The following is a 57,671-nucleotide window of genomic DNA, read 5'->3' as shown; positions in this document are numbered from 1 at the left end:
TCAACATCTTCACGCTGGACGGCGACGAAGCGGCAATTTCCGAGGCGAAGGATGTGCTTGCCAAGAAGGGCGCCACCTATCAGAATGTGTATTTTGACTCCGACGGTGAGGCGGGAAAGTTTACCACCAATATCTTTGCCTATCCCACCACCTATGTGGTCGACCGCAGCGGCAATATCGTGGGTGAACCCATCGTAGGCGCCATCACGGAAAAGAAGCAGGCGGAGACGCTGCAAAAGCTCATCGATCAGGTGCTCGCCGCCGATATGGGCTGACCCGAGATTTAAAAAGTGCCTGCTGTGCGCCATTGCATTGCCAATGGCGCACGAAGGGGCAGAGTGAGCCCAGCTTCCCCTGAAAGGAGGAAACGCGATGCATCGAAGCGTATTGGCCCTGCTTTTCACCTCGGTACTGATGCTCAGCGGCTGCGCCGCCGGGCATCAGACTGTGCCGAAGGAGAAAAGTGGACAGGAAGCAAACATGGACGGATCGGCTTTTGACCGATCCGACGAGGAGATCACCTATATGGATACCACAGACAATGTCATCTATCTGGCGGGCGGCTGCTTCTGGGGCATGGAACAGCTGATGCAGTCCATCCCCGGCGTTATCGACGCCGAGAGCGGCTACGCCAACGGCACCTGCGAGGCAGATGCCGATTACAAGACCATCTGCAAGGGAGAGACCGGCTTTCGGGAGACTGTGCGGGTGGAATACGACCCCGAGCAGGTGAGCCTTGACGCGCTGCTGCTGGCCTACTTCTATGTGATCGACCCCACGGTGCAAAACCGGCAGGGCAACGACCGGGGCAGCCAGTATCAGACCGGCGTTTACTTCACCAATGAAAACGCGAGAGAAACGGTGAAGCGCATCGCGGAGATCGAGCGCGGCCGCAGCGAGAAGTTCTTCGTGGAGATCGGCCCCCTCAAGAACTACTACCCCGCCGAGGAGTATCACCAGAACTACCTCGAAAAGAACCCAGGCGGCTACTGCCACATCCCGCGCGCGGAGATGGAGCTTTTTTCCCGGCTGCGCATCGACCCGGGTGACTATCAGAAGCCCGCGGCGGAGTCCATCCGGGACAAGCTGACGGCGGAGCAGTACCGCGTCACGCAGGAGAGCGGCACGGAGCGCGCCTTCACAGGCGAGTTCTGGGACAAGTTTGAAAAGGGCATCTATGTGGATGTTGTCACCGGCGAGCCGCTCTTTTCCTCCACGGATAAGTACGAGAGCGGCTGCGGCTGGCCTGCCTTTACAAAGCCAATCGAGGGTCCCGCCGTGGTGGAGAAGGAGGACCTGAGCCACGGGATGCGCCGCACGGAGGTCAGAAGCCGCGCCGGAGACTCCCATCTCGGCCATGTGTTCACCGGCGACCCGGAGTCGCCAAACGGCGTGCGCTACTGCATCAACAGCGCGGCTCTGCGCTTCGTCCCCTATGAAAAAATGGAAGCCGAGGGATACGGATATCTGCTGCATCTGTTTGAAAAATAGGACGCAAGCGGTCGGCAATTCTTATGCAAAGCACCATGTATCTTTTTCAAATAAGCAACTACGATGACCCTGCTGTGGACAGAGAAACCGTAGAGCTGCTGCACCAGTGTTTGGAAGCTGAGAGCCGGCGGCGCACCGTTGATTGGGAAAAGCTCAAAACTACCATTCACTTCGAGGATGCCGGTGTAACGATCTGCGCAGAGGAGAACGAAGAACATCTCCCGTACACACGGATAACTATTGCGAATTGATGACAACACATGTAATAAATAAAATGAAAAACAGCATCAAAACAAAATAGGTGAACTTTACAATTGCCATTTATATTTGCAGAGAATATCTCCGACAAAAGCACAATCTCAGCCCACCTGATGTGATTAAGTTGATAGAAAAACATATATTACCAGTAATACCTGTATTATTTCCAATGGATTTGCTACTATGGGAATCGTACTTCCGGGTGCGATCGCAGCGAAGCTGATCTATCCTGAAAAAAGAGTCCTGGCAGTGACAGGAGATGGGGGATTCATGATGAACTCTAAGGAGCTGGAAACAGCAAAAAGGCTAGGAATCCCCATTGTAGTACTGATCTTTAATGACTGCAGCTATGGGTTAAATATGCAGAGAGCTTCGGGATCAAAGGGTACCGCATTGAAAAAACAGAGGAGCTTCTGCCGACACTGAACCATGCCTTTGAGCAGAATGTGTAAACAGGATGATACGGATCAAAAAGCAGTCTGATCGCAATGATTCGATTTCAAAAAGCAATAATTTTTATCGATAAATGTAAAAAATAAGTAAAATATGATATAATACTTTATAATCTGAAGAACCATTAAAGGGAGGCTATTTTACTTATGAAGAACTTAAAAATGTCAGTCAAGCTGTCAATGATCCTGGTTCTCGTATTTATTATGGTGATGGGATCCGGATTCTCAGCGATCAAGGGCATGAAAACGATCAGCAGTCAAGCAGATGATGCATTGGAAGAAGAGGTGCGTAATCAGTATGATGAAAGTATCAGACAGCAGGTAGACAATGCAATATCCATGCTGGATCAGTATTATGCAGCGTATGAAGCAGGAGAGTGTACACTGGAAGAGGCCAAGAAGCAGGGCGCTGATATGCTTCGTGAACTCCGGTATGGAGATTCCGGATATTTCTGGGCAGATGATACGGAAGGGAATAACATTGTACTGCTCGGCAGTGATACGGAAGGTACGAACCGTATGGGAACCAAGGATGGCAATGGCTATGAGATGGTGAAAGATATCATTGCGGTAGGCCAGCAGCCAGATGGCGGTTACTGTGATTATGTATTTCCGAAGGAGGACGGCACGGAAAATCTTCCGAAGAGAAGCTATTCCAGACTGTATGAGCCCTTCGGATGGGTCATTGGTACAGGAAACTATACAGATTATATTGATGAAATCGTAGATGGAGAAAAGCAGATCGTTGATGATACCAGGAATACCTGGATCACTAGGATGGTCTTCATTACTGTGATCCTTTTCCTGATCACGATCGTACTGATCATTTATATTATCATAGATACCACTGGCTGGATGAAGAAGGCAGTCGGGTATGCACAGAAGCTGGAAAGCGGTGACATGACAGGAAGGTCAGCTACCGGCAGGCTTAAGAGAAAAGACGAGTTCGGTATCCTGGAAAGAGCGTTGAACAGCATGGCAGGTACCTTTGACCAGGTACTGGGCGGTGTGAAAGGACATGGGGTTGAACTTGCGGAAGATGTGGATGCCGTTATGGGACACCTGAATGAACTGAACGATGAGATCAGCAGTGTTTCAGCAGCAACGCAGGAACTGTCAGCAAGTATGGAAGAGACAGCCGCTTCCGCACAGCAGATCGAAACGATTTCCCATCAAATTGAAACCGTATCAAAGAATATCGCTGTCCGTGCACAGGATGGAGCTGAGAAGGTTGTCAATATCCATCAGCGGGCAGAAAAGGCAAAGAGGGATACCGAGAGCAATTATCAGAATGCTAAGAATATGAAAGCAGAGATCAGCGGAAGCCTTGAGCAGGCACTGGAAGAAGCCAAGGTAGTAGAGCAGATCGAGGTACTGGCACAGTCCATTATGGGAATTACGGCACAGACAAATCTCCTGGCGCTGAATGCTTCGATTGAGGCAGCAAGAGCCGGGGAGGCCGGTAAGGGGTTTGCCGTTGTAGCAGATGAGATCCGTTCACTTGCAGAACAGTCAAGGGGAACAGTAGAAAATATCCAGCAGGTGACACAGAAAGTAACAGGGGCAGTGCAGAATCTTGCGGATGATTCCTCCAGACTGCTGGCCTTTGTGGCAGAGGATGTTTCGGACAGCTTCCATCAGTTTTCAGATATCGCCGATGCTTATAATCAGGATGCGGCAGATGTGAATGAAATGGTAACTGATTTCAGTGCTATATCCGAAGAACTGCTTGCCTCTATCGATGGTGTGATCCAGTCTATCAATGATGTGAGCAAGGCTTCCAATGAAGGGGCAAACGGAACCAATGAGATCGCACAGAGAGCTTCAATGATTGTACAGAAGTCAGAAGATGTCCTTTCTGTTATGAATGAGGTAGGAAAGGCTTCCGGTGAAATGAGAGAAATGGTTCAGAAGTTTACCATTACAGAAAAGAAGAGCCAGGAAAAGACAGAAGAGAAATAAAACTGCAGTAGGAAAAAGGAGGCTTCAGCCGGTGGCTGAAGCCTCCTTTGCTTCCTTCAGGATCAGCTTCTGATTATCCAGATAGGATTCACAGGATGGATCACCGCGACGATCCGTCAGGTCGTAATTTTCTTTCAGATAATTTCCCAGATAATCCGTAAATACACAGCTTCCCTGATAGTTCAGATGGGATTCGTCATTAAAATCTGTGGTGAAATCAAGTCCCATATCCTCATAATATTCATTGAAATCAATAAAGGCGACATCCTCCTGTGCGGCAATTTCAGCGATCTGGTTATAGGTCATCTTATCTTCCTTTGTTATGACATAAGGAGCAGAGATAAGAAGGAGGGGTGTCTGCTTCTTTTTGGCATAAGCAATAATCTTACGGAGATACTTTTCTGACTTTTTGGTCAGACCTCCCTTTTCCTCTGTGAAAAAGTCATCCGGCTCAGTCTGTAGCTCCGTGCCGAAGTAAGGGGTATAGCCCTTGAAGGCCTGTTTATCCTCGCTGTTCCAGAAGAAGCTTTGAAAATCATCTTCACTCAGGGAATCGTAGCGGTTGTGATAAATGGCAAAGGAGGGAAAATAGTCTCTGATCCGGTCGGGCTCCACACTGACAAGGAGCATTTTCACCTTATTGGATGAAAAACGCATGCCGTAAATATTCTCGGAGATCCAGGTGTATTGGTAGTCCTCCTTAAATCTGGCAGGTCCATACAGATCAAGCACGAGCAGCTCCGGGGTCTGATACCGGTACAGCTCCTTCAGATAATAGTAGGTCATCCAGAGCGGCTGTTCGGCGCCGCTGTAATCATAGGCTGTGATCCCGTAGCTGTTATAGAGGAGACCGGTATTGACGTCACAGTGGACATGGCTGGTACCGAGAAACATGACATCAATGCTGTTTTCCTCCTGCCAGTATAAGCCCTCCTGCTGGTCGATACCATGACCGGACTTTACCTTCAGTACGCAGGAAAGCAGGTACAGGGTTATCAGAAGAAGCAGGATAAAGAAAAGACGCAGGGCTGTTTTAGAATGAAAAAATTTCATAAAGATCCTTTCTGAAATCATCAAACAAATCAATCACAATTTAAAACTGCATATAAATAAACTGCTCTGCCTGATAGCCGGGGCCATACACCCCAAAGACAAAAATACCGATCAGGAGAAGATAAAAGATCAGGTACCTGGCAGCATTTGGCTTTTCCTGAATGAGCAGTGGCAGGGACAGCTTTTTCCTGTAGCAGAACTCATCGATCAGCAGGATCAGGAGAATACTGATCGTTACGACGATGATCTCTGCAGGATCCAGCTCCAGCAGCTTGAGGGAACGGGAAAAGCTTCTGGGCTGAAGACCGGCAGTCAACATCCTCCTGATATAAGAAAGTGCCTGCGAAAGGCTTTCTGCCCGGAAAAAGATCCAGGCAAAGGCAGCCTCAAAAAAGGTCAGAACGCGGTATTTTCTGCCAGATGGAAGAAAGGTGCCGATCACAGAATAAATGCCATGGAGCAGTCCCCATACCACGAAGTTCAGACCGGAGCCATGCCACATGCCACAGAGCAGAAAAACGATCATGGTATTCAGACATTTCCGGAAGGTACCGTACCGGCTGCCACCAAGAGGGATATAAATATAGTCCTTCAGGAAGCTGCTAAGGGAAATATGCCACCGTCTCCAGAATTCTGAAATAGAGGCAGCCTGATAAGGCGAAGCAAAGTTCTGCGTCAGCCTTATTCCAAAGATAGCAGCACAGCCAATGGCGATATTGGAATAGCCTGCAAAGTCGCAGTAGATCTGCATGGTATAAAAAAGCATGCCAAGAAAAAGAAAAAAGCTGTCAAATTCCTGCATACTGCCAAAGAGACTGTTCACCAGAAGAGCCAGGCGGTCTGCAACGACCATTTTCATAAAATAGCCCCACAGAATATAGGTAAAGGCAGTGGAAAGCCTTCCGCGGTCGAAAAATTTTATCTTAGAGAGAGCGGAAAGCTGTGGCAGAAAATCCCCTGCCCGCTCAATGGGACCGCTCACAAGCCTCGGAAAAAAGGCAAGGTAACAGCCAAGATGAATAAAATTTTTCTCTGCGGCAAGCTTTCCTTTTGCTACATCCACAAGATAGCTGATCATCTGAAAGAGATAAAAGGAAAAACCAATGGGCATGAGAAAATAAGGCAGCAAGGTCTGGGTAAAGGTAAGCCCCGGGAAAAAGCGCTGGAAAATATATCCGGTATATTTGAACACAAGGAGCAAAAGCAGACACAGGGACAGAAGAACCACCAGTATAAAATGAATTTTCCCGGGTCTGAATGAATTTTTTCCTGCATGCTCTAACAGAATACCGCCGCAGTAGGTAAAGAGAATGCTGATAAAGAGAATTACCAGGCTTCTGATATCCAGGCTGGCACAGAAAACACAGCTTGCAAAAAACAGTATGGCAGGTCTGCATTTTGCCGGAAGGGCAAAATAACAAAGGATCACAATTCCCAGAAATACCGGGAAAAAAAGAGATACAAACATTTATTATACACTCCATCAGGGGAAGTGAATTCCGCTTTACTGTAGTAGTATACCAAACAAAAGAAAAAATAAAATAGACTTATAGAATTCTTACGCTTGAATTAAGAAATTCCTAAGAAACAGAGAAATATTGCGAATAAAGATACTTTATTATATACTGGATGAAAAGGAACATGGGAGGAATTACATGAGAACAGAGGTAAAGAAAGAAGCGAAACGGATCCTGGTGATCTGCCTTGCTGCATTGCTGATGGCGGCTAATATCAAGACCTTTGTCAGAACAGGAGGCCTGTATCCGGGCGGAGCCACAGGACTGACTATTCTGATCCAGAGAGTAGGGGAGATGTTTTTCCATGTAACGATCCCTTATACGGTGGTCAACCTGATATTGAATGCCATACCGGTTTACATCGGATTCCGTTACATCGGGAAGAAATTTACTATGTATTCCTGTCTGATGATCGTGCTGACCAGTGTGCTGACCGATCTGATCCCCGGGACTGCGATCACCTATGATACACTGCTGATCAGCATCTTTGGCGGTATGCTGAACGGACTTGCCATCAGTATGTGCCTTGCCGTGGACGCGACCAGTGGGGGTACGGATTTTATAGCCATTTATTTTTCTGAGAAAAAGGGTGTGGATTCTTTTAATGCTGTTTTATTACTGAATGTAGTGATTCTGACACTGGCAGGTATTTTATTTGGTTTTGACAAGGCACTTTATTCGATCATATTCCAGTATGCTTCGACACAGGTGCTGCATGTGCTTTATAAGAAATATCAGCAGCAGACGCTGTTTATTGTAACAGGCAGACCAAGAGAGGTCTGTGAGGCGATCTATCAGATCAGCCATCATGGGGCCACGATCCTGGAGGGAGAAGGTTCCTTTGAGCATTGTCAGAGAAATGTGGTATATTCAGTAGTAGATGGTTCCAAGAGCAAAAAGGTAATTCAGGCTGTCCGGAAGGTGGATGAAAAGGCCTTTATCAATGAGATGAAGACGCAGCAGCTGACGGGACATTTCTATCAGAAGCCAGCAGACTGATCCCTGCAGTCCTTCTGATGGATGGAGCATGATATGAATGGAGAAAAAGTGTGGATAAACAGATTTTGATGTCATTTGCAGATATTCCGGAAGAAACAGTAGAGCGTTTCAGGAAAACATTCCAGCAGTCAAAGCAGCTTATGACCTATTACAGCTGTGCGCTGCTTGAGGTGGAAACAAAATTCCGTGTGCTGAACCAGCAGTTTTCCCTGGAGCAGGAGCATAATCCAATAGAAACGATCAAGACCAGGCTGAAGTCCATGGAGAGCATCATGGACAAGCTTTATCGAAAAAAGCTGCCCTTTGAGGTGAGTGCAGTAGAAGAGTGTCTGACAGATGTGGCAGGGATCCGTGTGATCTGTCCCTTTATCGAGGATATTTACAGACTGGCAGACTGCCTTCTGCAGCAGGATGATGTGAGGCTGATCAGGATAAAGGATTATATCAAGAATCCCAAGGACAATGGTTACCGAAGTCTTCATCTGATCGTGGAAATTCCCATTTTTCTGCAGAATGAAAAAAAGCAGATGAAGGTGGAAGTACAGCTTCGAACGATCGCCATGGACTTCTGGGCAAGCCTGGAGCACAGACTGCGCTATAAGAAGGATCTGGATGCAGAGCTTTCAACCATGCTGGCAGCAGAACTGAAGGACTGTGCCGAAACCAGTGCAAGCCTTGACAAGAGAATGGAGGCTGTCAAGAATACCATTGAGAGGCATAAGGAATAATGACAGTGGGAAGGCTTATTAAAGCAGGACTGACGGGAGTGACGGTGTTTCTTTGGATCCTCATGGCTGGATTGTTGACAGGCTGTGGAAGCAGGAGCGGTGAAATTGCAGAAGAAACAGTACAGGATGAGAACATAGAAACAGAGGCTACCATTTTTTTACCGGAAACAGCAGCGCCGTTTCCATCTGCAGCGACATCCACTTCAGCAGCGCCGGCGGTTATGCTGGCAGCGCCCTTTCCGACCGTGCCGCCGGATGCCCCGGTAAGAACTGATGGAATTGATGGCAGCTTTGGAATCGGCAGTGCCTCAGTTCTGAGAGGAAAGAATATACTGGTCAGCCTGTTTTTGACTACACCGGACAATGCTTTTGCCGAAGAAGAGAAAGAAATCTGTTTACAGAGACTGAAGGAAGCTGCTATATATATAGAAGAAACTGCTTTCGGTTACGGCGTGGAAACCCAGTTTATTCTGGACTGGAGTGAAGAAAACAGTCAGGATCTCTGTATGGAAAAGAAGGTAGATTTTTCCATCAGTGATGACAGTGATTTTATGGATGCACTGGACGAAGCCTTTGCACAGTGGACAGAGGAAGATCTTTCCTATGAGAGGCTGCTGCAGGAGTATGGAGCTGACGGGATTGCCACCTGTATGTTTGTGAATGCGCCCGGCAGATCCTATGCGATTGTGTATGACGGGGAGGACAATGTCAGGGAAAGTCTTGTCATGTTTGTAAGGAATGACAAGGGGACAGAAGAGGAGCCTGCAGTTTACGCCCACGAGATTCTGCACGTATTTGGAGCCCATGATCTGTACAGGGGAGAGGAATACAGCAGAGCGGTAACGGATTATATTGCAGCAAATTATCCGGATGAGATCATGCGAAGTGTGGCCGGAGAAGGAAGGATCAGCGAACAGATCTCAAGAATCACAGCCTATCATCTGGGATGGATCGATGAAATACCAGAAACAGAAAGTTTTCCGGAGCTGATCCGGTAGGAATAAAAAGAAAACATCAGGAGGAACAATCATGAAGATACCACAGATATTTGAAGCCAAGAAGAAAGAAGGAAAGCCGGTTCTTTCCTTTGAAATATTTCCCCCGAAGAAAGAAGCTGCCCTGCAGAATATAGATGAGACACTTTCTCTTCTGTGTGACCTGCATCCTGACTTTATCAGTGTAACCTTTGGCGCAGGCGGCAGTACGGCAAATAACAAGACAGTAGAAATTGCCAGAAAGATCAAAAATGAATATGGAATTGAGCCGATCGTGCATCTGACCTGTCTCCACTATAATAAGGATGAGATCCGTAGCATTCTGGATCAGTTAAAGGAAGCAGGCATTGAAAATGTACTGGCACTCCGGGGAGATATGAATCCCAATATCCCGGTAAAGCATGATTTCCATTATGCCAATGAGCTGGTAGAGTATATCAAAACGCAGGGAGATTTCAGTATCAGCGGTGGCTGTTATCCGGAGAAGCATCTGGAAGCACCGGATGCCATTACTGACATCCGTAATCTGAAGAGAAAGGTAGATGCCGGTGTGGATCATCTGGTATCGCAGCTTTTCTTTGATAATGAAGTTTTTTATGATTTTTATGAAAAAACAAGAATTGCCGGCATTGATGTTCCGATCGATGCGGGTGTGATGCCGGTGACCAACAGGGCACAGATCGAGCGTATGGTGACTATGTGCGGGGCAACTCTTCCGGTGAAATTCCAGAAGGTACTGCATAAATATGAAAATAACAAAGAGGCGCTGCTGGATGCCGGTCTTGCCTATACGATCAATCAGATCGTTGATCTGATCGCCAGTGATGTAGACGGGGTACATATTTACACCATGAATAATCCGGCAGTTGCAAAGAGGATCTGTGATGGAATCAGAAACCTTGTATAACGAAAAAAGAAAGCAGGCACTGATCACCGGGGCATCCCGGGGGATCGGTGCAGGAATTGCCATAGCCCTTGCCAAAGAGGGCTATGATCTTATTCTGGTATGCAGAAAATCAATGGAAAGACTGAACGTTCTACAGAAGGAAATAGAATTGACTTATGGAGTCAGATGTGAGGCATATCAGTGTGATGTGTCAGATCCGGAGGAAGTAGAGAAGCTGTTTTCTATCTGCAAAGAAGTAGATGTGCTGATCAATAATGCGGCAATCTCTTATGTAGGGTTACTGACAGATATGTCAGTTCTGGAATGGCAGCAGGTAATAAACACGGATCTGAACGCGCTGTTTTATACCAGCCGCCAGGTGCTTCCCGGTATGATCCACAGGAAATCCGGTAAGATTATTAATGTATCTTCTGTGTGGGGAGCAGTGGGAGCTTCCATGGAGGTGGCCTACAGCGCAGCCAAGGGCGGCGTGAATGCTTTTACCAGGGCCCTTGCCAAGGAGGTGGCGCCCAGTCATATCCAGGTAAATGCCATTGCCTTTGGTGTGATCGATACCGAAATGAATGCCTGCTTTACCGAAGAGGAAAAACAGGCACTGGTGGAAGAAATCCCGGCAGACAGAATGGGAACAGCACAGGAAGCCGGAGAGCTTGTGGTAAAGCTCCTGGATAGTCCCGACTACTTGACCGGACAGGTCATTACCATGGATGGCGGATGGATCTGACTGGAACTGGATGCAGATGGGAAAACAAAATAAAGAAGCAGAAGTGTTTTGTGTAACAGGAAGGAGAGACAATATGTATGATGTAGTTATTATTGGTTCAGGTCCAGCAGGCTTAAGTGCATCCATTTATGCAAACAGAGCCGGGCTTAAGGCAGTGACCATAGAGAAAAGCGCCATGAGCGGCGGACAGGTACTGAATACCTATGAAGTGGATAATTATCCGGGACTTCCCGGAATCAACGGATTTGAGCTTGGAATGAAGTTCCGGGAGCATGCGGATAAGCTTTCCTGTGAATTTAAAGTGGCTGAGGTTCTTTCCATTCAGGAAGAAGACGGCCATTTTTTGATTCAGACGGAAAAAGAAAAGCTGCAGGCCAGAACGGTCATCGTGGCAACAGGAGCCTATCATGCAAAGCTGAATGTACCGGGAGAAGAGAAATTTGCCGGCAAGGGAGTATCCTACTGTGCGACCTGTGACGGCGCCTTCTTCAGAGGAAAGGTGACGGCTGTCGTAGGCGGCGGCAATGTGGCTGCAGAGGATGCCGCATTTCTGGCAAGAGGCTGTGAAAAGGTTTATCTGATCCACAGAAGAAATGAGCTGCGGGCAGCCCAGACGCTGCAGCAGGAGGTAAAGGAGCTTCCGAACGTGGAAATCCTCTGGGACACTGTGGTAGAGGCTGTGGAAGGAAATATGGTGACCGAGTCTCTTCTTATTAAGAATGTAAAGACCGGGGAGGAAAAGCATCTGCCGGTAAACGGTGTGTTCGCTGCAGTGGGGATCCACCCGGACAGCGAGCTTTTGCAGGAGCTGGCTGAGAGAGATGAACAGGGCTATGTGATTGCCGGGGAAGATGGCAGAACGAGCAGACCTGGAATCTTCGTGGCAGGAGATATCAGAAAGAAGAAAATGCGCCAGATCATCACAGCTGCTGCAGATGGTGCCAATGCTGTAAATTCTGTGGAGGAATATTTACGGACGCTGAAGGCTTAGAGTGATATGGGAAATGAAGACATAGCAGCTCTGACCCATGAAAAAACTGTTGTGAATTTTTACAAAATTTTTAAGAAAAGAGACTGTGGAAGTGGAGAAAGCCTTTCGACAGTCTCCTTTTTTCTGTCAGAAAATACAAGATCTTGTAGATGGAAAAATTTGCCTTTGAAAATTTGGATATGAAAAAGTGCCGGATTTACAGGGCTTTCAAGGCTGATGCAAAAAATCGCAGAGGTTGACAGTGCTTGACGAAAGTGTTATAGTGTTTTTAACATTTTTGTAACAATTAAGCAGTGAAAGATTTGAAGGAGTTTTGTTATGCAGAAATCTTACGTGAAAATAGCAGCAGGCGTTCTTTCGGCAGCGCTCTTATTTTCCGGTATGAATATGAACAGCTTTGCGAAGGAGAAGACAGATCTTCCTTCCGCAGGCATTGATTTCTTCCTTGCTTCCAATGGTACCAGTGTCAAGAACATCAAGGATGAGACAGATGCCAAAAAGGCAGAGCAGAAAGAAAGCAGTACAGGAACAGCAGCTACAGAAGATTCATCAGCGGCATCTCCGTCGCTCAGTGCATCTCCACTGGCAACAGCAAGCCCCAAGCTTGATGTACAGCCAATCCAGAAAGAGAAAGTCATTGAAGAAACCGTAACGGCTTCCACCACCAAGACCATTCCCCAGAAGGAAAGAGAAATCGCAGCCAGGAAGGAAGAAGAAGGCTTTAAATCCCTGGTTATCGCCAAGGTAAATGATTATGTAAATGTCAGAAGCATTCCCAGTGAGGATGGTGAGATCCTTGGTAAGCTTTATGACAAGTCTGTTGGTGAATTTATTTCAGAGGACAACGGCTGGTACGAGATCACATCCGGCAGTGTGACCGGTTATGTGAAGGCAGAGTATTGTGTCACAGGTGAGGATGCAGTAGAGCTTGCCAAAGAGGTGGGTACAAGAATCGCCACCGTTAATACTACTACTCTCTATGTAAGAGAAGAGCCCTCTACTGATTCCGCAGTGATCGGTATGGTTCCTATTGAAGACGAACTGCTGGTTACCGAAGAGCTGGACGGCTGGGTTAAGGTAAATATCGAGGAAGGTGATGGCTATGTATCCTTAGATTATGTCACCCTTTCTACAGAATTCGTAAAGGCAGAGTCCAAGGCAGAAGAGGAAGCAAGACTTGCCAAGGAAGAAGCAGAGAGAAAGGCAGCACAGGAAGCAGCAGCCAAGGCAGCGAAAGCAAATAAGAAGAACAGCCAGAGCAGCAATCAGAGTTATGCGGCGCCGGTTATTTCAGGAAGCGGCAGTGAGCTTGGCAAAGAGCTCGCAAACTTTGCCTGCCAGTTTGTTGGCAACCCTTACGTCTGGGGTGGAACTTCCCTGACAAATGGTGCGGACTGCTCCGGATTTGTTATGAGTGTATATGCCAATTATGGTGTCAGCCTGCCTCATTCATCTTCAGCAGACAGAAGCGTAGGTGCTGCTGTTGGCAGCCTTGACAGTGCACAGCCGGGTGATATCATCTGCTATTCCGGTCATGTTGCAATCTATATTGGCGGCGGACAGATCGTGCATGCATCAACAGCAAAGACAGGAATTATTACTTCCAACGCAAATTACCGTTCTATCCTTTCTATCAGGAGAATCTTCTAAAAGGAGTCCGGTTCTCTCAGGAAAACAGAAAAATGAAATTACAGAGGTCTGATTCATAAAGAGTCAGACTTCTTTTTTTGTACCAAAACGGGTTGACAAACGATGGCGTGTGCAAGTTATACAAAGCAGAAAAAGAGAGAACTGATATATATGGACGACAGGAAGAAAATGACTAAAGAGTTATCCACATACATAAATACCATAAAACAGGCGCTTTTGATTTATACACGGAGTTATCCACACTATCCACAGGAAAAATGAGGAACGGACGTTTTGTGTGTTTATGATAAAGAGAACAGGATAGTCGAAAAAGGTCACTTCCCGAAGATGACTAAAATTGTTAGAAAACTGGTATCGTTTTTAAACAAATCATTGAAATTATTGCAAAACTAAGGGGACATGTGCTATAATGATTGAAAGAAATAATCCACGGAAAGGATGATGTATATGAAGTTTATTATTGTTGGCAAGAATATTGAAGTGACTCCTGGACTTCGTGCAGCAGTGGAGGATAAGATCGGTAAGCTTGAGAAGTACTTTACACCGGAAACAGAGGTACATGTTACACTCAGTGTCGAGAAAGACAGACAGAAGATCGAAGTTACGATCCCGGTTAAGGGCAGTATCATCCGTTCTGAACAGGTAAGTAATGATATGTATGTATCGATTGATCTTGTAGAAGAGATCATCGAGAGGCAGCTGAAGAAGTATAAGACCAAGCTGATCGCCAAGGAGCAGTCGAGAGGATTCTTCAAGCAGGATTTCATAGAGAAGGATTATCTGGATGATGAGGAGGTACAGATCATCCGTACCAAGAAGTTCGATATCAAGCCTATGTATCCGGAAGATGCCTGTGTTCAGATGGAGCTTCTTGGACATAACTTCTTTGTATTCTGTAATGCAGAGACAGATCAGGTGAATGTTGTTTATAAGAGAAAAGGAAATACTTACGGTCTGATCGAGCCTGAGGTATAAAATAAAGCGGCCGGTCCGGAGCGATGGAAGGACAGGCGTGATGGGCTCCCTGAGTGGGAGGCTAAATTCAAAAAGATGTGGGGCAGGTGCTCCACATCTTTTTGAATTTCTGGGGGCAGCCGGCATTTTTATTTAAAAAGCTTCCACGACGCATGCTTTTTGAGGTATACTTTTACTATGTTTATCATTCATATTTTATCGCTTTTAATTTTTATATTGATCCTTGGATTTTACCTGAAAGAGAAGCTGACAGACTGTATTCCTGCAGCAGTGAGCCTTCTGATTCTTTTCCTGTATGGGCTCAGCTTTGGAAACCTCCTCTGGCTGACGGATATCCTGGCACCCTTATTTCTGCTGGGAAGTGGAATCCTTGTCTTTAAAATGGACAGAAAAAAGAGAAAGGAGCTTGTCTCCTTTGCCGGGAGGGAGCTGAGGGCACCCGCTTTTCTGACAGCCCTGCTGCTGTTTATGGTTGTGACAGTGTGTGTATCCGGTAAGCTGACAAGCTGGTGGGATGACTATAATTTCTGGGCCACAGATGTGAAGTCCATTTTTTACCTGGACGGCTTTGCAGACAGGTATGAAAACGTGGCGGCAGAATTTGGGGATTATCCGCCGGGAACCCAGATGCTGAAATGGTGGTTCCTTCACCTTTCACCCTCAGAGTTCAGAGAAGGGCTGATGTTTGCAGGATATTATGTCTGCAATCTGGCATTCCTTGTTCCCCTGCTGGAGCAGATCAGAAAGAAGAACGTAATCACCATGACGATCGGCGCTGTACTGCTGTGGCTGTTCCCTTCCATGGTGGAGGCCTTCTGGATGGACGGATGCTGCGCAGATTTTACCATGGCTGTGATCTATGGGGCATTCCTGACAGCGGTTCTGGACAGAGAGGGGCATTCTTCCCTGTTTTATTACGGAAGACAGGCCTGTTATCTGATGGTACTGGTGCTCTGCAAGAATACAGGGGTGATCTGGCTGTTCTTTGGACTTTTATTTACGCTGCTATATCATTTCCTGCACAGAAGGGATGAAATATTTGCACAGGACCGAAAGACAGTGAAAAGAGGACTTATAGCTGTGGTATGCCTGCCTGCGCTGACAGAAGGAAGCTGGCTTTTCTTCTGCCTGATGAACAGAAGGGTTGCCAAGCTGACAGGCGTTGCAGTTCATATGGCAACAGGAAGCATGAACATCCCGGATGTACAGGGACAGATGATAGATGCCTTTCTGACTGCCTTCCTGAAATGGCCGCTGCACCGGTATTCCACGGCCATACTGAATTTAAGTCCGCTGATGCTGGTGATCCTGGTGCTGGTTATTTATGCCCTGCTTGGGATCCGGAAAAAGATAACCGGCAAGGACAGCAGATTCCTGCTTTTGTTTGCCCTGCTGAGCGCAGCAAGCTTTTACAGCCTGAACCTGATCAGCCACCTGACGATCTTTGCAGTGGAAACACAATATCTGGAGCCCTTTGGCATGGTGTCCTCGATTGAACGGTATGGAGCACCTTTTACGATAGGAAGCCTGTATCTGATCGCATATCTTGTACTGAAGTCAGAAAATGCTGTTCGGGGGCTGCTGCTCTGTGCTATACCGGTTCTTCTGACGGCAGATTATCAGGGATCTTACCGGGCACTGATCGGCTACAGGAATACGATAGAAGAGATCCGGCAGGAGAGAGAGGATATCGTAGATGAGAAGGCAGAGGCCTTTCTGGCGAAGATCGGTGCAGGGACGAGGAAAAGCATCGGCCGTGTGCTTTATCTCCGGGATCTGTCGGATATCAGCTGGGTAAGGAATGCCTATGTCAGCTTTGAAGCAGCACCGGTATCTGTGATGTACGGAAATATCAGCGGAGAGACGACGGACAGCGCAGCACTTTTAAAGACGATCGAAGAGTCCCATGCAGGCTATCTGTATGTAGAGCCTCTTGATGAAGAAAATCAGGAGCTGTTTGCACCCTTTATGGACGGAACGGAGTTTTCCTATGACACGCTTTATCGGATCACAGGAAACGATGGAAGGATATTGCTAATACCGATAGCATGAAACGTCCTTTCATTTGCTATAATAAATGTGTAAAAGTAATGTAAAAGGAAATTTTATGTAAGCGAAAGGGGAAAAGAATGAAGAAAAAGACAGCAGTACTGACGGCGGGCTTCCTGTCACTTGGTGTATTGGTACTCGCTTCCAATATGACAGTAGATGGCAGGGAAGGAGCAAAGGGGAAGACGATACCGTATACACTGGAAATCACGCTTCCGGAAAATGCGGCAGATAGCAGCATGATCTGCTTCCAGCAGGCATCACAGGAAAGCGGAGAAAGTAAGGACAGTGAAGATAAAGCCCATGAAAATGCCTCCGGCAATCTGGTGATCGGGTACAATCAGGATACCGGCAGACCATCCGTTTTCTTTACCGGGCAGGAAGAGATCATCCTGAATGAAAAGAATGAGCTGGTCTGGAAGGACTGCAGGCAGCCGGTTATCCTGACAGATAAGATCCAGGTCGTATCGACACCGGATTATGATTATCGTTTCCTGATGAAGGATGCAGAGGGCAGGGAACAGATCCTTTCCTTTTCCTATGCAAAAATGCAAAGGATGCCGGATCAGGCAGTGACGGTTTCGGAAGAAGGCACTCCCATCGTGAACGCAGCTTATGTGACAAGGATGAAGGGAACCGCACTTTTGCAGGGAGAGATCAGGAATCTCATCGAAAATGGCTATGAAGAGCTGGCAGGCTTCCTGCAGAAGCTGGCAGATGAAAAGATCGCTGTTTCAGCGGACGGCTCCGTGGTTCCCGAGGGAGAAATGCTTCCGGCAGGCATGGTACTTCTGTCAGCGGCAAGTCCTGTGAGCCTTGTGAATGTCAGTGATGAGACACTGTATTCCTGGAGCGCCTTTTTTGACAAGGTCGAAGAGATCCGTAAGGAAGATGAGTGGCAGGCCTATCTGGAAAGCCTGAGAAGCCAGGAAAAGAAAGGAGAAGCGTCAGCCACAACGCCTGTACCGCCAGCAGTGGCACCGTCAGGAACGGCGCAGCCGACGGCAACGAAAGATCCTGCGACAGTGGAACCAACTAAGGCACCAGATACACTTGACCCATAGAAAATTTTTACAACACATCTGAAATATCCAAAGACGTTTCGCTCTTCATCAGAACGAAGCGTCTTTTTCAGCTTCGCGTCCAGTGGACGAATGCCCTTTTAACAAATGTCTTTTCTGTGAATTGTGATTGCAAAAGTAAAAGCCCTATGTTATAATGATTTCTGTAGCAATGACAAAAAATTAACAATCGTTGCAGACAGCCGGTAAGGCTGAAATTTTATACAAAATGATTCAAACGGAGGAAAGAAATAATGGCAAAGAAAGTTGTTTTAGCCGGTGCATGCCGTACAGCGATCGGTACCATGGGTGGCTCTTTAAGCACAACCCCTGCTGCTGAGCTTGGCGCAATCGTAATCAAGGAGGCACTTCAGAGGGCTGGAGTTGCTCCGGAAGCAGTAGATCAGGTATACATGGGATGTGTTATCCAGGCTGGCCTTGGACAGAACGTAGCCCGTCAGGCATCTATCAAGGCAGGACTTCCGATCGAGGTTCCCGCTGTTACCATGAACGTTGTCTGTGGTTCTGGTCTGAACTGTGTAAACCAGGCAGCACAGATGATCATGGCAGGAGATGCTGACATCGTTGTAGCAGGCGGTATGGAGAACATGTCTCTGGCACCCTATGCTGTTCCTCAGGCACGTTTCGGATATAGAATGAACAATGGTACTTTAGTTGACTGCATGATCAAGGATGCCCTGTGGGATGCATTTAATGATTATCATATGATCACAACTGCAGACAATATCTGCAGAGAGTGGGGACTGACCAGGGAAGAGCTGGATGAGTTCGCATTAAAGAGCCAGTTAAAGGCTGAAGAAGCACAGAAGAACGGTGCTTTCGAGAACGAAATCGTACCTGTAATGGTTAAGAAGAAAAAAGAAATGATCGAGTTCAAGGTAGATGAAGGACCCCGCCATGGTTCTACCATCGAAGGACTTGCAAAGCTCCGTACCATCAATCCTGACGGATTTGTTACCGCTGGTAATGCATCCGGTATCAATGATGGTGCAGCAGCAGTCGTTGTTATGAGCGAAGAGAAGGCTAAGGAGCTTGGCGTTAAGCCCATGGCTACTTTCGTAGCTGGTGCACTTGCAGGTGTAAGACCTGAGGTTATGGGTATCGGACCTGTTGCTGCTACCAGGAAGGTTATGGCTAAGACAGGCATGAAGATCGAGGACTTCGATATCATCGAGGCAAACGAAGCATTCGCAGCACAGTCTGTTGCAGTAGGTAAGGATCTGGGAATCGATGTTGACAAGCAGCTCAACCCCAATGGTGGTGCGATCGCTCTTGGACATCCTGTTGGAGCTTCCGGATGCCGTATCCTTGTTACACTGCTTCATGAGATGCAGGCAAGAGGAGCCAAGACCGGTCTTGCAACTCTTTGCATCGGCGGTGGTATGGGATGCTCTACAGTCGTTAAGATTGAAGACTAAGCATATTTTAAGGAAAATAAGTAAGCAGGCTTAACTTCTTAGGTCTGCTTACTTCTGTGAACAAAATAAAAAGGAGTTAATACCATGGAATTTGTAACATATGAGCAGAAGGGTGCTTATGCCATTATCACCATCAGCCGTGAGAAGGCACTGAACGCACTGAATTCTACAGTACTGGACGAACTGAACGCTGTTCTGGATGCTGTAAACCTTGATGAAGTAAGAGCACTGATCCTGACAGGTGCAGGACAGAAGTCCTTCGTTGCAGGTGCAGATATCGCTGAGATGAGCACACTGACCAAGGCAGAGGGCGAAGCCTTCGGTAAGAAGGGAAATGATGTATTCCGCAAGATCGAAACCTTCCCGATCCCTGTGATCGCTGCAGTAAACGGATTCGCACTTGGCGGCGGATGCGAGATCTCCATGAGCTGTGATATCAGAATCTGTTCTGATAATGCCGTATTTGGACAGCCTGAGGTTGGTCTTGGCATCACACCCGGATTTGGTGGTACACAGAGACTTGCCCGTCTTGTAGGCGCTGGCATGGCTAAGCAGATGATCTACACAGCAAGAAACATCAAGGCTGACGAGGCTTACAGAATCGGTCTTGTAAACGCTGTTTATACACAGGAGGAGTTACTTCCTGCAGCAGAGAAGATGGCAGCAGGCATTGCAAAGAATGCACCGATCGCTGTCCGCAACTGCAAGAAAGCGATCAACGAAGGTCTTGATGCAGACATGGATCAGGCAATCGTGATCGAAGAGAAGCTTTTTGGTGACTGCTTTGAGACAGAAGACCAGAAGTATGGAATGGCATTCTTCCTTGACAAGAACAAGGAAAAGGTAAAAGAGCCCTTCAAGAACTGCTGATTTCTGAAAGCACAGATCTGTAAATGACAGCCGGCGTAGTGCCTGCGGCAGGAAACCAGCTGTTAAGAATAAAAGATAATGAAAATTTCAGGAGGAAAAGAAATGAAAGTAGGTATTATCGGTGCCGGTACTATGGGACAGGGTATTGCAAAGGCATTTGCCCAGGTTGACGGATATGAAGTAGCGCTCTGCGATATCAAGCAGGAGTGGGCTGACGGTGGAAAAGCAAAGATCGCCAAAGGCTATGCTAAATTAGTTGAAAAAGGAAAATTAACACAGGAAGCAGTAGATGCTATCCTTGCAAAGATCACTCCCGGTCTGAAGGAAGACCTCTGCAAAGACTGTGATCTGATCGTTGAAGCAGCATTTGAGAACATGGAAGTAAAGAAGACAACCTTTGCAGAGCTTGACAAGATCGCTAAGCCTGAGTGTGTATTCGCTTCCAACACATCCAGCCTTTCCATCACAGAGATCGGAAACGGACTGAACCGTCCTATGATCGGTATGCACTTCTTTAACCCTGCTGACCGTATGAAGTTAGTTGAGGTTATTGCCGGTGTAAATACTCCTGCAGAGACAGTTGATACCATCAAGAAGATTTCTGAAGAGATCGGAAAGACCCCTGTACAGGTTAACGAGGCAGCTGGTTTCGTAGTAAACCGTATCCTTGTTCCCATGATCAACGAAGCAGCCTTCATCAAGATGGAAGGTGTTTCAGATGTAGCCGGTATCGATGCGGCTATGAAGCTTGGTGCAAACCATCCTATGGGACCCCTTGAGCTTGGTGATTTCATTGGTCTTGATATCTGCCTTGCTATCATGGATGTTCTTTACAATGAAACAGGTGACAGCAAATATCGTGCATGTCCTCTTCTCCGTAAGATGGTCCGTGGCGGTAATCTTGGTGTTAAGAGCGGCAAGGGCTTCTATATTTACAATGCAGACAGAACAAAGACCCCTGTTGATGCACAGTAATTTTAATTGAGGATTCCCTCAATAACATATATTTAATGGAGGATATAAAAATCATGGATTTTACGTTAAGCAAACAACATGAAATGGCGAGAACTCTTTTCAAAGAGTTTGCAGAAAAAGAAGTTAAGCCTCTGGCTCAGGAAGTAGATGAGACAGAAGTGTTCCCCAGAGGAACAGTTGAGAAGATGGCTAAGGCTGGCTTCCTTGGAATTCCGGTTCCGAAGGAATACGGCGGACAGGGATGCGATCCTTTAACCTACGCTATGTGCGTTGAGGAGCTGTCCAAGGTTTGTGGTACTACAGGCGTTATCGTTTCTGCACACACCTCTCTTTGCTGTGATCCTATCCAGACCTATGGTACAGAAGAGCAGAAGCAGAAATATCTGGTTCCCCTTGCAAAGGGTGAGAAGCTTGGTGCTTTCGGTCTGACAGAGCCCGGAGCTGGTACTGATGCACAGGGTCAGCAGACAAAGGCTGTTCTTGATGGTGACGAGTGGGTTCTGAACGGATCCAAGATCTTCATTACCAATGGTAAGGAAGCTGATGTTTATGTAATTTTCGCTGTAACAAGCGTTGTAACCGATGCTAAGGGCAGAAGCAAGAAGATGATCTCTGCTTTCATCGTAGAAAAAGGAACTCCCGGATTTACCTTCGGTACCAAGGAAAATAAGATGGGTATCCGTGGTTCATCCACATACGAACTGATCTTCACAGACTGCCGTATCCCCAAGGAAAACCTGCTTGGTCAGGAAGGCAAGGGCTTTGGTATCGCTATGCATACTCTGGATGGCGGACGTATCGGTATCGCTGCACAGGCTCTTGGTCTTGCAGAGGGTGCTCTTGACAGAACCATCGCTTATGTAAAGGAAAGAAAGCAGTTCGGCAGAGCAATCGGTGCTTTCCAGAATACACAGTTCCAGTTAGCTGATATGGCTACCAAGGTTCAGGCTGCACAGTACATGGTATACAGAGCAGCTATGGCTAAGGCTACCCAGAAGAGCTACACAGTAGAAGCTGCTATGGCTAAGCTGTATGCTGCAGAGGTTGCTATGGAAGTAACAACCAAGGCTGTTCAGCTCCATGGTGGATATGGTTATATCAGAGAGTACGACGTTGAGCGTATGATGAGAGATGCCAAGATCACAGAGATCTATGAAGGTACATCTGAAGTACAGAGAATGGTTATTTCCGGTTCCCTGCTGAAATAAGAATGAAAGAATAAGGAGAGATAATACAATGAAAATCGTTGTTTGTGTTAAACAGGTACCTGATACAAAGGGCGGCGTTAAGTTCAATCCCGACGGTACACTTGACAGAGGTGCGATGCTTACTATCATGAATCCTGACGACAAGGCAGGTCTGGAAGCAGCACTTAGATTAAAAGACCAGTATGGCGCAGAAGTAACTGTTCTGACAATGGGTCTTCCCAAGGCAGAAGAAGTTCTTCGTGAGGCAATTGCAATGGGCGCTGACAAGGGTATCCTTGTAACAGACCGTGTTCTTGGTGGTGCTGATACCTGGGCTACCTCCCAGACACTGGCAGGCGCACTGCGTAACCTTGAGTATGACCTGATCATCACAGGCCGTCAGGCTATCGATGGTGATACCGCACAGGTTGGACCTCAGATTTCCGAGCATCTTGGAATTCCGGTAATCTCCTATGCACAGAAGATCGAAGTAGAAGGCGACAGCGTGATCGTTGAGCGTCAGTTCGATGACAGATATCACGTATTAAAGGCAAAAATGCCCTGCTTAATTACAGCACTTGCTGAATTAAACGAGCCCCGTTATATGACTCCCGGCGGAATCTTTGATGCTTACAAGGCTGACATCACCGTATGGGGAAGAGCAGATCTGAAGGATGTAGATGATTCCAATTTAGGTCTGAAGGGTTCACCTACCCAGATCGCTAAGGCTTCCGATAAGGTAAGAAAGGGAGCAGGCGAGAAGGTTAACCTTGATGCAGCAGCTTCAGTTGATTATATTATTGACAAGTTAAAAGTTAAGCACGTGATCTAATTAAGGATGATAATGGAGGTTCCAAAATGAATATTCAAGAATATAAGGGAGTTTTTGTCTTTGCACAGCAGGTAGACAATGAACTCAGCGGAATTGCTTTAGAATTAGTTGGTAAGGGAAAAGATCTTGCCAAGGATTTAGGCACAGAAGTAACAGCAGTTTTAGTTGGCAGCGGAATCAAGGGTCTTGCTGACGAGCTTGCTGAGTATGGTGCTGATAAGGTCATCGTTGTAGATGATCCTGAATTAAAAGAGTACAGAACAGAGCCTTATGCTCATGCACTGGCATCTGTGATCAATGAATTCAAGCCTGAAATTTTCCTGGTAGGTGCTACTGCAATCGGCCGTGACCTTGGCCCCAGAGTTTCTGCAAGAATCCATACAGGTCTGACAGCAGACTGTACACAGCTTGATATCGGAGATTTTCCGATCAACCCGATCCCCGGCAAGGAGCAGCTTCACAACCAGCTGTTAATGACACGTCCTGCATTCGGTGGTAACACAATCGCTACGATTGCATGCCCGAACTTCCGTCCTCAGATGGCAACAGTTCGTCCTGGTGTTATGCAGAAGGCTGAGAGAGTTCCCGGAGCAAAGGCTGAGGTGATCGAATTCAATCCCGGATTCACACCTGATAACAAGTATGTTGAGATCTTAAAGATCGTTAAGTCCGTATCTGACGTAGCTGATATCATGGATGCCAAGATCCTTGTATCTGGTGGACGTGGTGTTGGAAGCGCAGAGAACTTCAAGCTTCTTGATGATCTTGCAGAGGTACTTGGCGGTACCGTAAGCTGCTCCCGTGCAGTTGTAGATGCAGGCTGGAAGCCGAAGGATCTTCAGGTTGGACAGACTGGTAAGACCGTTCGTCCTAACGTATACTTCGCAATCGGTATTTCCGGAGCGATCCAGCATGTAGCTGGTATGGAAGAGTCTGATATCATCATCGCTATCAACAAGGATGAGTCAGCTCCTATCTTCGATGTAGCTGATTATGGTATCGTAGGAGATCTGAACAAGATCGTTCCTGCCCTGACAGAGAAGCTGAAAGCAGAGCTTGCTAATAAATAAGAATATCTGAAACAGAGATAAAGAATGCCCTGGTGCCATGCACCGGGGTATTCTGGTATAAAGTGTATTTTATATTTGCCCACGGTTATAGGAGTAAATGCTGAAAATTGTTGACAATTTGAGAAATCACATATAATATAGTCTCAGGCGATTCAGAGAGGAAGGCTTCATGGGGTCTTTCTCTCTATTTTTATGACAGAGTGATTCTGCCAGAGCGCCGACAGGAAGGAGATAATTATGAAAAAGAAACTTTTAAGTGTATTGTTAAGTGCAGCTATGGTACTGACACTGGCAGGCTGCGGTTCTGGCACGGAGACAGCAGAAACAGAGGAAGCAGCAGGTGCAGCAGAGGAGACAACAGAGGCTTCTGGTGCAGAAGATGATGCAGCAGAGGGCAGCAAGGTATTAAAGGTAGCCATGGAATGTGGCTATGCTCCTTACAACTGGACGCAGCCTGATGATGCAAACGGAGCCGTTCCGATCAACGACAGCTCTGATTATGCTTATGGATATGATGTTATGATCGCAAAGAAGATCGCAGACACACTGGGCTACGAACTGCAGATCGTGAAGCTTGACTGGGATGCACTGATCCCTGCGGTACAGTCAGGCACTGTTGACTGTGTTATCGCAGGTCAGTCAACAACAGCTGAAAGATTAGAAATGGTTGACTTTTCCAAGCCTTATTATTATGCTACTGTTGTAGGCCTTGTAAAACAGGACAGTGCATATGCAAATGCAGCAGGACTTGCAGATTTAAAGGGAGCCACCTGTACATCACAGCTTGGTACGATCTGGTATGACAACTGCCTTTCCCAGATCGAGGATGCCAACATCCAGCCCGCGCAGGAATCTGCACCGGCTATGTTGGTAGCACTGGAAAGCGGAAGAACAGATCTGGTTGTTACTGATATGCCGACAGCCATGGCAGCATGTGCAGCTTATCCTGATATGAAGCTGCTTGATTTTTCCGGTACAGATGATGATTTTTCCGTATCTGATGAGGAAGTAAACATCGGTATTTCTGTACAGAAGGGAAACACAGAGCTGATTGACGGAATCAACAGCGTACTGGAAACGATGACTGTAGATGACTTCAACAGTCTGATGCAGGAAGCGATCAGTGTACAGCCGCTGGCAGAATAAATGAAACTGACAGATTCTGGGAAGTAAGAAGATGATAGAGGCCGGACACGATACTTTTAAGAGTATGTCCGGCCTTTTTCAGACAGAAAAGGAGAACAGGGAATGATTTCCAATATGAGTTTTATTGAAAGAATTTTTTACATTTTACAGAAATACGGGACATCGTATCTGAAGGGAGCGGGAACGACACTGGTGATCGCACTGGTATCCACGTTTATCGGCTGTATCATCGGATTTTTGTCCGGTATTATCCAGACGATCCCGGTTGACAAAAGGAGAGATCCGCTTGTCAAGCGCGTTCTGCTTGGGATCGTAAATGTGATTCTTCGAATTTATATAGAAGTATTCCGTGGAACTCCCATGATCGTACAGGCTGTTTTCATTTATTACGGACTGGCACAGGTATGCAATGTGCAGCTTGGCATGTGGCAGGCAGCATTCCTTGTTGTATCGATCAACACAGGAGCCTATATGGCAGAGTCAGTCAGAGGCGGTATCATTTCGGTAGATCCCGGTCAGATGGAGGGAGCCAAGGCGATCGGCATGACTCATGTGCAGGCGATGATCAATGTCATCCTGCCGCAGGCATTCCGGAATATCCTGCCCCAGATCGGCAACAACCTGATCATCAATATCAAGGATACCTCCGTTCTTTCTGTGATCAGTGTAGTAGATCTTTTCTTTGTACACAAGAGTGTGTCCGGAGCGCTGTATACCTATTTTGAGTCTGCAACGATCGTTATGGCGATCTATCTGACCATGACCCTGATCACATCAAGGCTGCTCAGACTCTGGGAAAAGAAGATGGACGGCGGCGACAATTATGAACTCGTAGATGTGATGGATATCGGATCACAGCTTGGCAAGAAGGAAAGCAGATAGGAGGGGCATGACATGAATCAGGAGCAGACAGTTTCAGAGAATAAAACACAGGAAAACAGTATTTTGGAGGTATCCCATCTGGAGAAATCCTTTGGCAGCCACTCTGTATTAAAGGATATCAGCTTCAGTGTGCATCCCGGGGATGTGGTTTCGGTTATCGGTGCATCAGGCTCCGGAAAATCCACCATGCTCCGCTGTATCAATCTGCTTGAGACACCAGATGGAGGAAGCATTCTTTATCATGGAGAGGATATCACTGCAAGGAAGATGAATGTGCCGGCATACCGTGCCAGAGTGGGAATGGTATTCCAGAGCTTCAATCTGTTCAGCAACATGACAGTCCTGGAAAACTGTATGGTGGGACAGATCAAGGTGGCAAAGAAAAGCAAGGAAGAGGCCAGGGAAAAGGCTTTAAAGTTTCTTGATAAGGTGGGCATGAGTGCTTATGTGAATGCAAAGCCGAGGCAGCTTTCCGGTGGACAGAAGCAGAGAGTGGCAATCGCAAGGGCACTTGCCATGGAACCGGAGATCCTGCTTTTTGATGAGCCGACGTCAGCACTGGATCCGCAGATGGTCGGAGAGGTGCTTGAGGTTATGACAGCACTTGCAAGGGAGGGACTTACCATGATCGTGGTAACCCATGAGATGGCATTTGCAAGAGACATTTCCAGCCATGTGCTGTTTATGGCAGACGGTGTGATCTGTGAAGAGGGAACACCAAAGCAGATCTTTGGACAGCCGAAGGAGGAAGCAACAAAAGAATTCCTCGCAAGGTTCCGTAATATGTTATAATAGGGAAGGAATAAGCTTTTTTGACAGAAGGCTAACAGGACTGATCTGGGGGACAGGATGGAAGATAACAAATTGATCGCACCAATGAGCAGGATTCATATGGTGCCTATGGATGTAATCAACGGCTTTGAGGTAAGACCCGGAATGTATGAAATAAATGGCGCCACAGCAATTCCCTGTGGCGTTAATTTTACCGTTTATTCCTATGGGGCAACCTCCTGTGAGCTGCTTTTATATAAAAGAATGGAACAGGAGCCCTATGCGGTGATCCCTTTTCCGGAAAGCTATAAGATCGGGAAGGTATATTCCATGATCGTATTTGGGCTGAATATCTGTGATTTTGAATATGCTTACCGCGTGGATGGCCCCTATGACCCGGGCAGGGGACTTCTTTTTAATAAAAAGAACGTGCTGCTCGACATCTATGCAAGGGCTGTGACCGGGCAGAGTGTCTGGGGGATCCCGCAGAACAACTTCTATAAGGCAAGAGTGGTCAGGGATGATTTTGACTGGGGAAACACCACACAGCCGGGAATTCCCATGGAAGATCTTGTAATTTATGAATTACATGTCAGGGGATTTACAAGGCATTTTTCTTCCGGTGTAGTGAATCCCGGAACCTTTGATGGTCTCCGTGAAAGGATTCCCTATCTGAAGGAGCTTGGTGTCAATGCAGTAGAGCTGATGCCGGTATTTGAGTTCGATGAGATGAAGGACTTCCGCATGGTAGACGGAAGACCGGTGTTGAATTACTGGGGGTATAATACGATCAGCTTTTTTGCCCCAAATACCAGCTATACGGCAGAAACGGAATTTAACCGCGAGGGCAATGAATTAAAGCGCCTGATCCGTGAATTAAATGAAAACGGGATTGAATGTATTTTGGACGTAGTATTCAATCATACAGCAGAGGGGAATGAGCTTGGTCCCTGTTTTTCCTTCAAGGGCTTTGACAACAATATTTACTATATGCTGACGCCGGAGGGCTTTTATTATAATTTCAGCGGCTGCGGTAATACCATGAACTGTAACCACCCGATGGTGCAGCAGATGATTCTGGAGTGTCTGCGTTACTGGACAGCAACCTATCATGTAGACGGCTTCCGGTTTGATCTGGCATCCATTCTTGGAAGAAATGAGGATGGATCACCCATGAGCAAGCCGCCGCTTTTACAGAGCCTTGCCTTTGATCCTCTGCTTGGGAATGTTAAGCTGATCGCAGAGGCATGGGATGCAGGCGGTCTGTACCAGGTAGGAAGCTTCCCCTCCTGGAACCGCTGGGCGGAGTGGAATGGAAAATACCGGGATGACATGCGTGATTATCTGAAGGGAAATTATGGTATGTGGGAAACGGCGGCAAGAAGGATCATGGGCTCATCCGACCTGTATGATCCGGAGCACAGAGGCAGGAATGCCTCCGTAAACTTCCTGACCTGTCATGACGGGTTTACCTTAAATGACCTGTATTCCTATAACTGGAAGCATAATGAGGCAAATGGCTGGGGAAATACGGACGGCAGCGATGACAACAGAAGCTGGAACTGTGGCGTAGAGGGTGATACCGATGATGAAAACGTGCTGTTCCTCCGTCACAAGCTTGCAAAGAATGCCTTTGCTGTACTGATGTGCAGCCGTGGAACGCCTATGTTCTTTGCTGGGGATGAATTCCTGAATACCCAGTTTGGCAATAACAATGCCTACTGTCAGGATAACGAGATTTCCTGGCTGAACTGGAGAGACAGGGAGAAGCACAAGGAGCACTATAGGTTCTGTAAATATATGATCGGCTTCCGCAGGGAGCATGCGATCCTTAGGAAAGCACTTTTAAGGAGCAGAACTGGCTACCCGGATATGCAGGTCATGGGCATGGACGACAGCAGTAAGGTGCTCCGGGTCGTGTTTGCAGGCTGTGATGAAGAGGGACAGGAGGACATGGTATGCCTTGCCCTGAATGTTTTCTGGGAAAGACAGGAGCTGTACCTGCCGTCTCTTCCGACAGGTATGGGATGGAAGATCGCAGTGGATACCGGAAAGGAATATTTAAAGGCTGGAATACCGGAGGACGGAGCGCTTCCCCTTGCAGGGAACAGCCTTTCCATGCAGGAAAGAAGCCTGATGGTGCTGGTGGCTGACCAGCTGTAGCCGGTCAGGCAGCAGAAGCAACAGAAAGGGAGGACGTCAGGATGGCAAAGAATAAAGAGATCAAAACGAATGCCATGCGGATTTTGGAAAAGGAGAAGATCCCCTTTACCCATTATACTTATGAATGTGATGAATTTATTGACGGGATCCAGATTGCGGACAAGCTGTCCCTGCCGCATGAGAAAGTATACAAAACACTGGTGACAGAGGGACACAGCAAAAATTACTTTGTATTTGTGATCCCGATCGAGGCAGAGCTTGACCTGAAAAAGGCAGCGAAGTCGGTCGGCGAGAAGGCAGTTGCCATGATCCATGTAAAGGATATCAACGGCATTACCGGTTACATCAGGGGTGGATGTACGGCAATCGGCATGAAAAAGCAGTTTGTGACAAGGCTGGATGAATCAGCAAAGGAGCAGGAGACGATCATTGTCAGCGGCGGCAGGATCGGTTCCCAGATCGAACTGAAGCCGGATGACCTTTTGAAGGCCTGCAGAGGAGAATATGGTGATATCACAGCAGAAAGATAAGGGGAAAACAATGGACAAGCTGGAGAAGCAGAAACTGAAATTACAGGAAAAAAGAAGAAGAGAGCGCAATAAGCAGATTCAGAAAAGTGCAAAGCGGCTGGGTGACAGACTGGAGAGGATGACCGTTTTCTTTGGTGTGTTCCTGTGCCTGCTTGTGACTGTCATGGATGTGCTGGAAGCCAGGGAGAGAAATGCGCAGAAGGATGGCGGAGCATCTGAGGGCTGACGGAAAATGTCTGAGAATAAAACAGAAATGGAGCGGAAGCTGATATGGATCAGAAAGAAAATATCATGAATTATGAAACCGTAGCGTTAGATGATCAGGATCACAGTATTGTGATCATTGACCAGACACTCCTTCCGGGACGGACAGAGCTGATACGCCTGCGGACAGCACAGGAGATCTGGAATGCGATCTACCTTTTACAGGTGCGTGGTGCACCAGCGATCGGGGTGACGGCAGCCTTTGGCATTTATCTGCTGGCAAGACAGATCCAGATGGAAAATATAGACAATGCAGGCAGTGATTTTGGTGCTTTTTACCGTCAGCTTACGCAGCAGAGGGAGTATCTGAATTCTTCAAGACCTACGGCTGTGAATCTGTCCTGGGCGTTAAACCGGATGGATGCGCTCTGTAGAAAAGCAGGAGAAGAAGAGAAAAGATCAGTAGCAGAGATCGTGGAGCTGCTGCATCAGGAAGCAGCCCAAATTAAGGAAGAAGATATCCGGGTATGCCGTGCTATCGGGGAGAACGGGCTGACGCTGGTAAAGCCGGGTGACGGTATCCTGACCCACTGCAATGCCGGACAGCTTGCCACCTGTAAATATGGTACAGCCACAGCACCCATTTATCTTGGAGAAGAGAGAGGCTATCATTTCCATGTATTTGCGGATGAGACAAGACCTCTTTTACAGGGAGCCAGACTGACAGCCTATGAGCTGCATTCTGCAGGCGTGGATGTGACTTTGATCTGCGATAACATGTCAGCCACAGTGATGAAGAAGGGCTGGGTCAATGCGGTGTTTGTCGGCTGTGACAGGGTAGCTGCCAACGGAGATGCGGCCAACAAGATCGGAACCAGCGTGGTAGCCACGGTAGCAAAGCGCTATGGCATTCCTTTTTATGTCTGTGCCCCTACCTCCACCATTGATTTTGATACCCCAACCGGAGAGGGGATCAACATTGAACAGCGTCCTGCAGAGGAGGTAACAGAGATGTGGTATAAGGAGCGTATGGCACCGGAGGGCGTGAAGGTTTTTAATCCCGCCTTTGATGTGACAGATCACGATCTGATCACAGGAATCGTTACAGAGTATGGTATCGCCAGGGCACCCTTTACAGAATCCCTTGCACAGATCCGTAGGAAAAAGGAGGCAGCAAGCGTATGAGCAAATCTGTCTACATGAGTGAAAAGAAAGCGAAGAAAGCCATTCTGGATATCGGACAGAGGATGTATGTGAGAAACTTTGTGGCTGCCAATGACGGCAACATTTCCATTCGTACCGGAGAGAATGAAGTGTGGGCGACCCCTACCGGCGTATCCAAGGGCTTCATGAAAAAGAAAATGCTTGTGAAGGTGGATCTCGAGGGAAATGTACTGGAGGGAACGAAGAAGCCTTCCTCTGAGCTGAAAATGCACCTTCGTGCTTATCAGGAAAATCCGGAGCTTTTAAGTGTCTGCCATGCCCACCCGCCGATCTGTACCTGCTTTGCCATTGCAGGAATTCCTTTGGACGTGCCGGTGCTGGCAGAAGCGGTGATCACGCTTGGTGATGTGCCGGTGGCACCCTATGCGGAGCTTGGTTCCAAAGAAGTACCGGAGGTGATCGCACCTTACTGTCATACCCACAATGGAGTACTTCTTGCCAATCATGGGGCAGTGACCTGGGCAGAGGATCCCTACAGCGCCTATTACCGGCTGGAATCCATGGAATACTATGCCAATATCCTGATGATCACAGGGAAGATCCTGAAGGAGCAGAATACCCTGACAGAAGAGCAGGTGGAGCGTCTGCTTGCCATGCGGGAGAAGTTTGGAATTAAAAGAGGCGGAAGACCAGATAATAAGACTGGACGTTAAAGGGCTGAAGAAACGTAACAGTTCAGCCGTGCCCATTCATAAGTTGCCAGAGTGTACAGACTGGTTAACAAATATACGTGCTTTCTGGCAACTTATTTCATGTCGGGCGTCCGCCCTATAGAAATGATTGTGTAAGCTGCCCTTAGTGAGCAAGCTCCCACGGTCATCTTACACAATCATTTCTGCATGGCTGAACTGTTACCCAAAAATAATATATTCTTGCATTGAAAAGCATATTATGATATAGTTAGTTCTGTTGTTGGAAAGTGCGACGAATGGATCGCAGCTTTTTCCACTCTGGAGAGTCCCTGTTTTTCAGGGCGCCGAAGGTGTACGGCAGTAATAAGGACTGCCAATCTCTCAGGCAAAAGGACAGAGCATTATATTATATGATACCAGGGTCAAAAGGTCTAAGCCCGCATGAGCTTGCTCATAAGTGGGTGAAAGACCTTAGGACCTGCCCCAATATGCGAATATTGGGTAGGATTGTGGGAGAGCGTAGCACGAAGCAATCCGTAGGTATCAAAGTCGGGGGCTTTTGACCCCGACATCATTATATGCATGTTCTATACTCTTTGGAGGGCTGATTTTATCAGCTCTTTTTTGTATTTACAAAAATCAAAACGAAGTGAGAGGTAGGAACAAATGTTAGAAGCAATCAGTAACGTATTAACGACCGTGGATGATCTGGTATGGGGTATTCCCCTGATCGTCCTGATTCTTTCCGCAGGTATCTTTCTGACGATCCGTCTGAAGGGACTGCAGATCATGAAGCTTCCCCATGCCATCCGTCTGATCAGAGCCAATGAGAAATCCGGTGAGCATGGAGAGGTATCCAGCTTTGCAGCGCTTTGTACCGCACTTTCCGCTACGATCGGTACCGGAAATATCGTCGGTGTGGCAACTGCCCTTGTAGCAGGCGGTCCCGGAGCCCTTCTGTGGATGTGGATCGCTGCCCTTCTTGGTACGGCAACCAAGTACTCTGAGTGTCTGCTTGCTGTGAAGTACCGTGTGGTAGCGAAGGATGGACATATCATCGGAGGCCCTTTTTATTACATAGAAAAGGGTATGGGCGAAAAGTGGAAATGGCTTGCCAAGATCTTCGCTTTCTTTGGCGTGGGCGTAGGACTTTTCGGAATCGGAACCTTTACCCAGGTAAATGGTATTACCAGTGCGGTCAAGAACTTCTTTGATCCTGACAGTACCACTACCATTCATTTATTTGGCATGGATTATTCTATCGCTGTTGTGATCGCAGGTATTATCCTGACCATCTGTGTGGCACTTGTTATTATCGGGGGGCTTAAGAGAATTTCCACAGTAGCCTCTGTTATAGTTCCCTTTATGGCAGTCCTGTATGTAGTTGCAGCACTGGTCATCCTGATCTGCAATATCACCAAGATCCCGGCAGCGATCGTGCTGATCGTACAGAGTGCCTTTGGCCTGAAGGCAGCAGCCGGTGGTATGATGGGAGCCATGATCGTAGCCATGCAGAAGGGTATTGCCAGAGGTATCTTTTCTAATGAAGCAGGTCTTGGAAGTGCACCTATTGCAGCTGCAGCAGCTCAGGTTCAGGAGCCAGCCAAGCAGGGACTTGTTTCCATGATGGGAACTATTATTGATACGCTTGTGATCTGTACCATGACAGGACTTTCCATTGTCATCACAGGAACCTGGGATATGGGACTTGAGGGTGTTGCTGTTACCACGAGGGCATTCCAGCTGGGTCTTCCGCTGCCTGATATGGTATGCTCCTTTATCCTGATGGTCTGCCTGATCTTCTTTGCCTTTACCACGATTCTTGGATGGGACTACTACAGCGAAAAGTGTCTGGAGTATTTATCCGGAGGTAATATGAAGCTGGTAAAGGGGTATCGGTGGGTTTATATCCTTGCAATCTTTATCGGTCCCTTCATGACGGTAAAGGCTGTATGGACCATTGCCGATATCTTTAATGGTCTGATGGCGATCCCCAACCTGATTGCTGTGATTGCACTGAGTGGTGTTGTTGTTGCAGAGACAAAGGATTATCTGGACAGCCTGAAGAAGAAATAAAAGCCAAAACGGAGAAATAAAACTGAAAGTGCAGGAAAATCCATGAAGGAATTCCTGCACTTTTTTTCTGCTCCAAAGTATGTTATCCCGATTATGCAGAGACCATAATTTTGAGGAAGGAACTATGGAAAAAAGAAACAGATTTTTCAGGACAGGCATAGTGGCTGTCTGTAATGTGGTGATACTGGCAGTGCTTCTTTTCTTTTTCTTCGGGGGAAGGGATTTTTCCCTGGGGCAGAAGGAGGATGCAAGGCTTATCGGAGCCAGCTATATGACCATGAATAATGAGTTTTATACGATCATCAGTGAGGAAGTGGCTTACCGGGTAGAGGCAGAAGGGGACCGCATGATCCTCCGGGATCCGGCGCTTGATCCGGTAAGGCAGGCCTCCCAGATCCGGGAGCTTCTGGATATGGGGATCTCGGCGCTTGTGGTAGCACCGGCAGATGCAGACAGCCTTGCGGATGTGCTGACAAAGGCAAGGGACAGGGGGAAAGGTCATTGTGGTAGATACCGCTGTCGCAGATGACATCCCGGCAGACTGTACGATCACCTCTGACAACTATGAGGCCGGTGTGATCATTGGAAAATATTTTCTTCAAAAGCATAATACAGCGAAGCTGGTCGTGATGACTCATGAGAGTGCAAGGTTAGCAAGGGAAAGAGTGGGCGGATTTCTGGATACGGTATCCGCCAATGAAAACATACAGGTGGTAAAAAAGATCGAGTGTGAGGGGCAGGTAGAGATCGCCATGCCGCGTCTTCAGGAGGCAATCGATGAAGGACTTGATTTTGATACGGTGTTCTGCCTGAATGATCTGGCAGGCATGTGGAAGACGTGGAAGCGGAAATCCGCAGAAAGGCTTTGACGTCGCTGTTTTTGTGAGAATGGGGCTGCGGGCCGAGCGGCCGGGCGGGGCATGGGAGAAGAAAAAGAGCTGTGGTGCCCCGCCGCCAAAGAAAAAACAGGGAAGAAGAGAGGAAATCCGAGGCGGGCGGGGCATGGAGATCAAAAGGAAGCCTGTGGTGCCCCGCCGCCAAAGAAAAAACAGGGAAGAAGAGAGGAAATCCGAGGCGGGCGGGGCATGGGGAGCAAAAGGAAGCCTTTGGTGCCCCGCCGTCAAAGAAAAAGCAGGGAAGAAGAGAGGAAATCCAAGGCGGGCGGGGCATGGGAGAAGAAAAAGAGCTGTGGTGCCCCGCCGTCAAAGAAAAAGCAGGGAAGAAGAGAGAAAATCCGAGCCGGGCGGGGCATGGAGAGCAAAAAGAAGCCTGTGGTGCCCCGCCGCCAAAGAAAAAACAGGGAAGAAGAGAGAAAATCCGAGGCGGGCGGGGCATGGGATAAGAAAAAGAGCTGTGGTGCCCCGCCGGCAGAGAAAAAACAGGGAAGAAGAGAGGAAATCCGAGGCGGGCGGGGCATGGGGAGCAAAAGGAAGCCTGTGGTGCCCCGCCGGCAGAGAAAAAACAAGGAAGAAGAGAGGAAATCCGAGGCGGGCGGGGCATGGGAGAAGAAAGAGAGCTGTGGTGCCCCGCCGGCAAAGAAAAAACAGGGAAGAAGAGAGAAAAGTTGTCCCGGGCGGGGCATGGAGAGCAAAAAGAAGCTCTCATACCCCGCCTGCCATCAATAAATAGACCAGCCTGGGATAAGAGAGCTTCTTTAATAAAGCTTTTAGGAGAACAGTACCTTTTCAGCAACTTCCACACCACAACGGATGCAGTCAGGGCAGGAGCACAGTACTTTGCCGGTTTCGATTCCCTTCAGCTCCTTACATACGGTACTGCCGGTTTTCTCACGGAACTGGTTCAGCAGTTCTTTGGAAAGCTGGTAGGTAGAAGCCTTGGTGGCGGGATTCTCGATGTTTCCGTCACTGTTCTTCATGCCAGCCAGCATGATAGCACCTGACAGGGCACCGCAGGTACCTTCCATACCGCCCATGCCAAGACCGAAGCCTTCTCCAGCCTTGAACAATACTTCCTCACTTACGCCAACTTCTCCAGCGAAAGCGCAGGCTACAGCCTGACAGCAGTTGAATTTCTTATCATGGTATGCGATAGCAAGTTCTTTCTTATCCATTTTCATAAGTATCCTTTCTTTTTGTCATCTTATAGATTCACACATTCTTATTGTACCACATTTTCCTGAAGTGCACGAAGATATTCAACATTTCCTATATATAGATCTATCAATTATTCATTGCCGGGCAGTTTTCCAAGAGGTAGCAGCCTTCTTCGTTCGCAAAAGAAAATCTTCAGTTTCATATTCAATAAATTCTTCTTTGTAATTAAAAACCCACCAGAGAGGAAGTGGCAGTTCGTTTAGAGAAGCTTTTTGAATGCTGCATAATCAATCTGATGACGGTTGTGTGCAAAGGTACACAGATTATGATCCTTGTGTTTTAAAGTATAATTTGGCATAATAATTCTCCACATAGGCTGATATATTTCAGAAGAGTTACGTTATTTTCAGGATTCCCGTTTGCACAGTTTTTTCAGTATAAGCGGGAAATTGCTGCTTTTGAGTTTCCTGCAGCTTTTTTCTTCGGTTTTTATAAAGCTGTTCCATTTCCAGCTTAGACATATTGGTTTTCTACATAAACTACCTGACCTTTCTCTTGCCAGACCCGTTTTTAGTATAGAAAATTTCCTTACTCTGATACATCCTATCGTCTGCTGCTTTTGCGATATCATATACAGTTTCCCATTCCTGCTCTGTACTGTACACATAGCCATAGGAAATTGTCATTGATTTCACAAGCTCACCATGCCAGTTTGCTACACTATCATCAAACTCCTTCAACATTTCTTTAAACTGATGTATATGCTTTGTTACGATAACTACAAACTCATCGCCGCCAATCCTATATATTTTTCCATATTCATGGAAGCTGCTTTCCATGAATCCTGCGGCTGCACAGATCAGCTCATCCCCTGCCACATGCCCATAGGTATCATTTTCATGCTTCAGTCCATTCAGATCCAAAGAAATATAAATCCACTCTTCAAGAGGATCAAGTCTGGCAATGTCTTCCTCGTAAGCACGTCTATTAAGGCATTTTGTTATCGCATCTGTTGTTGAAGTATAGAACAGCTTCTCTTTCTCAAACTTTTCCCTCATGACTCTGAAAATCATGTAGATTATGCAAAGGGATGCCAAAATCAGATATATCGCAACAATCAGTATAGCATAGATAGTTCCCTGTCTATAAAATGTATGCTCCATCGCAACTATAGCAATATAGTTCTCATCCTGACGCATCACACAACGATAAGATTCTCCATTTATAAATAAATCGGTGATCTTTGATTCATTTTTATGTATATCCTTTGTTGAGATTCCTATTTCCTCCAGCGTTTTTCCGATAGTACTATTGTCTGTTGCTCCGGAAATTGTCTTATCTGTTGTTCCGGCAACAAAAATCTTCATACCTTCATATACTGGCATATCATCAACCAGAGAGGATACATTATTCTGCCGCATTTCATCCAGCAGCCGCTTAGGTTTAATTCCTACCTGCACCATTTTAGTTTTATCTTCATTCCATGTAATGGCATACATCATATTTTTGGCTTCTGCGGTATTTGGGACAACATCCTGGCACATAGTCAGTTCTTTATCTGAAAGCATTGGTTTAAAATAAGCCATCTGCTCTCCGGAATCAAAACTATAACCAAAATATTGAGGCATAGTACCGCTATAAATACAGCCAGATTCATCAAACAAATGGATTTCGTCTATTGACATCAGATCTGCAATCGTTAATAATTCATCAATGTCATACTCTACCTGTGGCTTGGCATCCAGGATGTAAGATACTGATTTTGCTCTTACAATATAATCCTCTTTCAGTGACTGGATCAGCTTGCCCCTTGTTTCATCATTTTTGTTAAGCACCGCGATAACACGATCAAGCAAGACAGTTGATGTTCTGTATGCATTTCTCTCGTTGGCATATGTCAGGATCCCTGCTTCCAATACCAATGCAAATAATATGATAAGAGATGATAAAATAATAACTTTTTTCTTTTTCATATTTGTATTGTACCATAAATCCATAAAAAAGAAAAATGTTTGATTTTACGTCACTTTTTCCATTTCTCCACCCAAATTATCACGAATTAAATGATAAAAATATTGCATTATTACGTTTTACTGGCAGAAAATAGCCACATTCCTACAGACTGAATTTTGGGTGTTTTATAAATTCCGGGAATCTGATACAATGTATTATGATTTAAGCGATTCAAACGCTCAATTTTCCGGGCTTTGGAACGAAAAGGAGGAGGAAGAAAATGTCTTTTTACAAAAATAAAAAATTCTGGATCATAGCGGGTATCGTCGTAGCAGTCTGCGGCGCAGGCACATGGATTACCAGAAATGTAACGATACACAAAAACGGAGCTTCTGTTTCTATCATCGGAGGAGCAGACGGACCAACCTCTATTTTCCTTGCCGGAAAGCTTCCCGGAGGAGAAACAGGAGAAGAGGGCACAGCAGCTGATGCAGAGAGCGGAAGCAGTACAGGAATCATTCCTATGGAGAATAACATTTCTACCATGCCCTTGGAAATGACCATGACAGCGGTAAAGCTTGAAGATGGAATCCTGACGCTTGAGATCGATAACCACAGTGGTTATGAGATGACCTACGGAGAGGACTATGAGCTGCAGAGGCAGGAGGGAGATTCCTTTGTGAAGGTGGAGCCGGAAAGTGATATCGTATGGCATGATATTGCTTGCAGCATCCCGGATCTGACGAAAGCGACCGTAACCTGTGATCTGAAGCCCTACGGGAAGCTGCAGGCAGGAGTATATAAGCTGATCAAGTCAGATATGGAAGCGGTCTTTGAGCTGACGACAGATTATGATCCTGACTGATAAGAGACCGGCAGGAGTGCTGACAGAAGCGCAAAACAGTGGACAGAAGCGGGGAAAAGTAGTAAATTACAAATATATGTGTGCAGGCAGAAATGCCATGCACAGAATCATGTAAAGAATAATGATTTATCATAAAAGAAAGAAGGAAAAGATTATGGCAAGAAAAGTAGTTTTAGCAGGCGCATGCCGTACAGCGATCGGAACCATGGGAGGTACCTTAAGTACAACACCCGCACCGGATCTGGGAACCATTGTGATCAAAGAGGCTCTGAAGAGAACCGGTATAAGGCCGGAGCAGGTTGATGAGGTATATATGGGCTGTGTCATCCAGGCAGGACTTGGACAGAACCCTGCAAGACAGGCAGCAGTTAACGCAGGAATCCCGGTAGAGGTTCCGGCGACTACGATTAACGTACTCTGCGGTTCCGGTCTTCATTGTGTAAACCTTGCAGCCAAGCTGATCGCCAGTGGGGATGCTGATATCATCGTGGCAGGTGGTATGGAGAATATGAGCAAGGCACCTTACCTTCTTTATGATGCACGTTTCGGTTACCGTATGGGAGCAGCCATGATGGACGATGCGCTTCTGCGTGATGCCCTGCATGATGCTTTTGGCGGCTATCATATGGGAATGACAGCAGAGAACGTAGCAGAGGACTGGGGACTTACAAGGCAGCAGCTTGATGAATTTGCCGCATGGAGCCAGAACAAGTGTGAGAAGGCACAGGCAGAAGGGCGCTTCAAGGATGAGATCGTTCCGGTAGAGGTAAAGAAAAAGAAAGAAACCATTATTTTTGATACAGATGAAGGTCCCCGTAAGGGTGTTACCGTAGAGGGCATCAGTAAGCTCCGTCCCGCATTTAAGGAAGGCGGTATCGTAACAGCAGCCAACTCTTCCGGTATCAATGACGGTGCAGCAGCCATCATCGTTATGAGCGAAGAGAAGGCAAAGGAGCTTGGCATTACTCCTATGGGAACCTGGATCGGCGGTGAGCTGGCAGGCGTAGAGCCACGTATCATGGGTGTAGGTCCTGTGGCTTCTACCAGAAAGGTTATGAAGAAGACAGGCTACCAGATCTCTGACTTTGATCTGATCGAGGCAAATGAAGCGTTCGCAGCACAGTCCGTAGCCGTAGGACATGACCTTGGCTTTGATATGGACAAGCTGAATGTAAACGGTGGTGCCATTGCACTGGGACACCCGGTAGGAGCATCAGGCTGCCGTATTCTGGTTACCCTGCTTCATGAGATGGCAAAGAGAGATGCAAAGAAGGGACTTGCAACCCTTTGCGTAGGCGGCGGTATGGGCTGCTCAGCCATCGTCACAAGAGATTAGTATCTGAAGTTTTTTGAAAGGAAAGAAAAACGTGGCAAATATCATTTCAGACGAAACCATTGATTATGTAGGAATCCTTGCCAAGCTTGAGCTTTCTGAAGAAGAGAAGGAGCAGGCAAAGAAGGATATGGGAAGCATGCTTGATTATATTGACAAGCTTTCCGAACTGGATACCGAAGGAGTAGAGCCCATGTCCCATGTGTTCCATGTCAGCAACGTATTCCGTGAGGACGTGGTGACCAATGGAGATGACAGGGAAGCCATCCTGAAAAATGCGCCGGAAGAAAAAGACGGGATGTTCGTAGTACCCCGTACATTTGAATAGGAGGACGGCAGAATATGAGTATATTAAGCATGACTGCCGTAGAGCTTGCAGCGGCGATCAAAAAGCATGAAGTTACCGTTAAGGAAGCCGTAGAGGCAGTCCTTGATAATATGGAGAAAAAGGAAGATACCTATCATTGCTATGTGACCGTAGACAGGGAAGGTGCTTTGAAGCAGGCAGAGGAGATCCAGAAAAAGATCGATGACGGAACGTTAAGCGGGCCTCTTGCCGGTGTGCCGGTAGCCATCAAGGACAATATGTGTACCGAGGGACTGCTGACCACCTGCTCATCTAAGATCCTTTATAATTTTGTACCCACCTTTACCTCAGAGGCGGTTTTAAACCTTCAGAAGGCAGGGGCTGTGATCCTTGGCAAGACTAATATGGACGAATTTGCCATGGGCTCCACTACAGAAACTTCTGCATATGGCGTGACAAGAAATCCCTGGAACCCGGAGCATGTACCGGGTGGATCCTCCGGTGGAAGTGCGGCAGCAGTGGCAGCAGAGGAATGCTTCTATGCCCTTGGCTCTGACACCGGCGGTTCGATCAGACAGCCCGCATCCTTCTGTGGTGTTGTGGGGCTGAAGCCTACCTATGGTACGGTGTCCCGTTACGGCTTGATCGCCTATGGTTCCTCACTTGACCAGATCGGACCCCTCTGCAAGGATGTGACGGACTGTGCGACCATTCTGGAAGTGATCGCGTCCCATGACAGCAAGGATTCCACTTCCGTAGAAAGACTGGATACTGACTTTACCTCTGCGCTCGTAGAGGATGTAAAGGGAATGAAGATCGGTATTCCGAGAGATTACTTTGGAGAGGGTCTAAATCCCGAAGTAAAGGAAGCTGTCCTGAGAGCAGCAGAGGTTCTGAAGGAAAAGGGAGCCATCGTAGAAGAATTTGATTTAAGCCTGGTGGAATATGCGATCCCCACCTATTATACGATCGCAGCAGCAGAAGCCAGCTCCAACCTGGAGCGGTTTGACGGCATCAAATACGGATACCGTACCGAAGAATATCAGGGACTTCACAATATGTACAAGAAATCCCGTTCTGAGGGCTTCGGTGCTGAAGTAAAGAGAAGAATCATGCTGGGAAGCTTTGTACTGAGCTCCGGCTATTATGATGCTTATTATCTGAAGGCATTGCGTGTGAAGGCACTGATCAAAAAGGCCTTTGACGAAGCCTTTGCCAAGTATGATGTGATCCTCGGACCGGTAGCCCCCACTACCGCACCGAAGATCGGAGAGAGCTTAAGCGATCCGATCCAGATGTATCTTGGAGATATTTACACTATTTCCATCAATCTGGCCGGACTGCCCGGACTTTCCATTCCCTGCGGCAGGGACAGTAAGGGTCTGCCGATCGGCATGCAGCTCATTGGTGACTGCTTCAAGGAAAAGAATCTGATCCGTGCCGCCTATACCTATGAAAAAGCAAGAGGTGCATTTGTAAGGAAGGAGGAGAACTGACATGGAAAAGCAATATGAAACCGTCATCGGTCTGGAAGTGCATGTAGAGCTGGCGACGAAGACCAAGATTTTCTGTGGATGTTCCACAGCCTTCGGTGGTGCACCCAATACCCACACCTGTCCGGTCTGTACCGGTATGCCGGGATCCCTTCCCGTACTGAATAAGCAGGTGCTGGAATACGCAGTGGCGGTAGGACTTGCCACAAACTGCGATATCACCAGATATTGTAAATTTGACAGAAAGAATTATTTTTATCCGGATAACCCGCAGAACTATCAGATCTCCCAGCTGTATCTGCCGATCTGCCGCAATGGTAAGGTAGAGATCGAGACAGAGAGGGGTAAGAAATACGTGGGAATCCATGAGATCCATATGGAAGAGGATGCCGGCAAGCTGGTCCATGACGAGTGGAATGACTGTTCTCTTGTGGACTATAACCGTTCCGGCGTGCCGCTGATCGAGATCGTATCCGAGCCTGACATGAGAAGTGCAGAAGAGGTGATCGCCTATCTGGAGAAGCTCCGTATGACGATCCAGTATCTTGGTGCATCTGACTGTAAGCTGCAGGAAGGCTCCATGCGTGCCGATGTCAACCTTTCTATCAGGGAGGCTGGAGCGGCAGAATTCGGTACCCGTACCGAGATGAAAAACCTGAACTCCTTCAAGGCTATCGCAAGGGCGATCGAAGGAGAAAGAGAGCGTCAGATCGACCTTCTGGAATCCGGTGAAAAGGTTATCCAGGAGACAAGACGCTGGGATGACAATAAGGGTGAATCCTATGCCATGAGAAGCAAGGAAGATGCTCAGGATTACCGTTATTTCCCGGATCCTGATCTGGTACCGATAGAGGTTGATGAAGCATTCCTTGACAGGATCAGAGAAAGACAGCCTGAATTCCGCGAAGAAAAGATGGCAAGATATAAAGAAGAGTTTGACATTCCTGAGTATGATATTGATATCATCACAGGAAGCAAGCGCATGGCAGACCTGTTTGAGGCTACTGTTGCCCTTGGGGCACAGCCCAAGAAGGTTTCCAACTGGCTGATGGTGGAAACGCTCCGTCTTCTGAAAGAAAATGACATGGAGCCGGAGGATATCCGTTTCTCACCGGAGCATCTGGCTGCGCTGATCGCCATGGCAGATAAGAAGGAGATCAACAGCTCCGTAGCCAAGGAGGTTTTTGAAGAGATCTTCAAAAGCGATGTGGATCCTGCGAAGTACGTAGAGGAAAAAGGCTTAAAGACCGTCAATGACGAAGGGGCTCTGCGAAAGACTGTAGAGGAAGTAATCGCAAATAATCCCCAGTCTGTGCAGGACTATAAGAGCGGCAAGGAAAAAGCAATCGGCTTCCTGGTCGGACAGACCATGAAAGCCATGAAGGGCAAGGCAGATCCCGGCATGATCAACAAGATGCTGAAGGAACTGCTGTAGAAATGATTAAAAGGAAGGCACTGCCTGGCTGGTGGTGACCTTCTTTTTTATTTTCTTCTTGCCTTTAAAAAAAGAATGTGCTAGAATATCCCTCGGTGACGTACAAATGTCTTTTATAGAAGGACGAGAACATTCATGGGAAACAGATTTTATGTTGTAAAGGAGCAGGCGGTGCCTGAGGTGCTTTTAAAGGTAGTGGAAGCCAAGAAGCTGCTCGACAGCGGAAGAGCGCACACGGTCAATGAAGCAGCCGATCAGGTGGGGATCAGCCGGAGCTCTTTTTACAAGTACAAGGAAGATATCTTTGAGTTCCATGAGCATTCACAGGGAACGACGATCACTCTTACCTTTCAGATGGAGGATGAGCCGGGGCTTCTCTCCGATGTGCTGAAGATCATCGCACAGTTCGGAGCCAATATCCTGACGATCCATCAGAGTATTCCGATCAATGGCGTGGCATCTTTAAGCCTCAGTATACAGGTTCTCCCGACGACAGGAGATGTTTCAGATATGCTGGAAGCCATGGAAGCACAGAAGGGTGTCAGGAATGTAAAACTTTTAGCGAAAGAATAATTTAGGCTGCTGCAGGAAATCCTGCATGAGTCTCACAAAGAAAGGAAACGAATATGATACAGGTAGCAGTGTTAGGATACGGTACCGTAGGAAGCGGTGTAGTAGAGGTCATTGAAAAGAACAAGGCAGAGATCAACAAGAAGTCCGGTGAGGAACTGAATGTAAAATACATTCTGGATCTGAGGGATTTTCCGGGGGATCCTTATGAGGATAAGGTGGTGCACGATGTTAATATGATCCTGGATGATCCGGAAGTAAAGATCATCTGTGAGACCATGGGAGGCTTAAAGCCTGCCTATGACTTTACAAAGAAGGCCCTGAGCCTTGGCAAGAGCGTCTGTACCTCCAATAAGGAGCTGGTTGCTGCCCATGGACCTGAGCTGATCCGGGTGGCACATGAGAACAAATGCAACTACCTCTTTGAGGCCAGTGTAGGCGGCGGTATCCCGATTATCCGTCCCCTGAACTACTCCCTGACAGCAGAGAAGATCGATGCTATCACCGGTATCCTGAACGGAACTACCAACTACATCCTGACCAAGATGGACAGAGAGGGTGCAGATTTTGAGGCTGTTTTGAAGGAAGCTCAGGAAAAGGGCTATGCAGAGAGAAATCCGGAGGCTGATGTGGAAGGTTATGATGCCTGTCGTAAGATCGCCATCCTCTCATCTCTGATGTGCTGCAAAAATGTAAAATATGAAGAGATCTATACAGAGGGTATCACGAAGATCACAGCAACAGACTTCGTTTATGCAAGGGCTATGGGCAGAACCATCAAGCTTCTGGCACAGAGCAAGGAAGTAGACGGAAAGCTTTTTGCCATGGTAGCACCGTTCATGATCAGTCGTGACAATCCGCTTTATATGGTAAATGATGTATTTAACGCAGTCTGCGTACACGGTAATATGCTGGGCGATTCCATGTACTATGGTAAGGGAGCAGGAAAGCTTCCCACTGCAAGTGCTGTCGTATCTGACGTTGTTGACTGTGCAAGACATATTGGTAAGGTGATCATGTGCTTCTGGGATGATGAGGATGTGAAGGTTTCTGATGTCAGTGAGGCAAGAAGGGCATTTTTCGTCAGAGTGGATGTGGCAAAAGAAAAAGAAGCCATTGATACCTTCAAATCCGTCAGAGTCATTGAAGCAGATGTGGAGGGTGAGTTTGCATTCGTGACCGATGTGATGAGTGAAAAGGAATTTAATGAAAAAGCAGATGCAGTAGGCATCATCAGCCGTATCAGGATGGAAGCATAAGATATATCCTGTGAAAACAGGTACGGGATCGAAGATTTCGAAAATGAGGAGAATGGAAAATGAAAAAGGTAGTTAAGTTTGGAGGAAGCTCTCTGGCGAGCGCAGAACAGTTTCAGAAGGTAGCAGATATCATCCATGCGGATCCGGAACGCAGATATGTGGTTCCTTCAGCCCCGGGAAAGCGTTTTTCAGGGGATACCAAGGTAACGGATATGCTTTATAGCTGCTATCATCTGGCAGAAGAGGGCGCAGATTTCAAGAAAGAGCTGAAAGCCATTGCAGAAAGATACCAGGAGATCATCGATGGACTTTCTCTTTCCCTGTCTCTGGCAGATGAGTTTAAGCTGATCGAGAAGAACTTTAAAGAAAAGACCGGCGAGAATTATGCGGCTTCCCGTGGAGAATATTTGAACGGTATTATCATAGCAGCATACCTTGGCTATGAATTTATTGATTCCGCTGAAGTAATCCGTTTTAAAGACAATGGTGAATTTGATGCTGAAGTAACCAATGAGATATTAAGCGCAAGACTGCAGGATGTGGAAAAGGCTGTTGTGCCCGGCTTTTACGGTGCCTACGCAGACGGCAGGGTAAAGACCTTTTCAAGAGGCGGTTCGGATGTGACAGGTTCTATCGTGGCAAGGGCTGTCAAGGCAGATGTATATGAAAACTGGACAGATGTATCCGGCTTCCTGATCGCAGATCCCAGGATCATCGACCAGCCGGAAGCTATTGAAACTATCACCTACAGAGAACTGAGGGAGCTTTCCTACATGGGAGCCAGCGTTCTCCATGAGGATGCAATCTTTCCGGTAAGAAGAGAGGGGATCCCGATCAACATCCGCAATACCAACAGTCCGGAGGATACAGGAACCTGGATCGTGGAAAGCACCTGCCAGAAGTGCAGGTACACCATTACCGGTGTAGCTGGAAAGAAGGGGTTCTGTTCTGTTAATATTGAAAAGGCCATGATGAATTCTGAGATAGGCTTTGGACGCAAAGTATTGCAGGCCTTTGAGGACAATGGTATTTCCTTTGAGCATATCCCGTCCGGCATCGATACCCTGACCGTATTTGTTCATCAGGATGAGTTCATGGATAAGGAACAGAAGGTGGTTTCTGCCATCCACAGACTGGCAGACCCTGATTCCATTGATATCGAGGCCGACCTGGCACTGATCGCCGTCGTAGGACGCGGCATGAAGTCCACAAGAGGAACTGCCGGAAGGATCTTCTCCGCACTGGCACATGCCAATGTCAATGTCAAGATGATCGACCAGGGCTCCAGTGAGCTGAATATCATCATCGGTGTTGCCAATGATGACTTCGAGACAGCCATCAAGGCGATCTACGATATTTTCGTAGTAGCAAGGATCTGAGCAGCTCCTGAATAAAAGAATAAAAGCTGACAAAGATAAAAAGAACCTCCTGCAGGAATATCTCGCAGGAGGTTTTTAAGTCACTGCAGAACCATCGCTTCAAAGGGAATGCTGTCATCATATAAATAGGAAAGATATGTGGCAGCCTTATCCATCCGCTGACTGGTAGAAGCAATTCCAAAGACTGGGATCAGACCGTGATAGGAATCTGTCTTCTCTATAAAGGGACTGTCTTCTATATAAATACCGACAGGAACAGGCTCCTCCATGTTCTCTGGATGCTTATGTTCCTCGGCATCTGCTTTGATCACAGCATTGGTGGCATTTTCCATTTTGCTGTAAAACGCTGTGGCTTCCGGATCATCCGAGTCAGCCTCATCAGCCCTGTCTATGGCAGCCTGGTCTATATAATAGATATTTCCTTCATAGGCAGCCAGCTCTTCTTCACTTAGGACAGTCCGGAGATCCACCATAAAGCCGCTGATGGAAAGCTTGTAAAAGACGGCTGAATCAAGGACAAGGGCATCGAAATCATTGGTGGCTGCCTGCGCAATGATCTTCTGATAGGTTGCCATGTCGTACTGTGTGTAGTCCTTTAAGGAAAGAGTCGTCATCGTATCAATGTAGCATTCATATTTTTCATTATCAAGGTCAGCATATTCACTGAAGGATTCACTGATGGCCGTATCGTTCAGATGCTGGGAATTCAGCATCAGTGCATAAAAATTATAGTCCTTTGCTGTGATCATATCATGGATCATGATGGACAGGAAAATAACGGCTGCGATCCCGGCAATGAAAGGTACATTATAATAAAACCAGAAATAGGCAAGCCGTTCCTTCGGAGTCATATCCTTTGTTTTTTTCTGCTGCTCCCGGATCTCATCCCGTACACCTGTGTACTTTTTCTTCTGTTTCTTTTCACCAAACATATAAATTCCTCTGTTTTTCTTGCAATTTTAAAAGAGGTATATTAAAATAGCCTCTAACTCATATCATAGCTTTTCAAAAATTGACTGTCAACGAAACAAAATATGCAATCTGTGAAATTTTCCTAAATTTTCAGACACTAAACTTTCAGATGGGCAGCAGCACTTGCATGTTGACTGAAAATATACTATCATTATCGGGTAAGGCTTTGAAACTATATAGAGAAAAGAAAGGCAGATAAAATGAACGAAACCTATGTGGAATGTCTGGTAAAAAGAAAAACACCGGGATATATGTCCTTTTTAAAGATACTTCTGATCATGCTTACAGTCGGATTTGTCTTGGTTGGCATGGTATTTATCATAGCACTGATCCCGGCGATCCTGTTTGGTGTTGCAGCTTATTTTGTTTATATGAATACCGATCTCGAGTATGAGTATCTCTATCTTGACAGAGAGCTGACGGTGGACAAGGTCATGGCCAAGAGCAAGAGAAAGAGAGCTGCGGTTTATTCTCTCGACAAAATGGAAATCGTTGCACCTGTCAAGTCCTGGCACCTGGACAATTTCAAAAACAGACAGACCAGTAAGAATGTTGATTACAGCTCCGGAGAAGAGAAACAGCCGGATAAGCGCTTTGTATTTTATTATGAGGGCAATCAGAAGGTCATTTTCGAGCCCAGTGAGGAAATGGTCAAGGCGATGCAGTTCGTCGCTCCCAGAAAGGTTTTTAAAGATTAAATGATCTTTTAAAAAAAGAATATAACAGGAGGAGAGAAAATGGGTCAGATAATTGGCGAAGGAATTACATTTGATGATGTACTGCTTGTACCTTCCTATTCCAATGTAATCCCGAATCAGGTAGATCTTACAACCTGGCTGACAAAAAAAATCAAGCTGAACATTCCGATGATGAGTGCCGGAATGGACACAGTAACAGAACACAGAATGGCGATTGCCATGGCCAGACAGGGTGGTATCGGTATTATTCATAAGAATATGTCGATCGAAGCACAGGCAGAAGAGGTAGACAAGGTAAAGCGTTCTGAGAACGGTGTTATTACCGATCCGTTTTCTTTGACTCCGGATCATACACTGGCTGATGCCGATGCACTGATGGCCAAGTTCCGTATTTCCGGTGTCCCGATCACAGAGGGAAGAAAGCTCGTTGGTATCATTACCAACAGAGATCTGAAGTTCGAAACAGATTTTACAAAGAAGATCAAGGAATCCATGACAAGTGAAGGACTGATCACTGCCAAGGCAGGGATCACACTGGAGGAAGCAAAGAAGATCCTTGCCAAGGCAAGAAAGGAAAAGCTTCCTATCGTGGATGACAATTATAATCTGGTAGGTCTGATCACCATTAAGGATATCGAGAAGACGATCAAGTATCCTCTTTCAGCCAAGGATGCACAGGGAAGACTGCTGTGTGGTGCCGGTGTTGGTATTACAGCCAATGTACTTGACAGAGTAGCAGCTCTTGTAGATGCCAAGGTAGATGTGATCGTTCTTGACAGTGCACACGGACATTCCCAGAATGTACTGAACTGCGTCAGGATGATCAAGGAGAAATTCCCGGAGCTGCAGATCATTGCAGGAAATGTGGCAACCGGTGAAGGAACAAGGGCACTGATCGAGGCAGGTGCTGATGCAGTCAAGGTAGGAATCGGTCCCGGTTCCATCTGTACGACACGTATTGTAGCAGGTATCGGTGTACCCCAGATCTCCGCAATCATGGATTCCTATGCAGTTGCCAAGGAATATGGCATCCCGATCATTGCGGATGGCGGTATCAAGTACTCAGGCGATATGACCAAGGCGATCGCAGCAGGCGGAAATGTCTGCATGATGGGAAGCATCTTTGCAGGCTGTGATGAGAGCCCCGGAACCTTTGAACTGTATCAGGGACGTAAATACAAGGTATATCGTGGTATGGGATCTATTGCAGCCATGGAGAACGGCAGCAAAGACCGTTACTTCCAGGAGAATGCAAAGAAGCTGGTTCCGGAAGGTGTAGAAGGCCGTGTGGCTTACAAGGGAACTGTAGAAGATACTGTATTCCAGCTGATGGGTGGTCTCCGTTCCGGTATGGGCTACTGTGGAACAGCTTCCATCGAAGAGCTAAAGGAGAAGGGAAGATTTGTCAAGATTTCAGCAGCTTCCCTGAAGGAGAGCCATCCTCATGATATCCATATCACCAAGGAAGCTCCTAACTACAGCGTGGATGAATAAAAATAGAATGCGGCAGAAAAGAGGATAACATCATGTCGACAGTTGAGTTTGACAAAAGAAAGTACAGTACAGATAGTGAATACATGATACAGAACTTCAAGGAGAAGAAAAATCTGGAGAAATGGCAGAAGCTTTTGTGCCAGTCAGTAAATGTATTTGCATGCTTTGTAGACTGCGATGGAACTCCTCTCACAGCCCTTTCCGGCAATCCTGATGAAGCAGCAAGGCTGATGAAGGCCATTGATCAGGAACAGCTGCAGAATATGCTTACGAGAGTATGTGAAAGCACACTTGAGGATCAGGCAATTGAAGAGACAGGGTATTCCAACCTGCGCATGGCAGTGATCACTGCCAGGGCGTTTGGAAGACCTGTTCTTAACTGGGTGATCTTTGGTGTGCTTTCTGATGACTTTGAGGAAGAAGAGAATGACAGGCCAGGACTGCTCGGCTTTGAATCCATGATCACAGCGAGGGCATTTAACCGCGTGATCGATGCCGTCAGCGAGTTTTCGAGGGATCTGGTCAGCAGTGCAGCACATACGCTGAATGCAGAAGCAGAGAGCCGGAGAAGCCAGTATTCGGCCAAGGCACTGGAAGCCAACCTGAAACGTACAGAAGCACTGGCAGAGATCATCCAGCTTCTGGAAAATGATGATGCAATTGAGAAATTAATGCTCCGGATCCTGCGGACAGTAGGAAGCTTTCTGGATTTAAGCACAGCAGCTCTGTGCAGAAGGACAAAGCAGAGGGATGAGATCGATATCCTGTCCCACTGGTGTAACCAGAAGGAGGTCTGGGGACTGGAGGCAGATGCAGCTCAGAAAAAGCCCTTCTTTATCAAGGATGATGATAAGGCTTTTATTTTATCTGACAGTTCGGGACTTAAGAAGGAAGAAAGAGAAGAGCTGGAAACATTTGGGATCCATGCACTTGTGGTAATTCCCATTATGATCCTTGGAAAGGTCGATATGTATGGCGTTTTCACGGAGAAAAGGGAGGACAGGATCTGGCAGAAGGAAGAGATCAAGTTCCTGGCGGATGCCATGAAGATCCTGCAGAGTATCCTTACAAGAAGGATCCAGAAGAATTCACTGGCAGGCTCCTATGCCTGTCTGGAAACTATTCTTGATAATGTGGGCGGCGCTGTTTATGTCAGGGATTTTGAAACGGGGAATAGCCTGTTCACCAACCGGAATATGCGTGGCATTTTCGGTGAAGAACTGAAAAACGGAAATATCAACAAGCTGCTTGAAAAGACGATTGTGGCGGAGAAAGGAATCGGGGAACTGTTCCTTGAGGATCCCGGCAAGTGGTTTGAGGTTTATTATACAAAAATGTGCTGGGTAGATGGAAGAAATGTAATGCTGGTTGCCCTGTACGATGAGACTGAGAAAAAGGTATATCAGAAGAAATTGGAACAGCAGGCTCATACCGATTTTCTGACAGGACTTTCCAACAGAATGTGCTGTGAAAGGGATCTGGCAAGATATGTGGATGAAGCCGGTAAAAAGAAGAAAAAGGGTGCGCTCCTTTATCTTGACCTGGATGATTTCAAGCATATCAATGACGGACTGGGACATCAGTATGGTGATGTACTGCTAAAGGCGATCGCACATAATTTTCAGAGGATCAAAGGAATTGAGAATACCTGCTACCGTATGGGCGGTGATGAATTTGTCATTATTGTGGCACCTGAGCATTATCAGGAGCTTAACAGGATCATCCAGGAAATCAAAGACATCTTTATGAAACCCTGGTTTTTAAAGGATTCGGATTACTACTGCACTATGAGTATGGGTGTAGTAGAGTTCCCTGACAATGGAGAGGTCGTCCATGAACTCATCAAAAAGGCAGATATCGCCATGTATGAGTCCAAGAAGGCAGGTAAGAACAGAGTTTCCAATTACACATTGGAGATTGGCAGTCTGTCAGGAAGAAGACTGGATATGGAAAAGAATATGCGTGAGGCGACAGCCAAGGGCAATCAGGAGTTTGAGATCTTTTTCCAGCCGATCATGGATATCAGGGGTGAGAAGCCGAAGTGTACAGGTGCAGAGGCACTGATCCGGTGGAACAGTACGGAGCTTGGCTTTATTTCACCGGCAGAGTTTATTCCGCTTGCAGAGTATCTGGGACTGATCAATCCGATCGGGAACCATATCCTCAGGGAAGCCTGCAAGATCTGCAGCTACTGGAATCAGAACGGTTACCCGGATTATAAGGTGAATGTCAATCTGTCTGTCATCCAGCTTTTGCAGAGTGATATTGTTGAAATTGTAGAAAGTGCTATTCATGACAGTGGGATAAGTCCCTGTAATCTGACGCTGGAGGTAACAGAGAGCCTTGCCATCAATGATATTGACAGAATGAAGGGAATTCTTGGAAGGATCAAGGAGCTTGGGGTAAGGATCGCATTGGATGATTTTGGTACAGGTTATTCTTCCCTGAACCATATCAGAGAGCTTCCGCTTGATGTGATCAAAGTGGATCAGAGCTTTATCAGAAATCTGGAAATGGACGTATATGCAAAGTCCTTTGTCCGTATGATCGCTGAACTGGCACAGGTGATCGGTGTAAACCTCTGTGTCGAGGGAGTGGAAACAGAAGGCCAGTTCTATATCGTATCCAAAATGAATGTAGGACTGATCCAGGGGTACTATTTTGATAAGCCCTTAAAAAGAGAGGATTTCGAAAAGAAATATGCACCTGACCTTCCGAAAAATCAGAAGGGAACAAAGAAAAAATGAATCTGAAACAGCTGGAACAGTTCGATCCAATTACGATACAATGTCATGACAATCCTGATGCTGACGCTTTGGCATCAGGATTTGGCTTGTATTGTTATTTTAAAGACAAGGGAAAGGATGTCAGGCTGGTTTATAGTGGGGTAAATCAGATCCAGAAGCCCAATCTGCTCCTGATGATCGATAAGCTTGATATACCTGTCGTATACCTGAAGGATCAGGATGTACCGGTAAAGGGATTGCTGATCACAACTGACTGTCAGTACGGCGCAGGAAATGTGACACACCTGTCAGCGGAAAATGTGGCGGTGATCGATCATCATCAGGTAGAGATCACAGGAATCCCACTGACAGAGATCCAGTCCGGTCTTGGAAGCTGTTCTACACTGGTGTGGCAGATGATGAAGGCAGAGGGGTATTCCTTTGAAGGCAGGGATAAGCTGAAGACAGCTCTTTATTATGGACTACTTTGCGACACCAACATGTTTTCCGACATTGCAGCATCGGAAGATACAGAAATGCGGGATGCACTTTCCTATGATAAGGGACTGATCACTCTTTTTAAAAATTCCAATCTGTCCCTCCGGGAGCTGGAGATCGCCGGAAGGGCACTGCTTCATCACATATATAATGAAGATTTTCATTATGCGATCGTAAGGTCAGCACCCTGTGATCCGAATATTCTTGGAATGATCAGTGATTTCATGATACAGGTGGAAGAGATCCACATCTGTGTGGTATTTGCGGTGCTGGAGGAGGATATCATCTTTTCCCTCAGGAGCTGTATTGAAGAGGTTCATGCAGATGAGCTGGCAGCGCTTTTGGCCGGAGAGGACGGGAGCGGTGGCGGTCATCTTCTGAAGGCAGCCGGCAGAATGAAAAGAACCAGTATTTTCAGGATCCTTGATATGGAATTTACAGAGAATTATTTTAATCAGAAGCTGGAAGATTATTTTGAGAAACTGGAGAAAACTCACGGAAAGGAATAGCATATTAAAAAATAATGTGCTATGATGTGGGATAAGAGTAACGGAAAATGCAGGAGGTAAAGCCAGAGCCGGTCTGCGGCTTATGGTATCGGACAGGAATGAGCGAAAAAGAACTGAAAGAAAATGTGACCACCGAAGGAGAAGCAGAAAAAACTGTTTCCAGAAATTTTATTGAGCAGATTATTGATAAGGATCTGGCAGAGGGTGTCTATGATACTGTGCACACCAGATTTCCACCGGAACCCAATGGATATCTTCATATCGGACATGCCAAGAGCATCCTTTTAAATTATGGACTTGCAAAAGAGTATGGCGGCAAGTTCAATATGCGTTTTGATGATACCAACCCTACGAAGGAGAAGGCAGAATTTGTAGATTCCATTCTGGCAGATATCAAATGGCTTGGAGCTGACTGGGAAGACAGGCTGTTCTTTGCATCGGATTATTTTGAACAGATGTATGAAGGTGCTGTGAAGCTGATCAAAAAGGGAAAGGCTTATGTTTCCGAGCTTTCTGCAGAAGAGATGAGAGAGTATCGTGGTACTCTGACAGAGCCCGGTAAGAATGATCCCAGCAGAGACCGCAGCGTAGAAGAAAATCTGGAATTGTTTGAAAAGATGAAGAACGGCGGCTTTGCCGATGGAGAAAGAACGCTCCGTGCAAAGATCGATATGGCATCTCCCAATATCAATATGAGAGATCCTATCATTTACCGTGTGGCGCATCTGTCCCATCAGCATACGGGAGATGCATGGTGTATTTACCCGATGTACGACTTTGCGCACCCCATTGAGGATGCCATTGAAGGAATCACCCACTCCATCTGTACGCTGGAGTTTGAGGATCACAGACCACTGTATGACTGGGTCGTAAGAGAACTGGAGTATCCTCATCCACCCAAACAGATCGAGTTTGCCAAAATGTATCTGACCAATGTGGTAACTGGTAAGAGATATATCAAGAAGCTGGTTGAGGATGGCATTGTAGACGGATGGGATGATCCCCGCCTTGTATCTATCGCAGCCCTGAGAAGAAGAGGCTTTACACCTGAGTCCATCAAGATGTTCGTGGATCTCTGTGGTATCTCCAAGAGTAATTCATCTGCAGATTATGCCATGCTGGAGTACTGTATCAGAGAGGATCTGAAGCTGAAGAGACCGAGAATGATGGCGGTTCTTGATCCTGTCAGACTGATCATTGATAACTATCCGGAGAATCAGACAGAGATGCTCACTGTAGCTAATAATCTTGAGAATGAGGCTATGGGAACAAGACAGGTACCCTTTGGCAGGGAGCTGTATATAGAGAGAGAGGACTTTATGGAAGAGCCTCCGAGAAAGTACTTCCGTATGTTTCCAGGCAATGAGGTTCGTCTGATGAATGCCTACTTTGTAACCTGTACCGGCTGCATCAAGGATGAAAATGGCAGGATCATAGAAGTACACTGCACCTACGATCCGGAGACGAAGTGCGGAAGCGGCTTTACCGGCCGTAAGGTAAAGGGAACCATTCACTGGGTTCCTGCAAAGGAAGCAGTGAAGGCAGAAGTAAGACTTTATGAAAATATTATAGATGAGGAAAAGGGTGTATACAATGAGGATGGAAGCCTGAACCTGAATCCCAATTCCCTGACCGTGCTGAAGGAATGTTATTTAGAGCCGGCTTTGAAAGACGGAAAGCCCTATGACAGCTTCCAGTTTGTCAGACAGGGATATTTCTGTGTGGATTCCAAAGACTCTGTGGAGGGCGCACCGGTATTTAACAGGATCGTATCTCTGAAGAGCTCATATGTATTACCTAAGGCGTAGGAGGAAAATATGGCTGGATTATTAAGTGGACTTTCCGAGATTGGACTTGGAGGTCTTGAAAATATGGAAGTATATGAGCAGACTGAGGATAAAGAGGCAGAAAAGCAGGCAGAGGAAAAACCAGAGGTGAAGGAAGAAACATTCCTGTTTGATAAGAGCTATGAATGTCCGGTCTGCTATCAGGGCTTTAAAGCAAAAACAGTCCGTTCCGGAAAATTACGTTCTCTCGGAACAGACAGGGATCTTCGGCCGCTTTATGATCAGATGGAGCCATTGAAATATGATGTGGTGATCTGTCCGCACTGTGGCTATGCAGCGCTTACCAGATTCTTTGGAGGACTGACAGCAGGACAGATCAAAGCGATCAAAGAAAATATTTCTGCAAATTTCCATCCGGTAGAGGAGGAAAAGGAAACCTATACTTATGAGGAGGCACTGTACCGTTATAAGCTATGCCTTGCCAATACGATCGTAAAGCACGGCAAGGTCAGTGAGAAGGCATATATCTGTCTGAAGGCAGGATGGCTCCTTCGCAGCATGGGTGAAAATCTGGATCCTGCAGTAGAGGATTACAATAAGAAAATACAGGAGATCAAGGAGCAGGAAAAGGATTTCCTGAAGAATGCCCTGGATGGACTGATCAACGCCAGGCAGACAGAAAGCTATCCGATCTGCGGTATGGACGAGGTGACACTGGAGTATCTGATCGCTGTGCTTGCCATGGAATTTGAAAAATATGATATTTCATCCAGACTCATCTATAATATCCTGAATACGCCAACAGTAAACAACAGGATCAAGGATAAGGCAAGAGAAGTAAAGGATGAGCTGCTTCAGCAGATGGGTAAGAAATAACGATAAAAGAGACCGCATACCAGTAAATGATATGCGGTCTTATTTTATTATTTAGGAGATGATCAGGGAAATTTCATGCCGGATTACTGCGCAGGATCTTCATCATCAAAGAATTCTTCTACAGTATCTTCAGCTGATTCAGAAGTCTCTTTGACAGCCTCCTTAGCAATCTCGGAAAGATCGGTAAAGGAAGTATGGGCACTCTGATTATCAGCAACGGATTTCACGGTGTCCTTTACCTGCTGGACGGAGTCGGTGATCACTTCCTTGGCCTTATGGAAAGCCTCTGTGGCAAGAGCCTCTGCCTTATCAAGATTTAAGGAAACATAGGAACGCTCCTTAGAAGAAGTGAGATCCTCGTCCAGGTCTTCGCTGAAATCGTCAAAATCATCATCAGTATCATCACCGGCTTCAGGATGGGTAATGATATCCTTCTTCTGGAGATAGGAATAAGCACCATAGGCGGCACCGGCAACTAAAGCGCTGCAAAGTAAAAATTTACCAAAACTCTTAGACATCGAAAAACTCCTTTCAAGATCACTTATAGAATAACAACATTCTAATACTATTTTGCAGGATTGAAAAGAGAATATAAGCAAAAAACAGGAAAAAACCGAAGTTTTATAGACAACAGGAATTGCGAAGCGCATGAAAATATGATATATTTAATTTCGACTAGAAAGGTCAATGGGGAGAACGGGGGTTATATGAACGATAAATTTTTTGATCTCAAAAAAGAGAAACAGGATCGTATGATCAATGCTGCATTGAAGGTGTTTGCGGGGAACGGGTATGAGCATGCCAGTACAGATGAGATCGTAAAGGAGGCAGGCATCAGCAAGGGACTGCTCTTTCACTACTTTATCAGCAAGATCGGATTGTATACGTTTGTATATGATTACAGTGTGAAGTATCTTCTGCTGGAGCTGAATACCGGTGTGGATAAGGAAGAAACTGATTTTTTTAAATTGACTAGACAGATCAAAAACTGTGAGCTGCAGGTCATGCGCACCTATCCTTACCTGATCCGGTTCTTAAGTGAAAGCGGCAGAGAGCAGAACAGTGAGGCACTTGAAGCTACCAGGGAGAAGCGGGTATACCTTGGGAAACAGTATGACAGACTACTTGAAAGGACAGAGAATACGTCCCTGCGGGATGGGATCAGCATGGATCAGCTGAAGAAGATGGTGCAGCTTACACTGGACGGGCTGATGGCAGAAGCCTTTTTTGAGGGCTCCTTCCAGCCGGAGCGTTACATGGAGGATGCACTGGGGTATCTGCTGCTTTTAGAAAGGCTTTGTGTCAGGGAGGCATAGAATGAAAGAAACTTTGTATACGATACCACTCAATGATGCTGTCAATGCCAATGATGAATGTCCTTTCTGCTATATTGAAAGAGAGGTAGAGCAGGATCTGATGGACTTTGTGCTGGGCAGTGGATCCTCTTATATGGAAAGTGACGTAAGGGGAGAAACGGATAAGGCAGGCTTTTGCCGGGCACATTTCAAAAAGATGTTTGATTATGGCAACACTCTTGGAAATGCCTGGATACTGAAAACGCATTATATGAAAATCAACCGGGATATGAAGGAGCAGTTTAAGCACTTTACACCGGGAAAGAGTTCCTTTGCCAGCAGATTCAGGAAAACG

The 57,671-nt window shown here is 46.7% G+C and carries 55 protein-coding genes and 1 riboswitch (2 of these 56 running past the window's edge); of the genes, 49 read left to right on the top strand and 6 right to left on the bottom strand.

Annotated elements, in window-relative coordinates; all coding sequences use genetic code 11:
- The 4 genes from OCV77_RS04905 to OCV77_RS04890 all read left to right on the top strand — a co-directional run.
- Positions 1 to 275, top strand: the end of a protein-coding gene (locus OCV77_RS04905) for a TlpA disulfide reductase family protein (RefSeq protein WP_118797440.1). The gene continues 685 nt to the left of window position 1, outside the view; the window shows 275 of its 960 coding nt (coding positions 686-960); its start codon lies beyond the left edge, outside the window; it ends in the stop codon at positions 273 to 275.
- Positions 276 to 525: 250 nt separating this feature from the next.
- On the top strand, positions 526 to 1,491 hold the full coding sequence (msrB, locus tag OCV77_RS04900; RefSeq protein WP_416910293.1) for a peptide-methionine (R)-S-oxide reductase MsrB: 966 nt from the start codon (positions 526 to 528) through the stop codon (positions 1,489 to 1,491).
- A 441-nt stretch (positions 1,492 to 1,932) separates the two neighbouring features.
- On the top strand, positions 1,933 to 2,175 hold the full coding sequence (locus OCV77_RS04895; RefSeq protein ID WP_416910280.1) for a thiamine pyrophosphate-dependent enzyme: 243 nt from the start codon (positions 1,933 to 1,935) through the stop codon (positions 2,173 to 2,175).
- Positions 2,176 to 2,348: 173 nt separating this feature from the next.
- Positions 2,349 to 4,163 (top strand): methyl-accepting chemotaxis protein, encoded by a 1,815-nt coding sequence (locus OCV77_RS04890; protein ID WP_262573813.1) that lies wholly within the window; start codon positions 2,349 to 2,351, stop codon positions 4,161 to 4,163.
- 24 nt (positions 4,164 to 4,187) lie between these two features.
- On the opposite strand, the gene OCV77_RS04885 is transcribed toward OCV77_RS04890, so the two are convergent.
- Together OCV77_RS04885 and OCV77_RS04880 are read right to left on the bottom strand one after the other, a co-directional pair.
- Positions 4,188 to 5,216 carry an SGNH/GDSL hydrolase family protein gene (locus OCV77_RS04885; RefSeq protein ID WP_262573812.1) on the bottom strand — a complete coding sequence of 343 codons (1,029 nt, stop codon included), beginning with the start codon at positions 5,214 to 5,216 and terminating at the stop codon, positions 4,188 to 4,190.
- Between the two features lie 40 nt (positions 5,217 to 5,256).
- Positions 5,257 to 6,684: an MBOAT family O-acyltransferase gene (locus OCV77_RS04880; RefSeq protein WP_262573809.1), complete on the bottom strand. Its 1,428-nt coding sequence runs from the start codon at positions 6,682 to 6,684 to the stop codon at positions 5,257 to 5,259.
- Positions 6,685 to 6,871: 187 nt separating this feature from the next.
- Here OCV77_RS04880 and OCV77_RS04875 point away from each other — a divergent pair, with 187 nt between their 5' ends.
- The 28 genes from OCV77_RS04875 to OCV77_RS04740 all read left to right on the top strand — a co-directional run bounded on the left by OCV77_RS04875 (position 6,872) and on the right by OCV77_RS04740 (position 35,438).
- Entirely contained in the window at positions 6,872 to 7,732 is an 861-nt protein-coding gene (locus tag OCV77_RS04875; protein WP_118797445.1) for a YitT family protein, read from the top strand.
- A gap of 50 nt (positions 7,733 to 7,782) precedes the next feature.
- Positions 7,783 to 8,460, top strand: coding sequence for a GTP pyrophosphokinase (locus OCV77_RS04870; RefSeq protein WP_262573806.1), 678 nt, complete (start codon positions 7,783 to 7,785; stop codon positions 8,458 to 8,460).
- 5 nt (positions 8,461 to 8,465) lie between these two features.
- Positions 8,466 to 9,458 carry a hypothetical protein gene (locus OCV77_RS04865; RefSeq protein ID WP_262573804.1) on the top strand — a complete coding sequence of 331 codons (993 nt, stop codon included), beginning with the start codon at positions 8,466 to 8,468 and terminating at the stop codon, positions 9,456 to 9,458.
- A gap of 31 nt (positions 9,459 to 9,489) precedes the next feature.
- Positions 9,490 to 10,362: a methylenetetrahydrofolate reductase [NAD(P)H] gene (metF, locus tag OCV77_RS04860; RefSeq protein WP_262573802.1), complete on the top strand. Its 873-nt coding sequence runs from the start codon at positions 9,490 to 9,492 to the stop codon at positions 10,360 to 10,362.
- On the top strand, positions 10,340 to 11,086 hold the full coding sequence (ymfI, locus tag OCV77_RS04855) for an elongation factor P 5-aminopentanone reductase (RefSeq protein ID WP_262573800.1): 747 nt from the start codon (positions 10,340 to 10,342) through the stop codon (positions 11,084 to 11,086). Before metF ends, ymfI begins: the two co-directional genes overlap by 23 nt.
- A 73-nt stretch (positions 11,087 to 11,159) precedes the next feature.
- Complete coding sequence (gene trxB / locus OCV77_RS04850) at positions 11,160 to 12,077, top strand: thioredoxin-disulfide reductase (protein WP_118797679.1); 918 nt, start codon at positions 11,160 to 11,162, stop codon at positions 12,075 to 12,077.
- Positions 12,078 to 12,395: 318 nt separating this feature from the next.
- Positions 12,396 to 13,727, top strand: coding sequence for a C40 family peptidase (locus OCV77_RS04845; RefSeq protein WP_262573796.1), 1,332 nt, complete (start codon positions 12,396 to 12,398; stop codon positions 13,725 to 13,727).
- Between the two features lie 447 nt (positions 13,728 to 14,174).
- On the top strand, positions 14,175 to 14,702 hold the full coding sequence (gene hpf, locus OCV77_RS04840) for a ribosome hibernation-promoting factor, HPF/YfiA family (RefSeq protein WP_262573794.1): 528 nt from the start codon (positions 14,175 to 14,177) through the stop codon (positions 14,700 to 14,702).
- Positions 14,703 to 14,879: 177 nt separating this feature from the next.
- Positions 14,880 to 16,754: a hypothetical protein gene (locus OCV77_RS04835; protein WP_262573791.1), complete on the top strand. Its 1,875-nt coding sequence runs from the start codon at positions 14,880 to 14,882 to the stop codon at positions 16,752 to 16,754.
- A gap of 77 nt (positions 16,755 to 16,831) precedes the next feature.
- Entirely contained in the window at positions 16,832 to 17,815 is a 984-nt protein-coding gene (locus OCV77_RS04830) for a hypothetical protein (RefSeq protein WP_262573790.1), read from the top strand.
- Between the two features lie 251 nt (positions 17,816 to 18,066).
- A complete protein-coding gene (locus tag OCV77_RS04825; RefSeq protein ID WP_118797452.1) occupies positions 18,067 to 19,251 on the top strand; it encodes an acetyl-CoA C-acetyltransferase in 1,185 nt (394 codons plus the stop codon).
- An 84-nt stretch (positions 19,252 to 19,335) separates the two neighbouring features.
- Entirely contained in the window at positions 19,336 to 20,121 is a 786-nt protein-coding gene (locus tag OCV77_RS04820; RefSeq protein WP_262573788.1) for an enoyl-CoA hydratase-related protein, read from the top strand.
- A gap of 102 nt (positions 20,122 to 20,223) precedes the next feature.
- Positions 20,224 to 21,096 carry a 3-hydroxyacyl-CoA dehydrogenase family protein gene (locus OCV77_RS04815; protein WP_118797454.1) on the top strand — a complete coding sequence of 291 codons (873 nt, stop codon included), beginning with the start codon at positions 20,224 to 20,226 and terminating at the stop codon, positions 21,094 to 21,096.
- 53 nt (positions 21,097 to 21,149) lie between these two features.
- On the top strand, positions 21,150 to 22,304 hold the full coding sequence (locus OCV77_RS04810; protein WP_022352584.1) for an acyl-CoA dehydrogenase: 1,155 nt from the start codon (positions 21,150 to 21,152) through the stop codon (positions 22,302 to 22,304).
- Positions 22,305 to 22,332: 28 nt separating this feature from the next.
- A complete protein-coding gene (locus tag OCV77_RS04805; protein ID WP_118797455.1) occupies positions 22,333 to 23,115 on the top strand; it encodes an electron transfer flavoprotein subunit beta/FixA family protein in 783 nt (260 codons plus the stop codon).
- A gap of 26 nt (positions 23,116 to 23,141) precedes the next feature.
- Positions 23,142 to 24,185: an electron transfer flavoprotein subunit alpha/FixB family protein gene (locus OCV77_RS04800; protein ID WP_118797456.1), complete on the top strand. Its 1,044-nt coding sequence runs from the start codon at positions 23,142 to 23,144 to the stop codon at positions 24,183 to 24,185.
- Between the two features lie 237 nt (positions 24,186 to 24,422).
- Entirely contained in the window at positions 24,423 to 25,331 is a 909-nt protein-coding gene (locus OCV77_RS04795; protein WP_262573784.1) for a transporter substrate-binding domain-containing protein, read from the top strand.
- A gap of 102 nt (positions 25,332 to 25,433) precedes the next feature.
- Complete coding sequence (locus OCV77_RS04790) at positions 25,434 to 26,213, top strand: amino acid ABC transporter permease (protein WP_118797464.1); 780 nt, start codon at positions 25,434 to 25,436, stop codon at positions 26,211 to 26,213.
- A gap of 12 nt (positions 26,214 to 26,225) precedes the next feature.
- The gene (locus OCV77_RS04785; protein ID WP_317246616.1) at positions 26,226 to 27,005 is read left to right on the top strand and encodes an amino acid ABC transporter ATP-binding protein; all 780 of its coding nucleotides are present in this window, start codon (positions 26,226 to 26,228) and stop codon (positions 27,003 to 27,005) included.
- A 57-nt stretch (positions 27,006 to 27,062) separates the two neighbouring features.
- A complete protein-coding gene (locus tag OCV77_RS04780; RefSeq protein ID WP_262573781.1) occupies positions 27,063 to 29,147 on the top strand; it encodes a glycogen debranching protein in 2,085 nt (694 codons plus the stop codon).
- Positions 29,148 to 29,188: 41 nt separating this feature from the next.
- Positions 29,189 to 29,677, top strand: coding sequence for a Cys-tRNA(Pro) deacylase (gene ybaK, locus OCV77_RS04775; RefSeq protein WP_262573779.1), 489 nt, complete (start codon positions 29,189 to 29,191; stop codon positions 29,675 to 29,677).
- Positions 29,655 to 29,903 carry a hypothetical protein gene (locus OCV77_RS04770; protein ID WP_262573888.1) on the top strand — a complete coding sequence of 83 codons (249 nt, stop codon included), beginning with the start codon at positions 29,655 to 29,657 and terminating at the stop codon, positions 29,901 to 29,903. Before ybaK ends, OCV77_RS04770 begins: the two co-directional genes overlap by 23 nt.
- A gap of 44 nt (positions 29,904 to 29,947) precedes the next feature.
- Positions 29,948 to 31,066, top strand: coding sequence for an S-methyl-5-thioribose-1-phosphate isomerase (gene mtnA / locus OCV77_RS04765; RefSeq protein ID WP_262573777.1), 1,119 nt, complete (start codon positions 29,948 to 29,950; stop codon positions 31,064 to 31,066).
- On the top strand, positions 31,063 to 31,758 hold the full coding sequence (locus OCV77_RS04760; RefSeq protein ID WP_118797470.1) for a class II aldolase/adducin family protein: 696 nt from the start codon (positions 31,063 to 31,065) through the stop codon (positions 31,756 to 31,758). The genes mtnA and OCV77_RS04760 overlap by 4 nt, the downstream gene beginning before the upstream one ends.
- 287 nt (positions 31,759 to 32,045) lie before the next feature.
- A riboswitch (glycine riboswitch) is annotated at positions 32,046 to 32,144 on the top strand.
- A 259-nt stretch (positions 32,145 to 32,403) separates the two neighbouring features.
- A complete protein-coding gene (locus tag OCV77_RS04755) occupies positions 32,404 to 33,813 on the top strand; it encodes an alanine/glycine:cation symporter family protein (protein ID WP_262573776.1) in 1,410 nt (469 codons plus the stop codon).
- Between the two features lie 124 nt (positions 33,814 to 33,937).
- Positions 33,938 to 34,342, top strand: coding sequence for a type 1 periplasmic-binding domain-containing protein (locus OCV77_RS04750; protein WP_262573774.1), 405 nt, complete (start codon positions 33,938 to 33,940; stop codon positions 34,340 to 34,342).
- Positions 34,317 to 34,682, top strand: coding sequence for a type 1 periplasmic-binding domain-containing protein (locus OCV77_RS04745; RefSeq protein ID WP_262573772.1), 366 nt, complete (start codon positions 34,317 to 34,319; stop codon positions 34,680 to 34,682). Before OCV77_RS04750 ends, OCV77_RS04745 begins: the two co-directional genes overlap by 26 nt.
- Before the next feature lie 51 nt (positions 34,683 to 34,733).
- A complete protein-coding gene (locus OCV77_RS04740; RefSeq protein ID WP_262573771.1) occupies positions 34,734 to 35,438 on the top strand; it encodes a hypothetical protein in 705 nt (234 codons plus the stop codon).
- A gap of 41 nt (positions 35,439 to 35,479) precedes the next feature.
- Here the strand turns inward: OCV77_RS04740 and OCV77_RS04735 are convergent, their stop codons facing one another.
- Positions 35,480 to 35,884: a C-GCAxxG-C-C family protein gene (locus OCV77_RS04735; protein WP_118797682.1), complete on the bottom strand. Its 405-nt coding sequence runs from the start codon at positions 35,882 to 35,884 to the stop codon at positions 35,480 to 35,482.
- A 522-nt stretch (positions 35,885 to 36,406) separates the two neighbouring features.
- Positions 36,407 to 37,840: a GGDEF domain-containing protein gene (locus OCV77_RS04730; protein ID WP_262573769.1), complete on the bottom strand. Its 1,434-nt coding sequence runs from the start codon at positions 37,838 to 37,840 to the stop codon at positions 36,407 to 36,409.
- A gap of 503 nt (positions 37,841 to 38,343) precedes the next feature.
- On the opposite strand from OCV77_RS04730, the gene OCV77_RS16625 reads away from it, so the two are divergent.
- From OCV77_RS16625 to OCV77_RS04685, 9 genes are all read left to right on the top strand, one after another.
- On the top strand, positions 38,344 to 38,685 hold the full coding sequence (locus OCV77_RS16625; RefSeq protein ID WP_317246619.1) for an immunoglobulin-like domain-containing protein: 342 nt from the start codon (positions 38,344 to 38,346) through the stop codon (positions 38,683 to 38,685).
- Positions 38,672 to 38,800, top strand: a complete 129-nt coding sequence (locus OCV77_RS04720; protein WP_262573767.1) for a hypothetical protein — start codon at positions 38,672 to 38,674, stop codon at positions 38,798 to 38,800. The genes OCV77_RS16625 and OCV77_RS04720 overlap by 14 nt, the downstream gene beginning before the upstream one ends.
- Before the next feature lie 39 nt (positions 38,801 to 38,839).
- Positions 38,840 to 40,021 carry an acetyl-CoA C-acetyltransferase gene (locus OCV77_RS04715; protein WP_118797683.1) on the top strand — a complete coding sequence of 394 codons (1,182 nt, stop codon included), beginning with the start codon at positions 38,840 to 38,842 and terminating at the stop codon, positions 40,019 to 40,021.
- Positions 40,022 to 40,052: 31 nt separating this feature from the next.
- Positions 40,053 to 40,346: an Asp-tRNA(Asn)/Glu-tRNA(Gln) amidotransferase subunit GatC gene (gene gatC, locus OCV77_RS04710; protein ID WP_118797476.1), complete on the top strand. Its 294-nt coding sequence runs from the start codon at positions 40,053 to 40,055 to the stop codon at positions 40,344 to 40,346.
- A gap of 14 nt (positions 40,347 to 40,360) precedes the next feature.
- Positions 40,361 to 41,821, top strand: coding sequence for an Asp-tRNA(Asn)/Glu-tRNA(Gln) amidotransferase subunit GatA (gene gatA, locus OCV77_RS04705; RefSeq protein WP_262573760.1), 1,461 nt, complete (start codon positions 40,361 to 40,363; stop codon positions 41,819 to 41,821).
- Position 41,822: 1 nt separating this feature from the next.
- A complete protein-coding gene (gene gatB / locus OCV77_RS04700; protein ID WP_262573758.1) occupies positions 41,823 to 43,253 on the top strand; it encodes an Asp-tRNA(Asn)/Glu-tRNA(Gln) amidotransferase subunit GatB in 1,431 nt (476 codons plus the stop codon).
- A gap of 135 nt (positions 43,254 to 43,388) precedes the next feature.
- On the top strand, positions 43,389 to 43,826 hold the full coding sequence (locus tag OCV77_RS04695) for an ACT domain-containing protein (protein WP_262573756.1): 438 nt from the start codon (positions 43,389 to 43,391) through the stop codon (positions 43,824 to 43,826).
- Positions 43,827 to 43,879: 53 nt separating this feature from the next.
- A complete protein-coding gene (locus tag OCV77_RS04690) occupies positions 43,880 to 45,082 on the top strand; it encodes a homoserine dehydrogenase (protein ID WP_118797480.1) in 1,203 nt (400 codons plus the stop codon).
- Positions 45,083 to 45,141: 59 nt separating this feature from the next.
- Positions 45,142 to 46,461 (top strand): aspartate kinase, encoded by a 1,320-nt coding sequence (locus tag OCV77_RS04685; RefSeq protein ID WP_262573754.1) that lies wholly within the window; start codon positions 45,142 to 45,144, stop codon positions 46,459 to 46,461.
- An 80-nt stretch (positions 46,462 to 46,541) separates the two neighbouring features.
- Here the strand turns inward: OCV77_RS04685 and OCV77_RS04680 are convergent, their stop codons facing one another.
- Complete coding sequence (locus tag OCV77_RS04680) at positions 46,542 to 47,393, bottom strand: hypothetical protein (protein ID WP_262573751.1); 852 nt, start codon at positions 47,391 to 47,393, stop codon at positions 46,542 to 46,544.
- Between the two features lie 240 nt (positions 47,394 to 47,633).
- Between OCV77_RS04680 and OCV77_RS04675 the strand changes: the two genes are divergently transcribed.
- From OCV77_RS04675 to OCV77_RS04650, 6 genes are all read left to right on the top strand, one after another.
- A complete protein-coding gene (locus OCV77_RS04675) occupies positions 47,634 to 48,131 on the top strand; it encodes a DUF6106 family protein (protein WP_118797483.1) in 498 nt (165 codons plus the stop codon).
- Positions 48,132 to 48,170: 39 nt separating this feature from the next.
- Positions 48,171 to 49,625, top strand: a complete 1,455-nt coding sequence (gene guaB / locus OCV77_RS04670) for an IMP dehydrogenase (protein ID WP_118797484.1) — start codon at positions 48,171 to 48,173, stop codon at positions 49,623 to 49,625.
- A 32-nt stretch (positions 49,626 to 49,657) separates the two neighbouring features.
- Entirely contained in the window at positions 49,658 to 52,372 is a 2,715-nt protein-coding gene (locus OCV77_RS04665; protein ID WP_262573746.1) for a sensor domain-containing phosphodiesterase, read from the top strand.
- On the top strand, positions 52,369 to 53,358 hold the full coding sequence (locus tag OCV77_RS04660; protein WP_262573743.1) for a DHH family phosphoesterase: 990 nt from the start codon (positions 52,369 to 52,371) through the stop codon (positions 53,356 to 53,358). Before OCV77_RS04665 ends, OCV77_RS04660 begins: the two co-directional genes overlap by 4 nt.
- Before the next feature lie 98 nt (positions 53,359 to 53,456).
- Positions 53,457 to 55,166, top strand: a complete 1,710-nt coding sequence (locus tag OCV77_RS04655; protein WP_262573878.1) for a glutamine--tRNA ligase/YqeY domain fusion protein — start codon at positions 53,457 to 53,459, stop codon at positions 55,164 to 55,166.
- Between the two features lie 9 nt (positions 55,167 to 55,175).
- The gene (locus OCV77_RS04650) at positions 55,176 to 56,021 is read left to right on the top strand and encodes a DUF2225 domain-containing protein (protein WP_262573740.1); all 846 of its coding nucleotides are present in this window, start codon (positions 55,176 to 55,178) and stop codon (positions 56,019 to 56,021) included.
- Positions 56,022 to 56,104: 83 nt separating this feature from the next.
- On the opposite strand, the gene OCV77_RS04645 is transcribed toward OCV77_RS04650, so the two are convergent.
- On the bottom strand, positions 56,105 to 56,539 hold the full coding sequence (locus OCV77_RS04645) for a hypothetical protein (protein WP_262573737.1): 435 nt from the start codon (positions 56,537 to 56,539) through the stop codon (positions 56,105 to 56,107).
- Positions 56,540 to 56,728: 189 nt separating this feature from the next.
- Between OCV77_RS04645 and OCV77_RS04640 the strand changes: the two genes are divergently transcribed.
- The gene (locus tag OCV77_RS04640) at positions 56,729 to 57,337 is read left to right on the top strand and encodes a TetR/AcrR family transcriptional regulator (protein WP_118797489.1); all 609 of its coding nucleotides are present in this window, start codon (positions 56,729 to 56,731) and stop codon (positions 57,335 to 57,337) included.
- A gap of 1 nt (position 57,338) precedes the next feature.
- Positions 57,339 to 57,671: the 5' portion of a DUF6062 family protein gene (locus tag OCV77_RS04635; protein WP_262573734.1), read on the top strand. 429 nt of this gene lie beyond the right edge of the window; 333 of the gene's 762 nt are visible here — the first part of the coding sequence; it begins with the start codon at positions 57,339 to 57,341; its stop codon lies off the right edge, out of view.

Source organism: Suilimivivens aceti, from assembly GCF_025567405.1.
Classification (GTDB): Bacteria; Bacillota; Clostridia; order Lachnospirales; family Lachnospiraceae; genus Suilimivivens; species Suilimivivens aceti.
This window is presented reverse-complemented; position numbering and strand designations above follow the sequence as displayed.

Coding starts and splice junctions, on each gene's coding strand:
- OCV77_RS04695 (WP_262573756.1), top strand. CDS start 43,389: ATGGGAAACAGATTTTATGTTGTAAAGGAGCAGGCGGTGCCTGAGGTG.
- OCV77_RS04650 (WP_262573740.1), top strand. CDS start 55,176: ATGGCTGGATTATTAAGTGGACTTTCCGAGATTGGACTTGGAGGTCTT.
- OCV77_RS04820 (WP_262573788.1), top strand. CDS start 19,336: ATGGAATTTGTAACATATGAGCAGAAGGGTGCTTATGCCATTATCACC.
- metF (WP_262573802.1), top strand. CDS start 9,490: ATGAAGATACCACAGATATTTGAAGCCAAGAAGAAAGAAGGAAAGCCG.
- OCV77_RS04680 (WP_262573751.1), bottom strand. CDS start 47,393: ATGTTTGGTGAAAAGAAACAGAAGAAAAAGTACACAGGTGTACGGGAT.
- hpf (WP_262573794.1), top strand. CDS start 14,175: ATGAAGTTTATTATTGTTGGCAAGAATATTGAAGTGACTCCTGGACTT.
- OCV77_RS04655 (WP_262573878.1), top strand. CDS start 53,457: ATGAGCGAAAAAGAACTGAAAGAAAATGTGACCACCGAAGGAGAAGCA.
- msrB (WP_416910293.1), top strand. CDS start 526: ATGGATACCACAGACAATGTCATCTATCTGGCGGGCGGCTGCTTCTGG.
- OCV77_RS04800 (WP_118797456.1), top strand. CDS start 23,142: ATGAATATTCAAGAATATAAGGGAGTTTTTGTCTTTGCACAGCAGGTA.
- OCV77_RS04805 (WP_118797455.1), top strand. CDS start 22,333: ATGAAAATCGTTGTTTGTGTTAAACAGGTACCTGATACAAAGGGCGGC.
- OCV77_RS04675 (WP_118797483.1), top strand. CDS start 47,634: ATGAACGAAACCTATGTGGAATGTCTGGTAAAAAGAAAAACACCGGGA.
- OCV77_RS04845 (WP_262573796.1), top strand. CDS start 12,396: ATGCAGAAATCTTACGTGAAAATAGCAGCAGGCGTTCTTTCGGCAGCG.
- OCV77_RS04880 (WP_262573809.1), bottom strand. CDS start 6,684: ATGTTTGTATCTCTTTTTTTCCCGGTATTTCTGGGAATTGTGATCCTT.
- OCV77_RS04755 (WP_262573776.1), top strand. CDS start 32,404: ATGTTAGAAGCAATCAGTAACGTATTAACGACCGTGGATGATCTGGTA.
- OCV77_RS04895 (WP_416910280.1), top strand. CDS start 1,933: ATGGGAATCGTACTTCCGGGTGCGATCGCAGCGAAGCTGATCTATCCT.
- OCV77_RS04735 (WP_118797682.1), bottom strand. CDS start 35,884: ATGGATAAGAAAGAACTTGCTATCGCATACCATGATAAGAAATTCAAC.
- OCV77_RS04835 (WP_262573791.1), top strand. CDS start 14,880: ATGTTTATCATTCATATTTTATCGCTTTTAATTTTTATATTGATCCTT.
- gatB (WP_262573758.1), top strand. CDS start 41,823: ATGGAAAAGCAATATGAAACCGTCATCGGTCTGGAAGTGCATGTAGAG.
- OCV77_RS04890 (WP_262573813.1), top strand. CDS start 2,349: ATGAAGAACTTAAAAATGTCAGTCAAGCTGTCAATGATCCTGGTTCTC.
- guaB (WP_118797484.1), top strand. CDS start 48,171: ATGGGTCAGATAATTGGCGAAGGAATTACATTTGATGATGTACTGCTT.
- OCV77_RS04815 (WP_118797454.1), top strand. CDS start 20,224: ATGAAAGTAGGTATTATCGGTGCCGGTACTATGGGACAGGGTATTGCA.
- OCV77_RS04885 (WP_262573812.1), bottom strand. CDS start 5,216: ATGAAATTTTTTCATTCTAAAACAGCCCTGCGTCTTTTCTTTATCCTG.
- OCV77_RS04685 (WP_262573754.1), top strand. CDS start 45,142: ATGAAAAAGGTAGTTAAGTTTGGAGGAAGCTCTCTGGCGAGCGCAGAA.
- OCV77_RS04810 (WP_022352584.1), top strand. CDS start 21,150: ATGGATTTTACGTTAAGCAAACAACATGAAATGGCGAGAACTCTTTTC.
- gatA (WP_262573760.1), top strand. CDS start 40,361: ATGAGTATATTAAGCATGACTGCCGTAGAGCTTGCAGCGGCGATCAAA.
- OCV77_RS04645 (WP_262573737.1), bottom strand. CDS start 56,539: ATGTCTAAGAGTTTTGGTAAATTTTTACTTTGCAGCGCTTTAGTTGCC.
- OCV77_RS04665 (WP_262573746.1), top strand. CDS start 49,658: ATGTCGACAGTTGAGTTTGACAAAAGAAAGTACAGTACAGATAGTGAA.
- mtnA (WP_262573777.1), top strand. CDS start 29,948: ATGGATCAGAAAGAAAATATCATGAATTATGAAACCGTAGCGTTAGAT.
- OCV77_RS04790 (WP_118797464.1), top strand. CDS start 25,434: ATGATTTCCAATATGAGTTTTATTGAAAGAATTTTTTACATTTTACAG.
- OCV77_RS04875 (WP_118797445.1), top strand. CDS start 6,872: ATGAGAACAGAGGTAAAGAAAGAAGCGAAACGGATCCTGGTGATCTGC.
- OCV77_RS04660 (WP_262573743.1), top strand. CDS start 52,369: ATGAATCTGAAACAGCTGGAACAGTTCGATCCAATTACGATACAATGT.
- OCV77_RS16625 (WP_317246619.1), top strand. CDS start 38,344: ATGGAGAATAACATTTCTACCATGCCCTTGGAAATGACCATGACAGCG.
- OCV77_RS04795 (WP_262573784.1), top strand. CDS start 24,423: ATGAAAAAGAAACTTTTAAGTGTATTGTTAAGTGCAGCTATGGTACTG.
- trxB (WP_118797679.1), top strand. CDS start 11,160: ATGTATGATGTAGTTATTATTGGTTCAGGTCCAGCAGGCTTAAGTGCA.
- OCV77_RS04690 (WP_118797480.1), top strand. CDS start 43,880: ATGATACAGGTAGCAGTGTTAGGATACGGTACCGTAGGAAGCGGTGTA.
- ybaK (WP_262573779.1), top strand. CDS start 29,189: ATGGCAAAGAATAAAGAGATCAAAACGAATGCCATGCGGATTTTGGAA.
- OCV77_RS04760 (WP_118797470.1), top strand. CDS start 31,063: ATGAGCAAATCTGTCTACATGAGTGAAAAGAAAGCGAAGAAAGCCATT.
- OCV77_RS04640 (WP_118797489.1), top strand. CDS start 56,729: ATGAACGATAAATTTTTTGATCTCAAAAAAGAGAAACAGGATCGTATG.
- OCV77_RS04740 (WP_262573771.1), top strand. CDS start 34,734: ATGGGAGAAGAAAAAGAGCTGTGGTGCCCCGCCGCCAAAGAAAAAACA.
- OCV77_RS04720 (WP_262573767.1), top strand. CDS start 38,672: ATGATCCTGACTGATAAGAGACCGGCAGGAGTGCTGACAGAAGCGCAA.
- OCV77_RS04825 (WP_118797452.1), top strand. CDS start 18,067: ATGGCAAAGAAAGTTGTTTTAGCCGGTGCATGCCGTACAGCGATCGGT.
- OCV77_RS04785 (WP_317246616.1), top strand. CDS start 26,226: ATGAATCAGGAGCAGACAGTTTCAGAGAATAAAACACAGGAAAACAGT.
- ymfI (WP_262573800.1), top strand. CDS start 10,340: ATGGAATCAGAAACCTTGTATAACGAAAAAAGAAAGCAGGCACTGATC.
- OCV77_RS04715 (WP_118797683.1), top strand. CDS start 38,840: ATGGCAAGAAAAGTAGTTTTAGCAGGCGCATGCCGTACAGCGATCGGA.
- OCV77_RS04830 (WP_262573790.1), top strand. CDS start 16,832: ATGAAGAAAAAGACAGCAGTACTGACGGCGGGCTTCCTGTCACTTGGT.
- OCV77_RS04730 (WP_262573769.1), bottom strand. CDS start 37,840: ATGAAAAAGAAAAAAGTTATTATTTTATCATCTCTTATCATATTATTT.
- OCV77_RS04750 (WP_262573774.1), top strand. CDS start 33,938: ATGGAAAAAAGAAACAGATTTTTCAGGACAGGCATAGTGGCTGTCTGT.
- OCV77_RS04780 (WP_262573781.1), top strand. CDS start 27,063: ATGGAAGATAACAAATTGATCGCACCAATGAGCAGGATTCATATGGTG.